The organism is Alteribacter aurantiacus DSM 18675, assembly GCF_000429705.1.
GTDB classification, from domain to species: domain Bacteria; phylum Bacillota; class Bacilli; order Bacillales; family Salisediminibacteriaceae; genus Alteribacter; species Alteribacter aurantiacus.
Genome location: NZ_KE386943.1, coordinates 316,086 through 373,756, shown reverse-complemented (window position 1 = coordinate 373,756; position 57,671 = coordinate 316,086). Strand labels below are relative to the sequence as shown.

The 57,671-nt window shown below is 44.0% G+C and carries 56 protein-coding genes and 2 riboswitches (2 of these 58 cut by a window edge); of the genes, 38 read left to right on the top strand and 18 right to left on the bottom strand.

Translation table 11 applies throughout. The features are described 5' to 3' along the window. A protein-coding gene (locus tag G476_RS0120295; RefSeq protein WP_026691704.1) for a dihydrofolate reductase family protein crosses the window boundary here: on the top strand, window positions 1-58 show its end. The gene continues 467 nt to the left of window position 1, outside the view; the window shows 58 of its 525 coding nt (coding positions 468-525); its start codon lies beyond the left edge, outside the window; its stop codon occupies window positions 56-58. A gap of 28 nt (window positions 59-86) precedes the next feature. Here G476_RS0120295 and G476_RS0120290 read toward each other — a convergent pair whose 3' ends face one another. Together G476_RS0120290 and G476_RS0120285 are read right to left on the bottom strand one after the other, a co-directional pair. Then, entirely contained in the window at window positions 87-722 is a 636-nt protein-coding gene (locus tag G476_RS0120290; protein ID WP_342664073.1) for a prolyl hydroxylase family protein, read from the bottom strand. Window positions 723-835: 113 nt separating this feature from the next. After that, window positions 836-1,549 carry a MerR family transcriptional regulator gene (locus G476_RS0120285; RefSeq protein WP_026691702.1) on the bottom strand — a complete coding sequence of 238 codons (714 nt, stop codon included), beginning with the start codon at window positions 1,547-1,549 and terminating at the stop codon, window positions 836-838. Between the two features lie 105 nt (window positions 1,550-1,654). On the opposite strand from G476_RS0120285, the gene G476_RS0120280 reads away from it, so the two are divergent. Continuing rightward, window positions 1,655-2,302: a hypothetical protein gene (locus tag G476_RS0120280; RefSeq protein ID WP_026691701.1), complete on the top strand. Its 648-nt coding sequence runs from the start codon at window positions 1,655-1,657 to the stop codon at window positions 2,300-2,302. 72 nt (window positions 2,303-2,374) lie between these two features. On the opposite strand, the gene G476_RS0120275 is transcribed toward G476_RS0120280, so the two are convergent. After that, complete coding sequence (locus tag G476_RS0120275; protein WP_156906649.1) at window positions 2,375-2,545, bottom strand: hypothetical protein; 171 nt, start codon at window positions 2,543-2,545, stop codon at window positions 2,375-2,377. A 727-nt stretch (window positions 2,546-3,272) separates the two neighbouring features. Continuing rightward, window positions 3,273-4,616: a mechanosensitive ion channel gene (locus tag G476_RS22690; RefSeq protein ID WP_084405878.1), complete on the bottom strand. Its 1,344-nt coding sequence runs from the start codon at window positions 4,614-4,616 to the stop codon at window positions 3,273-3,275. Window positions 4,617-4,836: 220 nt separating this feature from the next. On the opposite strand from G476_RS22690, the gene G476_RS0120265 reads away from it, so the two are divergent. From G476_RS0120265 to G476_RS23745, 4 genes are all read left to right on the top strand, one after another. Beyond that, window positions 4,837-7,188 (top strand): FdhF/YdeP family oxidoreductase, encoded by a 2,352-nt coding sequence (locus tag G476_RS0120265; RefSeq protein WP_026691699.1) that lies wholly within the window; start codon window positions 4,837-4,839, stop codon window positions 7,186-7,188. A gap of 12 nt (window positions 7,189-7,200) precedes the next feature. Further along, on the top strand, window positions 7,201-7,998 hold the full coding sequence (gene fdhD / locus G476_RS0120260) for a formate dehydrogenase accessory sulfurtransferase FdhD (protein WP_026691698.1): 798 nt from the start codon (window positions 7,201-7,203) through the stop codon (window positions 7,996-7,998). A gap of 18 nt (window positions 7,999-8,016) precedes the next feature. Continuing rightward, a complete protein-coding gene (gene moaA, locus G476_RS0120255) occupies window positions 8,017-9,045 on the top strand; it encodes a GTP 3',8-cyclase MoaA (protein ID WP_026691697.1) in 1,029 nt (342 codons plus the stop codon). A gap of 106 nt (window positions 9,046-9,151) precedes the next feature. After that, window positions 9,152-9,261: riboswitch (SAM riboswitch) on the top strand. Between the two features lie 82 nt (window positions 9,262-9,343). After that, window positions 9,344-9,502 carry a Fur-regulated basic protein FbpA gene (locus tag G476_RS23745; protein WP_156906648.1) on the top strand — a complete coding sequence of 53 codons (159 nt, stop codon included), beginning with the start codon at window positions 9,344-9,346 and terminating at the stop codon, window positions 9,500-9,502. 134 nt (window positions 9,503-9,636) lie between these two features. On the opposite strand, the gene G476_RS0120245 is transcribed toward G476_RS23745, so the two are convergent. Further along, a complete protein-coding gene (locus G476_RS0120245; protein ID WP_026691696.1) occupies window positions 9,637-10,347 on the bottom strand; it encodes a hypothetical protein in 711 nt (236 codons plus the stop codon). A gap of 379 nt (window positions 10,348-10,726) precedes the next feature. On the opposite strand from G476_RS0120245, the gene G476_RS0120240 reads away from it, so the two are divergent. Next, entirely contained in the window at window positions 10,727-11,422 is a 696-nt protein-coding gene (locus G476_RS0120240; protein ID WP_026691695.1) for a tryptophan 2,3-dioxygenase family protein, read from the top strand. 13 nt (window positions 11,423-11,435) lie between these two features. Beyond that, the gene (locus G476_RS22685) at window positions 11,436-12,041 is read left to right on the top strand and encodes a L,D-transpeptidase family protein (protein WP_051314962.1); all 606 of its coding nucleotides are present in this window, start codon (window positions 11,436-11,438) and stop codon (window positions 12,039-12,041) included. Window positions 12,042-12,179: 138 nt separating this feature from the next. Here the strand turns inward: G476_RS22685 and G476_RS0120230 are convergent, their stop codons facing one another. Then, complete coding sequence (locus G476_RS0120230; RefSeq protein WP_026691694.1) at window positions 12,180-13,703, bottom strand: FAD-dependent oxidoreductase; 1,524 nt, start codon at window positions 13,701-13,703, stop codon at window positions 12,180-12,182. A gap of 129 nt (window positions 13,704-13,832) precedes the next feature. On the opposite strand from G476_RS0120230, the gene G476_RS0120225 reads away from it, so the two are divergent. Continuing rightward, window positions 13,833-14,423 carry a hypothetical protein gene (locus tag G476_RS0120225; protein WP_026691693.1) on the top strand — a complete coding sequence of 197 codons (591 nt, stop codon included), beginning with the start codon at window positions 13,833-13,835 and terminating at the stop codon, window positions 14,421-14,423. A gap of 53 nt (window positions 14,424-14,476) precedes the next feature. Here G476_RS0120225 and G476_RS0120220 read toward each other — a convergent pair whose 3' ends face one another. Beyond that, on the bottom strand, window positions 14,477-14,779 hold the full coding sequence (locus G476_RS0120220; protein ID WP_026691692.1) for a hypothetical protein: 303 nt from the start codon (window positions 14,777-14,779) through the stop codon (window positions 14,477-14,479). Window positions 14,780-15,095: 316 nt separating this feature from the next. Here G476_RS0120220 and G476_RS0120210 point away from each other — a divergent pair, with 316 nt between their 5' ends. From G476_RS0120210 to G476_RS0120140, 13 genes are all read left to right on the top strand, one after another. Further along, window positions 15,096-16,517, top strand: coding sequence for a circularly permuted type 2 ATP-grasp protein (locus tag G476_RS0120210; protein WP_425387246.1), 1,422 nt, complete (start codon window positions 15,096-15,098; stop codon window positions 16,515-16,517). Next, a complete protein-coding gene (locus G476_RS23985) occupies window positions 16,511-17,506 on the top strand; it encodes an alpha-E domain-containing protein (protein WP_026691690.1) in 996 nt (331 codons plus the stop codon). Before G476_RS0120210 ends, G476_RS23985 begins: the two co-directional genes overlap by 7 nt. Before the next feature lie 15 nt (window positions 17,507-17,521). Then, window positions 17,522-18,376 carry a transglutaminase family protein gene (locus tag G476_RS23980; protein ID WP_026691689.1) on the top strand — a complete coding sequence of 285 codons (855 nt, stop codon included), beginning with the start codon at window positions 17,522-17,524 and terminating at the stop codon, window positions 18,374-18,376. A 154-nt stretch (window positions 18,377-18,530) separates the two neighbouring features. Continuing rightward, window positions 18,531-19,010 (top strand): large conductance mechanosensitive channel protein MscL, encoded by a 480-nt coding sequence (gene mscL, locus G476_RS0120195; protein WP_035187505.1) that lies wholly within the window; start codon window positions 18,531-18,533, stop codon window positions 19,008-19,010. 78 nt (window positions 19,011-19,088) lie between these two features. Beyond that, window positions 19,089-19,835, top strand: coding sequence for a 5-oxoprolinase subunit PxpB (gene pxpB / locus G476_RS0120190; protein WP_026691687.1), 747 nt, complete (start codon window positions 19,089-19,091; stop codon window positions 19,833-19,835). Then, the gene (locus tag G476_RS0120185; RefSeq protein WP_026691686.1) at window positions 19,819-20,583 is read left to right on the top strand and encodes a LamB/YcsF family protein; all 765 of its coding nucleotides are present in this window, start codon (window positions 19,819-19,821) and stop codon (window positions 20,581-20,583) included. Before pxpB ends, G476_RS0120185 begins: the two co-directional genes overlap by 17 nt. After that, complete coding sequence (locus tag G476_RS0120180) at window positions 20,583-21,566, top strand: 5-oxoprolinase subunit C family protein (protein WP_035187503.1); 984 nt, start codon at window positions 20,583-20,585, stop codon at window positions 21,564-21,566. The genes G476_RS0120185 and G476_RS0120180 overlap by 1 nt, the downstream gene beginning before the upstream one ends. 265 nt (window positions 21,567-21,831) lie before the next feature. Then, window positions 21,832-22,824, top strand: a complete 993-nt coding sequence (locus G476_RS23075) for a nuclease-related domain-containing protein (RefSeq protein WP_026691684.1) — start codon at window positions 21,832-21,834, stop codon at window positions 22,822-22,824. A 199-nt stretch (window positions 22,825-23,023) separates the two neighbouring features. After that, window positions 23,024-23,404, top strand: a complete 381-nt coding sequence (locus G476_RS0120170; protein WP_026691683.1) for a RidA family protein — start codon at window positions 23,024-23,026, stop codon at window positions 23,402-23,404. A gap of 9 nt (window positions 23,405-23,413) precedes the next feature. After that, window positions 23,414-24,322 (top strand): phosphotransferase, encoded by a 909-nt coding sequence (locus G476_RS0120165; RefSeq protein WP_026691682.1) that lies wholly within the window; start codon window positions 23,414-23,416, stop codon window positions 24,320-24,322. Window positions 24,323-24,525: 203 nt separating this feature from the next. Next, window positions 24,526-24,726, top strand: coding sequence for a cold shock domain-containing protein (locus G476_RS0120155; protein ID WP_205620313.1), 201 nt, complete (start codon window positions 24,526-24,528; stop codon window positions 24,724-24,726). 356 nt (window positions 24,727-25,082) lie between these two features. Next, window positions 25,083-26,594 (top strand): degradosome RNA helicase CshA, encoded by a 1,512-nt coding sequence (cshA, locus tag G476_RS0120150; RefSeq protein WP_026691680.1) that lies wholly within the window; start codon window positions 25,083-25,085, stop codon window positions 26,592-26,594. A 268-nt stretch (window positions 26,595-26,862) separates the two neighbouring features. Continuing rightward, entirely contained in the window at window positions 26,863-27,666 is an 804-nt protein-coding gene (locus tag G476_RS0120140; protein WP_026691678.1) for a DUF6544 family protein, read from the top strand. Window positions 27,667-27,711: 45 nt separating this feature from the next. Here G476_RS0120140 and G476_RS0120135 read toward each other — a convergent pair whose 3' ends face one another. The 5 genes from G476_RS0120135 to G476_RS0120115 all read right to left on the bottom strand — a co-directional run bounded on the left by G476_RS0120135 (window position 27,712) and on the right by G476_RS0120115 (window position 34,525). After that, window positions 27,712-28,428, bottom strand: coding sequence for a 5-formyltetrahydrofolate cyclo-ligase (locus G476_RS0120135; RefSeq protein ID WP_026691677.1), 717 nt, complete (start codon window positions 28,426-28,428; stop codon window positions 27,712-27,714). Window positions 28,429-28,731: 303 nt separating this feature from the next. Beyond that, the gene (locus G476_RS0120130; RefSeq protein WP_026691676.1) at window positions 28,732-29,925 is read right to left on the bottom strand and encodes a GTP-binding protein; all 1,194 of its coding nucleotides are present in this window, start codon (window positions 29,923-29,925) and stop codon (window positions 28,732-28,734) included. Between the two features lie 72 nt (window positions 29,926-29,997). Next, complete coding sequence (locus G476_RS0120125) at window positions 29,998-31,161, bottom strand: FAD/NAD(P)-binding protein (RefSeq protein ID WP_026691675.1); 1,164 nt, start codon at window positions 31,159-31,161, stop codon at window positions 29,998-30,000. Window positions 31,162-31,570: 409 nt separating this feature from the next. Continuing rightward, complete coding sequence (locus tag G476_RS0120120) at window positions 31,571-32,944, bottom strand: YjiH family protein (protein WP_026691674.1); 1,374 nt, start codon at window positions 32,942-32,944, stop codon at window positions 31,571-31,573. Window positions 32,945-33,160: 216 nt separating this feature from the next. Then, window positions 33,161-34,525, bottom strand: coding sequence for an alanine/glycine:cation symporter family protein (locus G476_RS0120115; RefSeq protein WP_026691673.1), 1,365 nt, complete (start codon window positions 34,523-34,525; stop codon window positions 33,161-33,163). A gap of 333 nt (window positions 34,526-34,858) precedes the next feature. After that, a riboswitch (SAM riboswitch) is annotated at window positions 34,859-34,970 on the top strand. 75 nt (window positions 34,971-35,045) lie between these two features. Here G476_RS0120115 and G476_RS0120110 point away from each other — a divergent pair. From G476_RS0120110 to G476_RS0120095, 4 genes are all read left to right on the top strand, one after another. Beyond that, complete coding sequence (locus G476_RS0120110; RefSeq protein ID WP_026691672.1) at window positions 35,046-36,077, top strand: methionine ABC transporter ATP-binding protein; 1,032 nt, start codon at window positions 35,046-35,048, stop codon at window positions 36,075-36,077. Beyond that, the gene (locus G476_RS0120105) at window positions 36,064-36,729 is read left to right on the top strand and encodes a methionine ABC transporter permease (protein WP_026691671.1); all 666 of its coding nucleotides are present in this window, start codon (window positions 36,064-36,066) and stop codon (window positions 36,727-36,729) included. Before G476_RS0120110 ends, G476_RS0120105 begins: the two co-directional genes overlap by 14 nt. Window positions 36,730-36,750: 21 nt before the next feature. Further along, window positions 36,751-37,581 carry a MetQ/NlpA family ABC transporter substrate-binding protein gene (locus G476_RS0120100; protein WP_026691670.1) on the top strand — a complete coding sequence of 277 codons (831 nt, stop codon included), beginning with the start codon at window positions 36,751-36,753 and terminating at the stop codon, window positions 37,579-37,581. A gap of 394 nt (window positions 37,582-37,975) precedes the next feature. Further along, complete coding sequence (locus G476_RS0120095; protein ID WP_026691669.1) at window positions 37,976-38,428, top strand: hypothetical protein; 453 nt, start codon at window positions 37,976-37,978, stop codon at window positions 38,426-38,428. Window positions 38,429-38,539: 111 nt separating this feature from the next. Here the strand turns inward: G476_RS0120095 and pdxK are convergent, their stop codons facing one another. Both pdxK and G476_RS0120085 read right to left on the bottom strand, forming a co-directional pair. Then, window positions 38,540-39,337: a pyridoxine/pyridoxal/pyridoxamine kinase gene (gene pdxK / locus G476_RS0120090; RefSeq protein ID WP_026691668.1), complete on the bottom strand. Its 798-nt coding sequence runs from the start codon at window positions 39,335-39,337 to the stop codon at window positions 38,540-38,542. A gap of 177 nt (window positions 39,338-39,514) precedes the next feature. After that, the gene (locus G476_RS0120085; protein WP_026691667.1) at window positions 39,515-40,753 is read right to left on the bottom strand and encodes an aminopeptidase; all 1,239 of its coding nucleotides are present in this window, start codon (window positions 40,751-40,753) and stop codon (window positions 39,515-39,517) included. A gap of 266 nt (window positions 40,754-41,019) precedes the next feature. Here G476_RS0120085 and G476_RS0120080 point away from each other — a divergent pair, with 266 nt between their 5' ends. From G476_RS0120080 to G476_RS22675, 3 genes are all read left to right on the top strand, one after another. Next, a complete protein-coding gene (locus tag G476_RS0120080) occupies window positions 41,020-42,867 on the top strand; it encodes an LTA synthase family protein (protein ID WP_026691666.1) in 1,848 nt (615 codons plus the stop codon). A 266-nt stretch (window positions 42,868-43,133) separates the two neighbouring features. Beyond that, entirely contained in the window at window positions 43,134-43,631 is a 498-nt protein-coding gene (locus G476_RS0120075; RefSeq protein WP_026691665.1) for a hypothetical protein, read from the top strand. 213 nt (window positions 43,632-43,844) lie between these two features. Next, window positions 43,845-44,558 carry a bacteriorhodopsin gene (locus G476_RS22675; protein ID WP_169720904.1) on the top strand — a complete coding sequence of 238 codons (714 nt, stop codon included), beginning with the start codon at window positions 43,845-43,847 and terminating at the stop codon, window positions 44,556-44,558. 136 nt (window positions 44,559-44,694) lie between these two features. On the opposite strand, the gene bshB2 is transcribed toward G476_RS22675, so the two are convergent. The 3 genes from bshB2 to G476_RS0120055 form a co-directional block, all read right to left on the bottom strand. Beyond that, window positions 44,695-45,369 (bottom strand): bacillithiol biosynthesis deacetylase BshB2, encoded by a 675-nt coding sequence (bshB2, locus tag G476_RS0120065; RefSeq protein ID WP_026691664.1) that lies wholly within the window; start codon window positions 45,367-45,369, stop codon window positions 44,695-44,697. 20 nt (window positions 45,370-45,389) lie between these two features. After that, entirely contained in the window at window positions 45,390-45,740 is a 351-nt protein-coding gene (locus tag G476_RS0120060) for a YojF family protein (RefSeq protein WP_026691663.1), read from the bottom strand. Between the two features lie 242 nt (window positions 45,741-45,982). Beyond that, window positions 45,983-46,924, bottom strand: a complete 942-nt coding sequence (locus G476_RS0120055) for an ATP-grasp domain-containing protein (protein ID WP_026691662.1) — start codon at window positions 46,922-46,924, stop codon at window positions 45,983-45,985. Between the two features lie 237 nt (window positions 46,925-47,161). Here G476_RS0120055 and G476_RS0120050 point away from each other — a divergent pair, with 237 nt between their 5' ends. After that, entirely contained in the window at window positions 47,162-48,121 is a 960-nt protein-coding gene (locus G476_RS0120050) for an aminoimidazole riboside kinase (protein WP_026691661.1), read from the top strand. Between the two features lie 4 nt (window positions 48,122-48,125). Beyond that, window positions 48,126-49,574, top strand: a complete 1,449-nt coding sequence (locus G476_RS0120045; RefSeq protein WP_026691660.1) for a glycoside hydrolase family 32 protein — start codon at window positions 48,126-48,128, stop codon at window positions 49,572-49,574. Window positions 49,575-50,121: 547 nt separating this feature from the next. Here G476_RS0120045 and G476_RS0120035 read toward each other — a convergent pair. Continuing rightward, window positions 50,122-50,484 carry a response regulator gene (locus G476_RS0120035; protein WP_026691658.1) on the bottom strand — a complete coding sequence of 121 codons (363 nt, stop codon included), beginning with the start codon at window positions 50,482-50,484 and terminating at the stop codon, window positions 50,122-50,124. A 167-nt stretch (window positions 50,485-50,651) separates the two neighbouring features. On the opposite strand from G476_RS0120035, the gene G476_RS0120030 reads away from it, so the two are divergent. The 7 genes from G476_RS0120030 to G476_RS0119995 form a co-directional block, all read left to right on the top strand. Further along, window positions 50,652-51,338, top strand: a complete 687-nt coding sequence (locus G476_RS0120030; RefSeq protein WP_026691657.1) for a DNA alkylation repair protein — start codon at window positions 50,652-50,654, stop codon at window positions 51,336-51,338. Window positions 51,339-51,342: 4 nt separating this feature from the next. Further along, complete coding sequence (locus G476_RS0120025) at window positions 51,343-51,840, top strand: GNAT family N-acetyltransferase (protein ID WP_084405862.1); 498 nt, start codon at window positions 51,343-51,345, stop codon at window positions 51,838-51,840. A gap of 15 nt (window positions 51,841-51,855) precedes the next feature. Continuing rightward, the gene (locus tag G476_RS0120020) at window positions 51,856-52,548 is read left to right on the top strand and encodes a uracil-DNA glycosylase (RefSeq protein ID WP_026691655.1); all 693 of its coding nucleotides are present in this window, start codon (window positions 51,856-51,858) and stop codon (window positions 52,546-52,548) included. Window positions 52,549-52,595: 47 nt separating this feature from the next. Next, window positions 52,596-53,420, top strand: coding sequence for an aldo/keto reductase (locus tag G476_RS0120015; RefSeq protein WP_026691654.1), 825 nt, complete (start codon window positions 52,596-52,598; stop codon window positions 53,418-53,420). A 45-nt stretch (window positions 53,421-53,465) separates the two neighbouring features. Then, the gene (locus tag G476_RS0120010) at window positions 53,466-54,341 is read left to right on the top strand and encodes an NAD(P)-dependent oxidoreductase (protein WP_035187499.1); all 876 of its coding nucleotides are present in this window, start codon (window positions 53,466-53,468) and stop codon (window positions 54,339-54,341) included. Between the two features lie 639 nt (window positions 54,342-54,980). Then, window positions 54,981-57,131, top strand: a complete 2,151-nt coding sequence (locus tag G476_RS0120000; protein WP_026691651.1) for a sensor histidine kinase — start codon at window positions 54,981-54,983, stop codon at window positions 57,129-57,131. A 260-nt stretch (window positions 57,132-57,391) separates the two neighbouring features. Continuing rightward, window positions 57,392-57,671, top strand: partial view of an oxidoreductase gene (locus tag G476_RS0119995; protein ID WP_026691650.1) — the start only. The gene runs 398 nt beyond the window's last position; the window shows 280 of its 678 coding nt (coding positions 1-280); its start codon is at window positions 57,392-57,394; its stop codon lies off the right edge, out of view.

The following is a 57,671-nucleotide window of genomic DNA, read 5'->3' as shown; positions in this document are numbered from 1 at the left end:
AAGTGACAGGTACGGCCCCTTCGTACAAATGGAATACAAATTGTGCCGGACATTGTGACCGGCACTTTTTTTGTATCTGATATGTCTTATTGAGTGCGAATCTTCTGACGACGAACCCAAAGGGTCGCTGCCCATTTTTCACCTAATAAAACTGGTGATCCTGCGTGGAGGGTGAGTGCGTTCAGCTTAGGATCATTGTAGAAGTACTCAAAATACAAGGCGCTTCCTCGTTTTGGAGAAACGGTGAGACCGAGCTTCGGGAATTGCGTTTCTCCGCCTTCTTCCACGTCATTTAAGTACACGACCATGGTTGCAATTCGGTTGTTTACATCCGTTTTCGTAAACGAGTCCATGTGGGCTTTGTATTCCTCGCCTGGACGATAATGAAGAATGTGAAGGTTCTCCGCGTGGGAAAGTGGCATGCCCATCATAGTACATAGTCGGTTTTCAACTTCTGAAACGACGTGTGAGCGGTGAGTATCAAGAAAAGCACCGCTGCTTGTTCTCATGGCATGCTCTTGTTTATCGGTGCCAACTTTGGAGCGTTTTAGTTCCCCGCGGCTTAGTTCAATAATAGCGTTACACTCCTCTTCATCGAGGACATTCTCAAATACAGCAACAACCGGCTCATCTGAAAGGCGTGTGATGTTCATTTTACGGCCGTTCACTTCAAGTGAACTTTCGGAATGGGCAAACATGGACTGCTCTTTAATTTGACTCAACCAGGTTCCTCCTTCAAGGATCTGAATCCGTTTTCTTTAGTGTAGCAGAAGGGTCGATGAAAAGACGTAGGCAATTGGGTCGATTGCGTGTCTATTTGAGTGGGAAAACGCGTTTAGTTTTCATCTTGTACGGCATTGATGGCTTTTTCCATATACGACATTAAGCCCGGTTCTACAGGATAAAGGTTCAGGCTTTTTGATTTTTCAGGTGATTTTCGGATCTCCCAATATTCCTCCTGCATCTTTAGGTCTCCACCGAACATGGAACTGGACTTACGTATCGTTCTTTTGCATAGGTTCTGTAATTCGGAGTCATGTAGGTCTGTACCTCTTTCATAATGAGCTTTAAAAGACTGATAGATGAGAAGCCATTCCTGACTGTTTTCGTCGGTAGCTTCTAATTTAGGAAGCTGGCTGAGCATGGATACATACTTTTTTCTGTTTTTAGCAGCCGCTGACCGTCCTTCGATGAGTTGGAAAAGGATCTCCCAATCGAGTTTATCTTCTATAGCGATCATATGTTTCAAACTCATCAGATGTTGTTTTTTCTTGTCGATTCTTTCTTTTTCGTCATCTAAGAGCTTTATTTGTGCAGAAATGGTATCGATCGGGTTTGATTTATGTAGTAAGGTTTGGATTTGGTTTAATGAAAATCCAAGGTCCTTCCAAACTGAAATCTGTTGAAGAGTAAACAGCTTTTCCTCGTCGTAAAGACGGTGTCCGTATTCGTTCTTTTTACTTGGGGGCAAGAGGCCAATTTCTTCATAGTGATGCAATGTTCGTACGGAAAGCCCTGTTTTCTTTGCTACTTCGCTAACTTTAAACAACACAAACACCTCGCCAAAATAGTTGTTGCTCCTCACGTAAGGTGAGGGGCTATGCTAGGAATAGATTCAATAAAAGGTTTAAAAAACCTTCTAGGAGGTGTTTGTGTGGAGAGGTTGATTCACTATCAGTGGGAGCTGTTTATCGCTACAGAAGTCATTGCAATTGTTGCTATCGTGGCTTTTACGATCTGTCGTTACTTACTAAAATCCAACAGTGGGACAAAAATTAGCTTATGGCTTTTTATTCTTTCGAACGTTTTTGATGTGATTGTTGGCTTTTTTATTTATCGTCACACGGGAGAACTGTCTACGTTTCAAGTGGTTGTGTTTATTTTTGTGGTGTACGCTATTACTTTTGGTCGTAGTGACTTCTTAAAGCTGGATTATTGGTTGAGAACACAGATCGATCGCTATTTTCACACTTCACATGTATCGGAAGACGAGAGGCAAAGGATGAATGAAAAAAAGAACAGTGGTAGGGAGTCTTTAAGAGAATGGGGACTGCACGTGCTTTTGTTCACCATTGTGAATGTGTCGTTTTTTCTTGTATTTCCTAGTACTCAAGTTGCTTTGACAGAGGCTCTGCAAGTAGATGGACTTGTGAGATGGTTTGAGTCACCAGAAGCGTTCGGTTTGTTTGGCGAGCCTGCACTCAATCAAGTGGTGATCATTTGGGTACTCATTTTATTCATTGATACAGTCGTTACGATGAGCTATCTCCTTTTCCCGGACGAGAAAACGCAAGCGATGTAGAAGGAAGAGGGGGAGGTAGTGTGCGATCCCACAATTTTACACAACATTGTGCGGGGACAGACCCCATAGCCATCAACTTAAGGATTGAGTGTAGTAAATAAGTCGAAGAAAGGTGTAGCCGGAATGTTCTTCGCTTTCCGCGGCGGTGCCGGCGAGGCCAGTAGAATCTCCTGCTTCTTCCTCTGCAAGTAATGCTTCGTAGTAATCTGCGTCGAAGCAACTCGCAGAAAATTCACGATGCAAACGCTCGTCACTGCCGCAGGAGTCTTTGAACATTCCGACTACACCTATTCACATGGTCAAAGTCAGATTGTCTGTGACAGTTACATAGATTTTGGGGATTCACCAACTAGGTAAACCAACCTATTTTATCGACATACAGGAGCCATTCGAAGTTTATGTAGGAAGTGAAAAAGAAGGGGGGCGAGACATCTTTTCAAATGTTAAAAAGTATAAATAAGGTATTTGTTATATAGAGATCATCCTTCATTAAAAGTAAAAAATGGAGTGAAAGGTGGCGACTCCAGCGACGAGCGTTTACATCACGAGTATGCTACGAGTTGCTTCGACGCAGATGCTTCGGAGCATATGCTTTTAGAGGAAGAAGCAGGGAGCTCTTCAGCCGAGACCCCGCAGGGACGAACGGTTACATCACGAATAAGCTACGAGTTGCTTCGACGCAGACGCTACAAAGCAATACTAGTAGAGGAAGAAGCACAGTTCCGGTGGAGGCTAAGGCGATGCCCGCGGAAAGCGTCCACCTGTAACGGAATTTATCCTTGTAAATAAAACATCTGAAAGGAAGCTTCTTTGTCGTGTGAAAAAATGAAAGTGAATGATCAATAAGAGAGAAAACCGAAAGAAGCCGCCAAGTTTGCTTAACTTGACGTCTATTGGGTCTGACCCCATTACATGGGAAACAAAAAACCTGTGCCGAGACGATACTCGGCACAGGTTTTTCTTTGTTATCTTATAGATTATTTGGTCCTCCAGAAGGTCCTCCAGTTGGCCCTCCAGTTGGTCCAGTTGGTCCATTGTTAGGTCCGTTTGAGTCTCGTTGAATTTTGCGCTCAAAACGGTCCAAGTTGCGTTTTGCAAAGTCGCGACCGCCGATACCAAAGGAAATAGCAAAGGCGACACTTAAACCACCAAGGATAAGAAGGAATCCGATATTCACGATCGTTGTCGCAAATCCGAGCTGATCAAGAGCCATAAATACAGCGAACGTAATGACGATGTATTTGACTAACGCTGCAGAGAATGGACTGTTTGTGTAGCGTTTGATAATACCTTGAAGCAACGTGCCTCCTACGAAAGCTAGACCTAAGATAAGAAGGGCGCTTACTAGAAGAGGCAAGTAGATGATAATGGCGTTACCGATCTGGTTAAGGACATTTAGTTGAAGAACGTTTAGGGCTTCAACTGTAAAGAAGACGATAATCAATACTTTGACTACTTGTCCAATGATGTTGGCAAGGTCAAATCGATTTCCTTCTCTAGGCTCCATTCCGATAAAATCGTAAACGGAATTGATACCGGTACGGTGGAGGAGACTAATTAACAAGTCGGAAATGAACTTAGCCAAATAGTAACCTACAATGACTAGAATAATTGCTACAAATACGTTTGGAATCATGGTTAAGACCGTGTTAAGTACAGCAGTAATAGGTTCTGAAACGGTTTGGATATTCAACGTTTCAAGTGCTACTGTAACGATCGGTATCATAATGATTACAAAAACGAAGGTAGAGAGAATGTTTGCCAAGGTCTGTTTACTCTGTGCAGCCGGCTTTTCACCTGGTGCAGGGGGAGATGCAGTGTCTGCAGGTGTTGCAGTTGTAGAATGTCCAAGTCGATTGAACCAATGGTCAATATTCAAGCTTAAGAAAAGGTTATGGACAAGGTTTCGTACGAGTTTTGCAATAAAATAACCAATAATAAGTATGACAGCAGCAGCGAATACATTAGGTAAAAAGGTAAGGAACTGCTCGACCATATTTGAAATGGGCTGAGCCACAGTTTGCATATTAAGCGCGGCTAGGATACTTGGAAGGAAAAGAATAAAAACGAGAAAGAAAAAGACATTTCCAATGGATTTGAGGATTTCTCTTCCTTGCTCTTCCGATGTAACAAGGCGGGATCGCACAAGACCTCGGGAAGCGCCGAGCTTACCGAATCCTTTAACGATAATACCTCTAACAACTTTGGCCACTATGTAAGCTAGCAGAAGGAGAAGAAGGGCAATAATAACGTTTGGTATGGCTTGGATCAAGGATCCCATGGCAGATTCAAAACTATTCGATACATTGTTCAATACAATCACTCCCATAGCAGAATATAGAACAATAACCTCTTAGGGGGCTGGTTAAACAACAAAAGGAGAATTTACCACTCTTTTAAACAAACTACTTCTTTGTACCCCCCTCCTCCCGATCCCACGATTTTACACGAAATTGTGCGGGGACAGACCCCGGTGGTATACTGGGTGTATGCGCTTTCAAATAGTGCGAGATTAAGAGAGAAGGGTGATAGGAATGGGGAAAACGAAGCATCAGGGGCCAATGAAGCTGCCAAAGACGCCCGATCCGAAGCATTGGGTGAGTATGGTGCCGTTCGGTCTTGGCAAGGTCAAGCCGAAGCACATTCGGGACACGGCGAAAGTAGTCTGGGACAACAAAGACAACCTGCCTTATGCGACGCGGATTTTGACTCAGGGCGTATGTGATGGCTGTGCCCTTGGGGTTGCTGGCTTGTATGATCAGACCCTTTCTGGACCTCACATTTGTACAACCCGACTCAATGTTTTAAGGCTGAACACCATGCCTGCCATAAAAGACGAAATTCTCTTTTCTGATATAAATGAACTTCGAAAAATGAATAGCTCCGAGTTGAGGCAGTTAGGACGGGTTCCTTATCCGCTGTCCAGAAAGCCGGGACAGAAGACGTTTACGCGGATTAGCTGGGATGAAGCACTGAACCGGATCGCCTCAAAGATCAAAACGATTGACCCGAAACAATTAGCGTTCTTTTTGACCGCCAGAGGTATCACGAATGAATCCTATTATGTAGCAGGTAAAGTAGCCCGCTTCCTCGGAACGAACAACATTGATAACGCCTCGCGGATCTGCCACTCTCCGAGTAAAACGGCCCTTAAGCGATCTCTCGGCATCGGGGCTTCAAGCTGCAATTACCAAGATTGGATTGGAACGGACGTCCTTGTTTTTTGGGGATCGGTCGCATCAAACAACCAGCCCGTATCCACCAAGTACATGTACGCCGCTAAGCGGAAGGGTACGAAGATTATCATGATCAACCCTTATCGCGAGCCGTCCATGGACCGATACTGGATCCCGTCTGTACCTGACAGTGCTCTTTTCGGAACGAAATTGGCGGACGATGTGTATCAAGTAAACATCGGCGGAGACATTGCCTTTATGAACGGTGTGATGAAGCATTGGTTCGAGATGGAGCGCAGAGAACCTGGCTCCGCAATTGACCGAACGTTTGTTAACGAACATACCAATGGGTTTCGTGAGCTTAAATCCCATGTGGAAAAACAAGAATGGACTACGCTTGAGGAATCTTCCGGTCTTTCAAAAGATCGAATGCTTGAATTTGCCCAGTTGCTCGCCAAGTCGAAAAGTGGCGTGTTTGTATGGTCCATGGGACTGACCCAGCACCGGTTTGGTACGGACAATATCTCTCAAGTGGCGAACCTCGCTATGCTTCAAGGATTTCTTGGACGAAAATATTGTGGTGTCATGCCGATTCGCGGTCACTCAGGCGTTCAAGGATCTGGGGAAATGGGAGCCGATCCGTTCGTACTCCCTGGAAGCGACTTTGATGAGGCTAACCGAAAGCGAGTGCAAAAGCTGTGGCGTTTTGATATTCCGAGCTGGCAAGGAGACATTGTGGGTGTGTCGTTGGAAAACGCCGTTCTCCCTGAAGATCATGAGCGGAAACTCAAAGTCTTTTACACATCCGGTGGGAACTTCCTTGAAACGATGCCAGACCCAGCCTTTGTTGAAACGTGCTTAACAAACGTGGACCTTCGGGTGCATCAAGACATCATCTTGAACACGTCCACCCTTGTTGATGCCAAAGAAGAAGTGATTGTCCTGCCGGCTGCGACTCGATATGAACAGCCTGGCGGAGGAACGTCCACCTCAACAGAGCGAATGGTTTATTTTTCACCTGAAATTAAAGGGCACCGAATTGAAGAAGCGCGCTCCGAGTGGGAGATTTATGTTGATTTGGCTAAGCGTGTCAAACCGTATAAAGAGGAACTCATCAATTTTGAAAATGCCCAGGAGATCCGTGAAGAAATCGCCAAAGCCCACCCTGTGTACGACGGCATTCAGCATCTTCACAAAAAAGGTGACGTCTTTCAGTGGGGCGGAGCGTGGCTTTTGGAAGGTGGGGTCTGTCCAACAAAAGACGGGCGAGGAACCTTGCTGCCGATTGTCCTACCGGAACTTCGGAAGCCAGAAGGCCACTTTTATGTGACGACACGAAGAGGAAAGCAGTTCAATTCCATGATATACAGTGAAAAAGATCCGAATAACAATGCCGATCGCTACGACATTTTGTTAAACAAGAAAGATTGTGAGGAGCTTGGCATAAAAGAAGGAGAAGCCATTGTTGCCTACAATAAATACGGCGTGTACCACGGGAGAGCGAAAATTGACGCTACAAAACAAGGGAATATTCAAGTATACTGGCCGGAAGGGAATGTCCTGATTCCAAAAGGGGTATATGAGCAGTACGCAGGAATTCCAGAATATAACACGGCAGTAGTAGTCGAAAAAGCAGAGACGTTTCACGCCAAAAAAGACACGAAATATGTGGAGAGACGCATCGAAGAGCTCGAAACGGAACTTAGTTAAAGGAGGGCGCTTATGGATGACATTATGCATTCTCGCCCGATCGTAAAATATGAAAATGGCAGTCTCACTTCGGTCGAAGATACGATAGCGTCAGAAACAGCGCTTACTGTACAAGTAAACAACGAAGAGTTCGCTACTATGGTTTGTACACCGACTCATCTCGAGGAGCTTGTGATCGGCTTTCTCGCGTCTGAAGGGTTGATACTTACACCTGATGACATCGCTTCTTTATCAATTGATAACGGAAAAGGTTTTGCCTATGTGGCGCTTAAAAACAAGAAAATCTCTTCCGCCCATTTTTCCACGAAGCGAGTGATCGGTTCATGCTGCGGGAAGAGTCGTCAGTTTTATTTTCAAAATGATGTGAAAACATCGAAAACCATTACTACGAAAACGGTGATTACACCCCAGCAGTGCATTCAATTAATGTCACGGATGCAAGAGAGTTCTTCCGACTTTAAAAAAACAGGAGGCCTACACAATACGGCCCTTTGTACCACAGAACAAATTGTCCTTTCCAGGTCGGACATCGGAAGGCACAACGCTCTTGATAAGCTTTATGGATACTGCCTCACGCACAACGTCACGTTAAGAGATAAAGTAATCGCCTTTAGCGGAAGGATCTCTTCTGAAGTTCTATTAAAAGTGTCAAAGATTGGCTCAGGTATCATCCTGTCCAAGTCCGCGCCTACGTCCCTTGCCATTGATCTTGCTCATGACTTGGGAATTACAGCCGTCGGATTTATACGGGGGAACCGCTTCAATGTTTACTCGCACCCTGAGAGGATTGAAGGGTGTAAGAAGCAATAAAGGGAAAGGAGTGTTTTGATGCACACATCTACAAACGTATATGACTCCTTATTTCGTCCATTAAAAGATCTGAGAATTTCCGTCACGGATCGATGCAATTTTCGCTGTTCCTACTGCATGCCGAAAGAAATTTTCGGGCCGGACTATCCCTTTTTGAAAAAAGACGAACTGTTGAGCTTTGATGAAATCATTCGACTTGTTAAGCAGTTTGCAAAACTCGGTGTTGAAAAGATTAGGATCACGGGTGGGGAGCCTCTTCTACGAAAAGACCTTCACCAACTCATTGAGAGAATTCGAGAAATTGAGGGTATTAAAGACATTGCCCTGACGACGAATGGCGTCTTTTTGGTTAAACAGGCAAAACAGCTAAAGCAGGCAGGACTCGACCGTATCAATGTGAGTCTTGATGCGATTGAAGATGACGTGTTCAAGGAAATGAACGGGAGAGGTACGCCGGTATCTCCCGTTTTAAAAGGGATTGAGCTTGCTAAGAGTGTGGGCCTTCCAGTTAAAGTGAACATGGTCGTTAAAAAAGGTGCAAATGAATCGCAAATTGTGCCAATGGCTCGCTTCTTTAAAGGTTCAGACGTGATCGTACGGTTTATTGAATTCATGGATGTAGGCAATACGAACGGGTGGAACTTTGACAGCGTGGTATCAAAAAAAGAGATCGTTGATCACATTGGACAAGTTTACCCCCTTCATTCTGTAGAAGCGAACTACTACGGAGAAGTAGCGGACCGCTTTCGCTATGAAGATGGAGACGGTGAAATCGGCGTGATTTCGTCTGTATCAGACTCCTTTTGCTCGAGCTGTACAAGAGCGAGACTGAGTGCAGACGGAAAATTGTTCACTTGTTTATTTGCTCATAAAGGGACGGATTTACGAAGCCTCATTCGTGAAACGCACGATGATGAAGCGATTTTCTCTTTTTTAACCGATACGTGGAAACAGCGGCATGACCGTTATTCGGATGAACGTACTTCCGAATCGGTCCGCAAAAAACAGGAAGGTGAAAAAATTGAAATGTCCTATATTGGAGGTTGACGATTGTAAAGGCGATCGGTATACTCGGAAAAGATATTGGATTAAATTTCATAAGCGTTGTTTACTCAGGTAGGAATAAGCCAATCCTAGTTAACAACGCGTAATCTTCTTATTAAGAGAGGTGGAGGGACTGGCCCTTGGAAACCTCGGCAACGGATTGATTTCAATACCGTGCTAAATCCTGCAGGCTGCTTTTGGCAGACTGAAAAATGGGAAGGGGAACATAGACAAAGCCCTCTTCTTACATTACGTAGAAGAGGGCTTTCTGAATTGTTTCCTAAAGCAAGGAGGAACCATTGTGAGTAAAGATGTGGAACAGCGCCTTGAGAAAAGGCGGCAGGAGTTGATAGAAAAGCTCCTAAGCAAAGGAATATTCAAAGTGAGTGGTCATCAACTCTATCATTTGACTCTTCGTGAACTGGAAATGGAATATAACCAAGTGAGCAAAGAGGCATAAAAAAAGAGGTTAGCCAAAAGGAGAACGACTCTTGGCTAAGCCTCTTTTGTGTTTTTTAAGGAAACGGTATTTTCACCTGAACAACCTCTGATAAGTTGCCCCTCTTTAACGTCCATCTCTAGCGCTAATGTTATTTAATCGTCCAATTCAATACTTTGAGCAATCTGTAAAAACTCGGCCACTAGTGTGTCCGTTTCTTTATCCATTTCATAGTTGAACGTAAGGACGATGCGACTGTCTTTTTCCATTTTGACTAACGTATGAAAGACTACATCTGTGTCAAGAAACTGATTGGGCACAGGGAGGTTGCTGCCTGTGACATGACCTGTGGTCACAATGTAGTAATCAAATACATCGTTTAATGGAGGGTACTCGTTCAAGTTAATGTCCGTAACGGTCAACGGCAGTTCAGACTTGTCCAGTTCATATTCCATATGCTTGAATTTTGCTTCATCCAACTCGTATTCTTCCAAATAATCTTCCACTGTGGCTTCATGGACTCTGAGGTTGGCAGAATGGTGGCCGGATCCTAGAATGATCATGGCGTTATCAGAATTGAAGTTGTGAGGAAGGAAGGCGGGGACGAGCAAAGACAGTTCAAATTCACTTTCCCTTTCATTCAACTCAAATTCATAGTTATCGATCGCTTGTTGGTCAGGAAGTGTGTAAGTCTCTTCTTCATCTGTGAAGCCTCCCTGTTCAAGATCTTCGTCCGTTTCATCGGAATTGTCTATTTGGTTAACGTTTTCAGCCTCGTCCTCACCGGATGTTTCTTGAGTCGAACAAGCGGCAAAGACGGTCGCACTTAAGAGGCTGGCTGTTAGTAATTGTGTACTTCGTTTCATTTTCTTCTCTCCTAGCTGCTAAATAAAAAGTGCTTCCCATATACGATCAATGCCTCGGGATTAAGGTCTGTATTCAAAGGTAGGACCAAACCGAAGAGCATGTTCACGATTGACAATTATTTGCATAATTCTGTGTAATATCGTGTATGTAAAATGATACATCGTAAATTTTACGTGAAAAGACATCGTTGCCAAGAGGGAATGAAGAAAAAATGACCTATAGGCTAGCATAAAAGTGCACAAACGCATCTTTCTAACCGTAAAACTTCTATTATTTTCAAAACAACTAGCGAGGACGAGACTTCTCTAGTAAAATGAGTAGTGGTTGTGTATGCGCTTACAATAAGGCTGTTTTGCTAAAATATGGAGGGATTACAGAATGGGAAAAACAGATTATGAAAAGTATATCCGAACAGACGAGCTTTTGAGCTTACAAGTGTTAGAGAGTGAAGCAAGCTGTGAGGAAGAGTTAACCTTTCAAGTCATTCATCAAATTTCCGAGCTGCATTTTAAATTGATTATCCAATATATTCATCAAGCTGACAGTCATATGAGAAAAGCGGAACTAACAAAAGCCACTGAAAAGCTACAAAGAGTTACGATGCATCTGGAACATTTGCCACCTGTATTTGATATGGTAAAAGTGATTAGTCCAAGAGATTACCATACGATTCGTCTAGCGCTGGGAAGAGGAAGCGGGCAGGATTCACCGGGATTCAATGAAATCCTTCGCCTCGGTCCGACATTATGGGAGCCGTTTAAAGCGTTGCTCGACGCTGAATCTTTAACGGTGGTAGACCTTCATGAAAACGCTACTGGTCGTTACGAGTTGTTTTTACTTATGCAGGAATTGACTCGTTTTGACGAATGCTTCCAAACATTCAGGCACCAGCACATTCAGCTAGTTCGTCGCATGATTGGCCTCAATACGAGAAGTCTAAAAGGCGTTCCGGCTCAAATGCTTGAACGAGGAGCGAAATTCGAATTTTACCCAGATCTTTGGCAAGCCATCAGTGATCTCACTGACCTTACCGGTTCAAGTTATAACCCAAAGCCGCTCAAAGATAAAAAGTAAGAGGAGGAGCCCATTGAGCATAACAAACCAAATCATAGAAACCATGGGGATTTCCAAAGAAACAAATCATTTGATCATGGCCATCCACGAGGGGGAGGGCCATGCAACTGTGCATTATTGGTCAAACGCAAAAGGTAGTTGGGAAAGAAAAATGCAGGTAGATGGGTTTTTGGGGAGTGGGGGAACGACTGATCCAGATAAAAAACAAGAAGGTGACAAAAAATCTCCTCTTGGCATTTATAAAGTTAGTACACCATTTGGAACAGAAGATCCAGGAACGAACCATCCCTTTACAAACATTACGCCGCGATCTTATTGGATTTCAAATCCTTTAGACGTTCATTATAATACGTGGCAAGAGCGTGACCACTCACATAAAGACGATGAACACCTCATTAGCCTGAAGGATGAGTACAAATATGCCATGGTTATCGAATATAATACTGATCAATGTGTAAAAGGAAAGGGAAGTGCCATCTTCCTTCATATCTCAAATGGCACGCCTACGTTAGGGTGCGTGTCGGTCCCGGAAGCTCAGATGCGCATGCTGATGCAAGAGTTGGACGAACCCGCATATGTGATCATAGCAAATAGTGAGAGCGATTTGATAAATTATTAAAACGAACACCCCGCCGGAAAAGGATTCCGTAGGGGTGTTCGTCTGTATGGAAAAGGGTTCAATTAAACATTCAAAATATGTGGATCATTTGATACAGTAGTCCCGCTCCATCCTCGCTGCACCAAACCTTCAAACAAATTAATCCAAATCAAGCTTCTTTAACGGTTTGTCCGCAGGACCTTCAATGACCACGCCTTCTACGTCAAAGCGAGATCCGTGGCACGGGCAATCCCACGTCCGGTCTCCATCGTTCCATTCACATTCACAACCGAGGTGCGTGCAGGTAGTATCAACCACATGCAAGCGTCCGTCCAGATCTTTGTAAGCACCTGCACGCTTCCCTCGAACCGTGACAACACCACCTTCATCGCTTGTTAAGTCTTCGGGCTTTCTACGTACCATGTCTACTTTTCCTTTAACAAAGTACTTGGCTACATTCGCGTTTTCTTTTACAAACTCTTTAATGCCAGGGTCTGCTTTCATTCTGTGTGGAGTGAAAAGCTCGGTGTACCGGTTGTCTTTTTCCAAGATGCCGTCGCGGATGATCTTTGCGGCTACTGTGCCGTTTGTCATCCCCCATTTGTGAAAGCCAGTAGCTACAAAGATATTTTTATGCTTTTTTGTTAAGTGTCCAATGTACGGAACCTTGTCCATCGTAATCAAATCGTGGGTTGCCCAACGGTGTAGAATTTCCCCGTCCGGAAACAGCTCTTTACTATACGCAGCCAACGCTTCGTAATGCTTGGAGGTGTCGACACCTTGACCTGTCTTATGTTTTTCTCCACCAATAATCATGAGCGGGCCGTCTGCTCCAGGGGTAGAACGGATCGAACGCTTTGGGTCTTCCACATTAATGTACATCCCGGTTGCAATCGGCTTACTCGTTTTGACTGCAAGGGAATAGGAGCGCTCTGCATGCATCCGTGTGTAATATAGCCCCATTCCGTCATAAAAAGGGAAGTGGGATGCAGCGACCACGTAGTCGCACTCGACTTCATGACCGTCCCTAGTCACCACACGAGGGCGCTCCCCTGTTTTAACGTCATTGGCTGTTGTATTCTCGTAAACCGTTCCGCCTGCTTTTACAAATTCTTTAACCAACACATTCAAATACTTGACCGGGTGAAATTGAGCTTGGTCGCGCATCACGATGGCCGCTCTTGCATGAATCGGGAGTGTTTTTTCGTCGATGAGCCCTCCGTTAATATCGAGCTCTGAATAGGCGTCATCTTCTTTTTTTATGTTGAAAATCTCGTCAGGGTCGGTTGTAAAGACAAACGCGTCTTCATGGCTGAAGTCACAATCAATCCCTAGGTCATTGACGAGGGATTCGATTAATTCAAGTCCTTCTTGATTTGCGTCGTAGTACAATCTCGCTTTTTCTTTTCCGAAATGTTGAATCAATTCATGATAAAACAATCCGTGTTGAGACGTAATTTTTGCAGTTGTATGACCGGTCGTTCCGTTTATGAGCACACCGGCATCGAGTAAGACGACGTTTTTCCCTTCTTTTTGTAAAAGGTAAGCAGTTGTAATCCCGGCAATTCCTCCGCCGACCACTACCACTTCACAAGACGTGTCTTCTGAAAGGGTGGGGAAATCGAATGGTTCCATGTCGATTCGCCAATATGGCTCCGGAAATTTTGGCACTTGGTCATTCATAGGGAATCCTCCTTTTTTAACCATCTTCTTCTACCATAACTTTTCCCAACTCATTTAAAACATGCATTTACCATATGGGACCAATAAATTGGAAAAAGGTGTTACGATGGATGTAGAGGAGGGGACGTGTTGGATAAAAAAGAATTAAAAACGTTAAGAATGAAACAGCTTCTTTTTGTGAATGGAACACTTCTACTTTGGTTTACCTTCTTTTTTGGATTAATTTTTATGTTTGATGTAAGCACGCGAATCTTTTTTATCGTCATCGCCGTTATTTTAGCTGTAGACGGTCTATTTACGATAACAGGGAAGAAAAAAGTAGCAGGCATGGGTGGATGGGTACCCTCTATGAAAAAAATCATCGCATACGAGCGAGAAAAGATGGGGGATGAGTGGCGGAAGAGTTCAAAAAACAATGGTATTTGGTCCATTGTCTTAAGTGGACTTATGCTCTTCCAGGCTTGGATGGCGCGATCGGGAGATACGTTCTCATTTGCATTAGATCGTACCAACATCATCTTCTTCAGCAGCCTTGTCCTAGTGTTGCTCCTTGTGATAAATGGAACAACTCTTTATCACAACTGGAAAGTCGATCGCTCGGATAGCCAAGAGGACTTCAAAGGATATACGAAAAAAATGAACCTGATTGGTATTGGTATAGGTGTACTTGTCGGGTATGTGTTGATTATTGTAATCATCAACTTGGTCGCACCACTTTAAAGAGGGGGACTGTCTTTTGAGACAGCCTTCTTTTTGAATAATGAGTATGTCTCTTAGTTAATGGCTGTTTTCGTATAGATTGTTGCTTTTTTATTATTTTCTTCCTCACTTAGAATTTTTGTTGAAGCATACGGGCCCTTCGCTTTCCGTGGCGGTGCTAGCAAGCCGGTAGAAATAACCTGCTTCTTCCTCTGCAAGTAACGCTTCGTAGTGATATGCGTCGAAGCAACTCGCAGAAAACTCACGATGCAAACGCTCGTCACTGCCACAGGAGTCTCGAGCCCTTCTGCTTCAACTTTTTCTTGTATAAAAACAACAGTACTTCCGAAAATAGCGTAGTTAATAAACCCTTTCATTTTCCTGAATTGGAGCCTTACACACTTACGTAAGGGTATACTCCCTTTTGAAAACATATCTGGTGCAGTAGCCTAAAACCAGACTAAGCGTTAGAGGAAATTCGACGTTTCGTGAAGAATTATATACAAATAACAGACCTGAACATCATTCTTGCTTTTGAAATAGCATTCCTTTTGAAAAAAAGAAGTGTAAAAAATTTCAAAAGAGGGAAAAGGATGGACACTATGTTTTGCGTGAAGCAAGATAAATAGTTTTCCTGAGGGAGGAGATGGATAGGTGTTAAAGCAATATGATTCTAAAGCCTTTTTTGATGAGATGATGGAGATGGACGGAAAGCCGAAGTCGCACTATGAGCAGTTTCATGATATTTTAAATCGATTCTCGGTCGAGGACTTGCACGAGAAAAATGAAACCGCTCAATTAAGCTTTCTACGCCAGGGGATCACGTTCACGGTTTACAGTGACAAGACAGGGACAGAGCGAACAATGCCGTTTGATTTTATACCTGTCATTATTCCGCCTGATCAGTGGGAGCAAATCGAGAAAGGGATGAAGCAGCGGGTAAAAGCGCTCAACCTGTTTCTTGAAGACGTTTATAATGACCAACAAATCATAAAAGACGGGTTAATTCCGAGAGAGTTAATTGAGGAAAACCCTTATTATTATAAAGAACAAGCGTCCGGCCTTAAAATCCCGAACGATAGTCACGTTTTTTTAGCGGGTATCGACTTGATTCGTGATGAACATGGCGAATATCGTGTTCTCGAAGATAATTTACGAAATCCATCAGGGATGTCTTATGTGTTCCAAAACCGCTTTGTCATGAGGCGAGTATTCCCCGAATTTTTTAACAGCCATCAAATTTGCACTTTAGAACGTCAGCTATCCAATCTTCACGAAGCTCTACTGAGTCATGCTCCTGAAAACTGCGAGGATAAAGACCATCCGATTGCGGTCCTCCTTACACCGGGAAGCTATAATTCCGCCTATTATGATCACGTGTTTCTCGCCCAACAAATGGGGATTGAACTTGTTGAAGGACGTGACTTGATCGTAAAAGACGACTGTGTATTTATGAAAACCATTCGAGGGCTTCATCGCGTGGATATTATTTATCGTCGAGTCGATGACGATTTCCTTGACCCGGAAGCGTTCAATCCCGATTCCGTTCTCGGAGTACCGGGGCTATTGGAAGCTTATCGTAAAGGAAATGTGGCCATTACAAATGGAATCGGAAACGGAGTTGCAGACGATAAAGCGATGTATGCATACGTTCCGGATATGATTCGTTACTATTTGGATGAAGAGCCACTCATTAAGAATGTAGAAACGTACTTTTTGCGTGACAGAGAAGCGAGAGAGCACGTCCTCGAAAACTTGGACAAGCTCGTCGTGAAAAATGTCGGCTCCTCAGGGGGATACGACATGCTGATCGGCCCTCACGCAACAAAGGCTGAAATTGACTTATTTCGCGAAAAAATCATACAGGATCCTGCTCAATATATTGCTCAGCCTACAATCAAACTTTCAAGGGCTCCGGCGTTTCAAAAGGAGCGTTTTTATCCATGTCATGTGGACCTCCGTGTATACGTCATGGGAGGCAAGAAGTTGAAGGTACTTCCGGGTGGATTGTCCCGTGTCGCTCTTAAAGAAGGGTCTCTTGTGGTAAATTCATCACAAGGTGGCGGAGGCAAAGATACGTGGGTTCTGAAAAAAGGGAGTGATGATTCATGCTAAGCCGAGTTGCGGATTCGTTATACTGGATGGCAAGAAACATCGAACGAGCCGAAAATAATAGCCGAGTATTAAGTGCGAGATTAATAAATATGCTTGAAGCATCTGACACAGACGCAGTTGCTGAACGAGATTGGGAAGAGGTCATCGAAATTTGTTCGTCTCTTTCTGATTACAAAAAGGAATATTCCACCTTTAATCCGGATACAATTGTCCAGTACTTAGCTTTCCAAGATGGAAATCCGAACTCTTTGGCAAACTGTATTGGATTCGGAAGGGACAATGCGAAATCCGCTCGTGAAATCATCCCTCATGAATTGTGGGAATGCTTAAACGAGTGTTATTGGAACAGCATTGATGTAGACCGTCAATATTGGAATTTACAAGAAGTGGACCGATTACTTCGTGAAATTAAACTGATGTCCTTTACGACACAAGGGGTCATTGAATCATCCATGACAAGAGACGCGACTTACACTTTTATCCAAATTGGTAAATGGCTAGAACGAGCAGAGAAAACAGCTCGGATCTTGAATGTCATGTGTGAAAAAGCCCGTAAGGAGTCAGAAAATCCGGAGGAGCATCATTATTATTACTGGCTTGCTGCCCTGCAGTTTGTCAATGGACATGATGCCTACTTAAAGAAATATCCTCCGGCAATTTCGGCTAAAGATGTTCTTTCCTTCTTGATTACGGACGGCACCTTTCCCCGCTCCATTCAATATTGCGTGAACCACGTATGGGATTCCGTAAAGGATATGGAAGGCGGGAAAGTATCCCATTATTCCGAGGAGTTATTCGATGCGATTGAGCGTGTGAAAATCGAATTCGATGAAATGCGAATTAAAGATCTTCAAATGCACGAGTTGGGTGAGTTTTTGGACCAGTTCCAAAACCATTGCAATAACATCGGACATATCTTCTCCAAGACGTATTATTTGATTGAGCCTACTGACTCATCGGTGGGGGTAATGACACAGTACCAGAATTGAGAGGGGAAGGCAGGCATGATATACCAGATCGAGCATACGAATCGCTTTCACTACGATACACCTGTAGACCAAAGTATGAACCATATTCGCTTAAAGCCAAGAACTGATGAGTGTCAGCGGCTGCTATCGTATCGTTCCGACATTAACCCGAGCTCATTAACAAAAGAGCATCTCGATTTGTGGGGCAACACGGTTGAAACGTTTTTTATACCGGAAGTGCATGAAACATTGGAAGTGAAAACGACATCGATCGTCAGCATCCAACGTAGCCCATTTATTAAAATGGTTGATTACTCTACTGAAATGAGAAACATCTACCATTCCGATTTATTTCGAAAGCATTACCTGGCTTATTTAAACGATACGCCGTATACATTCTTATACAAAGATCAGGTCGACGAGATTGTGAATGCCGTCGGGGATATTCATAACCCTGTTCAATTCTCGATCGAAGTGATGCGCTATATTCATGAGAACTTTACGTACGATACAAGTACAACAAACGTAAATACGAAAGCTCATGAGTCGTTTCCGCTGAAAGCTGGTGTTTGTCAGGACTTTACTCACATTATGCTAGGCATTCTCCGTGCACGACTGATTCCGGCACGCTACGTTAGTGGCTACTTATATGTTGGGGAAAATTCAGCACTCATCGGTGACGCTGCGACTCATGCCTGGGTAGAGGTTATGGTACCTGGTATTGGTTGGTGTGGACTTGATCCGACTAACAACGTGGAAGCGTTAGAGCACCATATCCGAGTAGGCACTGGTCGAGACTATTCAGACCTTAGCCCACTCCAAGGGGTGTATCGTGGCGGGCAACATACACTTACGGTCAACGTAAGCTGCACACTTTTGGACTCACAATAAAGAAGGGATTGAAAAAAGCTCGAACGTAAGCTTTTCAATGCCATCCTCTTCACAAAAAGGCCTCATGAAGCTCATCGCTCCCGAGGCCTTTTTCGTTTTTGATTTATCATAAATTCATTTGTGGGACATACCTTCTTCATAGGAGGTGCCACAAATGTTTCTAAAAGGCTTAAAGGAGTTTGCCACTCGGGGGTCGGTGGTTGATATGGGGATTGGGATCATCATTGGGGCTGCTTTTGGGAAAGTAGTCAGCTCGTTTGTTTCTGACATCGTCATGCCCCCTGTTGGGCTTCTTCTTGGCAGAGTGGATTTCTCCAACCTGTATGTGAATTTGTCAGGAGGGCATTACCGCTCGTTATCCGATGCTCAAGAAGCGGGTGCTGCCACGATCAATTATGGTGTCTTTGTTGAATCGGTGCTTCATTTTGTCATTATTGCCTTTGCGGCTTATTTACTAATCCTGCAAATGAATCGCCTGAAGCGTCTCCCAAAAGAAGCAGGAAGGCTCAAGACGTGCCCTTATTGCTTTTCGGATATTTCATTACGTGCGATAAGGTGTCCAAATTGTACGAGTAATCTAAGTAAGGATAAGAAGAGTCGCTCTCTCGGCAATTATCGCGTGAATATTCGTTAATCGGAGTCTGAAGGAAGACATCCCTTTTTGTTATAGTAAAGATAGGTTACAAGTTGGCAAGGAGGAAAGCATGTGAACATGATTGAAACAATAAAACCGGTAGGCGACCGTGCCGTTCGGATCGGGTTTAAAGAAGAGATATCCGATACGGTTCTTCGGCACATTCGTTCGTTTTGTGCTGTTCTTGAAGAGGAAAACCACTCGGCCATCGTGGAATGGGTACCAGCCTATACATCGGTGACCGTTTTTTATAAGCAAGAGCTTGTTGACTATGACGACATCGCTTTATGGCTTGAACAGTTGTCCGATCGAATAAATCACATTGAGACACCGCCGGCTCGTTTACTTTCAGTTCCCGTTTTATATGGTGGTGAAAAAGGGCCAGACCTAAAAGAGGTGGCGGCTTTTCATAACCGCTCAGAAGAAGAGGTGATCAAGCTACATACGGAGGGTGACTACCTGGTATACATGCTTGGGTTCGCCCCTGGATTCCCTTACTTAGGGGGGCTCTCCAACGACATTCATACCCCTCGTTTGGACAAGCCAAGGCAAAAGGTAAGTGCCGGTTCGGTAGGCATTGCCGGAGAGCAGACCGGAATCTATCCTCTCGATTCACCGGGAGGGTGGCAGATCATCGGCCACACCCCGGCCCGTTTGTTCGCCCCAGAATTGGATGACCCCTTTTTATTTCGTGCAGGAGATCGACTGCGTTTTTATCCTGTAAAAAAAGAAGAGTATGATGAACTGATCGTACGTGCTGAAAAGGGCGAGAGCGTCGTGACGATCGAGACAGTGGAGGTGGATGCAAATGAGCATGCGAATTGATCTGAACAGTGACCTGGGCGAGAGCTTTGGAAACTATGTCATTGGAAACGATGAAGAAATATTGGATCTTGTAAGCTCGGCTAATATTGCGTGCGGTTACCACGCAGGAGATCATAATGTGATGCAGCGAACCGTAACGTTGGCGGCACAAAAAGGTGTCGGGTTAGGCGCACACCCGGGCCTCCCAGATCTAGTCGGATTTGGAAGACGTTATATTGAAGTGGATCCAAAGGATGTCTATAACATGGTTGTCTATCAAATTGGAGCGCTTCGAGGATTTGCGGATCTTCAAAAAATTCCCTTGCAGCACGTGAAGCCCCACGGCGCTCTATTTAATATGGCGGCAAAAGACCGTGCTGTAGCAGATGCAGTTGCTCGTGCTGTTCATGATCTAGACTCATCTCTCATTTTGTTTGGCCTTGCAGGAAGTGAACTTGTCAAAGCGGGAAAAGAAAAGGGTCTTTCTGTAGCTGAAGAGGTGTTTGCTGATCGTACATATCAAGGAGACGGTTCTTTAACTCCAAGGACAATGGATGGTGCTGTTTTACACGACGAAAACGACGTGATTGATAGAGCTGTTCGGATGGTAAAGGAAAACCAGGTTGAAGCTGTGGATGGTACGATCGTCCCTGTAAAAGCGGATACGATCTGTGTTCACGGAGACGGACCTAAGGCCTTGGCTTTTGTTAAGCAGCTTCGCCAAGCTTTTATGGAAGCAGGGATCGAGATTAGGCGGGTGAGTGATTGATGAACAATGGGGAAAAGAAGAGCGGAGGGCTTGCAGTATTAAAGCCGGGCTTACTGACGACGGTGCAGGACCTCGGCCGAGAAGGGTATCAGCAATTTGGTCTTGGAACGAGTGGCGCCATGGACAGCTATGCGTTGCAGGTAGCCAACGTCTTGGTCGGAAATTGGCGTGATGAAGCAGCTCTTGAGCTCACGGCTGCAGGACCAACGTTACGAGCGGAAGAGGATATGGTGGTTGCATTCACAGGTGCAAACATGTTGCCTTCGATCAATGGTGAACCGGTTAGCATGTGGAAAAGTTATGCTGTTTTTAAAGGTGATGACATTCGTTTTGGTTCGGCAGTGAACGGCGTACGTGCCTACATGAGCGTGCGTGGAGGGGTGGATGTTCCCGTTGTAATGGGCAGCAAAAGTACAGCCGTACGCGCTAATATTGGCGGTTTTAATGGAAGAGGCCTAAAGAAAAATGATCGGCTACCGATTGGAAAAAGTGAAGGTGCCTTGACCGTGCATACAGGTCGAAAGGTGTTGTCGGAACATATCCCCGACTACGGCAAGTCTGTATGTGTCAGGGTCGTGATGGGCCCGCAGCAAGAGGCGTTTGAGGAAGAAGCGTTGGAGCTTTTTTTGAATACGGATTACCGTGTCACCCCGGAGTCTGATCGCATGGGATATCGTCTTAAAGGAGCCAAACCTTTATGTCACCGTCCAAGTGTAGGAGCGGATATTTACTCAGATGCGATCGCGCCAGGAGCAATTCAAGTTCCTGGTGACGGTCAACCGATTATCCTCCTCGCCGACAGGCAAACGACCGGAGGCTATACGAAAATTGCCACTGTCATCAGTGTAGACTTGTGGAAAGTGGCTCAGCTACCGCCAGGGGGCACGATCTCCTTTGAAGCGGTCGATGTGAAGTCTGCGCAAAAGCTTTGGCGGGAGCAAGAGGATATTTTGGTTCAGCTATCGTCTTATGGGCCTCGGTAGTTTGGTTATTGTCAGGGGAGCCTCTCTTTTGTGGGGGGCTTTTTTGGTTGGAAAGGTGGATTCATTATAAATGCTGAGAAATTCATTATATATGGTTGAGGATTCATCATAAACGGTGAAAATTCATTTTATGTAGTTAAGGATTCATTATAATCGCTGAGAAATTCATTATAAATCATTTAACCAGAAAAATCGAAGAACAAAATTGGATTATAATGGTAAGTTTAAGGAGGAGCGCAATCCTAATTTAGAAAGGAGTCTTCCTTTGATAATTAAACCTCTGAAACCCTCGATCTACCTCAGGCAATTAGAAGCCCTCAAGTGGCGCCTTCCGGTTAATCACCCCAAAAAAGAAGACATCATGAAAGAACATGGCAAATTTTATTCCGGCTATTATGGAGAAAGGTCTCTTTTGTACCACCTGAGATCCTTTCTATATCGACCCGATTTACTCTTTTACCATAATGTAAAGCTAAAGCAAGACGGATTCTATTTTGAAATGGACCTAATGATTTTGTCTCAAAGACAAATGACCTTTGTGGAAACAAAACATTTCAAAGGCATCCTCAGTTTTGATCCCATTCGTCATCAATTTTGGAGGAAGGACCCTGAAACAAAGAAGATTGAAGTCTATAAAGACCCACTTACACAAGTGAGATCCCATAGTCATGACTTTTCTTCTTGGTTAAAGGAAAATCAGCTTCACTATCCCCTCACGATTACTCCTTATGTCACACTAACTCATAAAGATGCTTTGATTGACCCAGAGTTGCCTGGACAATCGGACATCTTTAAAAGTATCTTCCGTTCCGACCAACTCCCATTCAAGTTACGTGAATCTCTAAACTCAACCAAAAGCAACAAACCAATCTCTAAACGACAATTAAAAGCGATTAGTGAGAAGATTATGAGTTCCCACTCCGAAGAGAAGAGTGACATCTTACAAAAGTTTGGGATATCACCAAATGAATTGCGTAAAGGCCTTCGCTGTCCCGCTTGTTCTCACATACCGATGATACGTGAGAAGAATCATTGGTTGTGTGGTGCTTGCAATCACAAATGTAATCCACTTATCGAATCACTTAGAGATTATGCCTTATTAATCGATGAGCAGATCTGTCATCGCGATATGGTGGCCTTTTGTTTGCTAGCAAATAGGAATCAGTGTAGCTACTACCTCGGTACGCTTGATCTTCCAAAGTCGGGAAAGAAAAAAGGTACTGTTTACCACTTGGAGGGACTCATTAAGGGGGGATAGGGGTAAGATTCATTATATTTAAAGAAAATTCATTATATGGAAGTGGAGATTCATTATAAAACGGAAATATTCATTTTATCTACTAAAAGATTCATCATATCCTTTATTTCCCCTCCCACACCCCAAAAATTGCCCCTACCTATGCTAAACTAGACTCAAATCACTACAAAAACTTGTACCACCAAGGAGGACCCCTTTTATGAACATTCAACCTGTACAAACAAAGCAAGCACCTGATGCCATCGGACCATACTCACAAGCGGTGATCGTGAACGGTTTTGTGTATACATCCGGTCAGATTGGACTTGATCCTGAAACAATGGAAATGGTCGAGGGAATCGAAGCACAAACCCATCGTGTAATGAAAAATGTGAGCGCTGTACTAGAGGCGGCAGGCACTTCCCTGAAGCAAGCGGTCAAGCTGACGATTTTTCTTCAAGACATGAACGACTTTGCGACTGTAAACGAGATCTATGCCTCTTACTTGTCAGAACCATACCCTGCAAGAAGTGCGGTGGAAGTAGCGAAATTACCTAAAGGTGCCTTAGTGGAAGTCGAAGTCGTTGCGATTAAGGGGTAATTAGGACAAGTGGGAAACCTTTGGGACAAAGAACTGGTCATAGGAAGAGAGGAAGCGGCCGAGTTAATCGCTGGTCAATTTCCAAACCTTTCTCCTGTAAAGATTGAGGCTCTTGATGAAGGGTTTGATAACACGGTTTATTTAGTAAACGAAGCTTATGTCTTTCGATTTCCAAGACGTAAAGTAGCGACTGTTTTAATCGAAAGGGAAGCACGGTTTCTTCCTGAATTGCCCGATTTGGGTGACATTGCCACTCCCCGTCCGCAGTTTATTGGGAAACCAACGGCGGGCTACCCTTGGCCATTTCTGGGTTATGGTTTTTTTGACGGGAAAAAAGCATACAACCTAAGTGATTCTTTGCGTACCCAATCTGCAAAAAGGCTGGCTACTTTTTTAAAAGAACTGCATCATACACCCGTTCGACCTGAATGGAGTGTGCCCGCCGATTATCTTCATCGAACGGATATAGAAGAGCGCTTGCCGAAATTTTGTGACCGTCTGGAAGAGATCAAACGTCTTGGTGACACAAGCTTATACCAAAGACTAAAAGAATATCAGGACACGCTGACATTCCCAAAAGAAAAGTCCTATACACCAAGGTTAGTCCATGGAGATCTACACTTGAAAAACGTTGTAATCAGTGAAGCGAGCGGACTGATTAAAGCCGTGATTGATTGGGGAGATGTTCATATGGGCGATCCAGCTGTTGATTTGTCGTTTGTGTACAGTTTTCTTCCTGAAGCGGGCAGAGTGGTGTTCTTTGACGCCTATGGCGAGGTGTCGACGAATACAAAGATGAAGGCTCAATTTGTTTCTCTTTACATCAGCGTACTATTGTTTTTATACGCCAAAGATCAGAAAAACGAACCTCTGATCCATGCTGCCAAAGACTCTGTAACTAGAGCACTAGAGGTCTGACTTTTCCATATAAAAAGAATAGTTCTAAGGCTTCATACGGTAGCCTTGGATTTGCTTTTCATGGACCTGCATGATATAGTGAAGAAGATTGAAAATCTGAACATCGAAAACATTTTTTCCGGCCTCGTAAGGATTTTGGAGAAATATGGTTTTACGGTAATTCAGTTTTCACGAATTTTCTTTTCTTTTAAAGGAGGCCGTCAATTATGACAGGTAAAGTAAAATGGTTTAACTCAGAAAAAGGTTTCGGTTTTATCGAGCGTGAAGGCGGAGACGACGTTTTCGTACACTTCTCTGCGATCCAATCTGAAGGTTTCAAGAGTCTTGAAGAAGGTCAAGACGTTGAATTTGAAATCGTTGAAGGCGACCGCGGACCACAAGCAGCAAACGTTGTACGTCTGTAATTTAACTCGATTCCAATAGGAATGAACGGGCATATTCCAACGTATCAGGAATATGCCCTTTTTAGTGCTTACGGGGGCCACCCCCGGGGCAATATATATAATAACGGCTCCGCCATTGATACAGCCTGGTTTAGCCCGGGTTTTCTTTATGCCTTTGTTATAAAAGGCCTCATTTAAAGTGAAAATAGAGGATAGATTACGCTCATCCTGAACATAAATGGATAATAATAGAAGTCTCCATGATAGTTGTTACTAGAAAGACGGGGGACAGATTATCCCTTGTTCATTTTGAACACGCGTGAACGTGGAGAGCTGTTGATTATATAAATTTATAAAAATAAAGGAGTTCGGTTTTTTTGACAGTTTTTGCAGAATTAGATATTCATCCGATGATTTTAAAGTCTTTAGATCAAATGGGGTTTGAAGAAGCTACCCCGATCCAAAAGCAGGTACTTCCGATTGCTAAGACAGGAAGAGACGTTCTTGGTCAAGCGCAAACAGGTACTGGTAAAACGGCAGCATTTGGTATTCCGTTAATTGAAAAGATGGAGCAAGATGCACGCCATCCACAAGGGATTGTTCTTGCCCCTACACGTGAACTTGCGATTCAAGTAGCCGAAGAGCTTAATAAAATTGGTCGTTACAGCAACGTTCGCTGTCTTCCAATTTACGGTGGACAGGAGATTGGTCGCCAAATTCGCGGGTTGAAGAAAAACCCACAAATTATTGTTGCAACACCAGGTCGTCTACAAGACCACATGAGAAGAAAAACCATTTCTCTTAGCAATATCAACACGGTTGTGTTGGATGAAGCGGACGAAATGCTAAGCATGGGCTTCGTAGAAGAAATCGAAGAAATTCTTGAGAGCGTGCCGGACAAACGTCAGACATTGCTTTTCTCTGCTACAATGCCTCCGCGCTTGCAGACGATTTTGAACAAGCACATGAACAACCCTGAGCAAATCAAGGTTAAAGCGAAGGAAATGACGGTATCTAATATCGACCAGCGTTACGTAGAAGTACAGGAACGCCAAAAGTTCGATACACTTTGCCGTTTGATCGACATTCATTCTCCGGAACTTGCCATCATTTTCGGTCGTACGAAACGTCGTGTAGACGAGCTGTCTGACGCACTTTTCCAACGTGGTTATGAAGTAGAAGGGATCCACGGTGACCTTCCACAGAACAAGCGTGACAAAGTGATTCAGAAGTTTAAACAAAAGCGCATTGAAATCCTTGTGGCAACAGACGTTGCTGCTCGTGGACTTGATGTTAGTGGCGTATCTCACGTGTTCAACTTTGACTTGCCACAAGATCCTGAGAGCTACGTTCACCGAATTGGACGTACAGGTCGTGCTGGTAAGCATGGTATGGCATTCTCATTTGTAACACCACGTGAGAAAGAGCATATCAATGTCATTGAGAAAACAACCAACAAGAAGATGACTGTTGAAAAAGCACCAACTCTTCAAGATGCGAGTGCCGGTCGTCAACAGCAAGCGGGAGAGCAACTTCTTGAAGTCGTTACAGGTGGCGACTACGCTGACCTTACGGAAAAAGCAGAAGAGCTTCTCGAGAGCTATGATGCTGTAACATTGGTTGCTGCAGCCCTTAAAACGGTGAGCAAAGAGCCTACAAATGAAGTGAAAATCACCTTGACTAGTGAACCGCCTGTGCGCATTAAGCGTGGGTCCGGTCCTAAAGGAAAAGGTGGCGGCGGTGGATACCGCGGTGGCAATAAAGGCGGAAACCGCAGCAATGATCGTCGTCGTTCCGGCGGTGGCGGAAAAGATCAACGTCGCAGCGGCGGAACTCGCCCAGAAGGCAAAAAAGAGTTTTCTTTTTCCGGTAAGCGTCGTAAAAAGTAATGGGAAAATAAGTCATGGACTCGAAGTCCATGGCTTTTTTCTATTCAGGGAATGTCGATATAGAGGTTTTTCGATCGAGTTGGAGCGTTAATTCATCGAATTTGAAATTTGTCGATCGACTTGGTATATTTGTTCATCGAGTTCAACATTTATCAATCGACAATGCCCTTTTATTCATCGACTTCAAGACATATACAAAAAGCATTCATGACTCCAGCAGAAAACGGGTATATAAAGAAGAGAATCAGCTAGGAAATGAGGGAAACACATGATTGAACAAATTCTTTCGGATCTTGTTTTTAGTGTAGTTGTCATTGCTATCCTGTTTCTTGGACTACTTCTCATTAGTAACTGGGTGTTTTTAAACCGGTTTAGAGAAGACGTCCTTTATATGAGAGAAGAACAGGAAGAGGGAGTGGATACTGAACAATTGGCGTTGCCGCGACCGCTTAGGAACTATCTGCTTAAAGTCAATGGAGAATCACAAGAGAGGTACAAGCAGTGTTTTATTACCTACGAAGGGTTCAAGCGTATAAAGGAGGGGCGTTCTCTCAATCCCGTAAAAGGTGAGCAGTTCTATTTAACGGATCGTCCTTCGTATATGTGGATGGGCTTTTCCAAGGCAAATCCCATTGTTCGTGTAAGTCATATGGAGAAGCTATCAAAGAATGAAGGACGCTTCTTTTCCCGTCTGTGGTCCATTTTCACGGTTAAGAAAGAGGATGGAAGCGATGTTGTGGAGAGGCTTCGCTACACTTACTTCTCTGAAATGGTATGGTTTCCCCAGTCCTTTATCCATTATGGTAGCGTTCAGTGGACTGAGGTGAGTGAGCGGGAAGTGGATGGTGATTTTGGTAATGGTATGAGCGTCAGTCTTCTATTTAACGACGAGGGACTTATCGAACGAGCTAGCGCCAACAGAAAAAGTGGAGAATGGACGGTCCATTATTCAGATTATCGGAAAAACCAAGATGATGTAGTCGTGCCTTATCGTTTAGACACGTATTGGAAACAAAAAGATGAACATGAGCAGGAAACAAGGGTTTTCTTAAAAACCGTTCACTACGAATAAACACAAAAAAGGATGTCTCTAAAAGGAGCATCCTTTTTGCATTTTTTATCCTTTTGTTATCTTCCAAATCTCTTCTAACACCTTCATTTCTTTTTTATCTTCATCCGTAACTTCATCCCAAACGATGCCTCTTGGTTTGTCGTAGGGGGAGTGAGTGGCAAACACCTCGCTCTCGGTGGCAATGTAGTCTACCACAAGATCGTACTCGTCTCTCGGTAGGTCTTCATCCACAAGCTGTACATTGTTCACCGTTCCGATGACGGGAATTTCAGGGTTGCCTAATTCGCGGAGAATAGCGTATTCCCGGTCAGCATATCCTTCGCCCTTTCCGAGTCTTCGGCCGTCTCTGTGGAGGGCAACCGAGCCTACAATGAGCACATCGATCGGCGGGAGTGCATCGAGAGGGACGACTTTACCATAACTGTTCATATGTTTTAGACTCGCCGCTTTTCGTTCTTCTCCACTCGGAACATAAGCGGGGTTAATCATCACGAAGCCGTCCTTAAGCCTTGGAGTAGGAATGAGCAGTGTTTTTTTGTCCTTTAATACTTGAGCACGAATAGGCAGCTGAGGGGAATCGGGATTCACCTTTACCACCTTGGCGTCCTTATAAACATCCAGGCTGAAAACATGTCTTGCTGCGGCCTCGGCTCCCTTGAAATTAGGAATTCTACCTCTAAGAGGGAAGGGGAATCGCCCGACCTTTTCCTGTTCCATGGTCTCCCATACCTCTTCGCGGATTGCTTGTTTTGTCTTTCTCATCCTCTCATCTCCATCCCGAAATGTGTCTACATGTAGTATAACCTAACGGATGATGAAGGAAAAAGGAACAATGTTTCACGTGAAACGACAGCGTAAGATAGGTTATGCGTTCTCAGGTTCATGGACAGTAAATGCGAAGGCACTGAAAAAGTTCGATCTTTAACTTTTTCAGTGCCTTCGAAGCAATGAGCGTAACGGTTGCCTGTTTTGAAAGCCTGATACGAGTGGATTTTTCGTATCAGGCGCGCAACCGAGTGGAGCCATTGCCATTCAAATTAAGGCAGTGAAAAAGTCGGGCTGTACTTATTCAGTGGCTTCAGTAAATACAGGGAGGGGATCAGTGAACATAGCCCAGTCTTGTTTCATTTCCTCGTCCGTAAGTAAACATGCATCCAAAGAGTGAGAGACGTTTTCTTTATCCATATCGATACCGATAAAGACGAGCTCGTTTGCACGATCACCGAATGGCTCCTCCCAGCCTTTTTTCAGCTCAGGATCTTCAGCGAATAACTGTTCTTGCTCGGTTTTTGAGTAGGAGGCAATCCAGTCTCCGGCAGTTGATATTGTAATCGAACCACCTGCTTGCGATAGTAGACCTGCCATGTCATTTCGGGTGGCAACCCAGAAGAAACCTTTTGCGCGTATGACGTCTTCCGGCCAATTCTCCAACCAGTCCATGAGTCGTTCAGGGTGGAAAGGTCGGCGCTTACGGTACACAAAAGACGATATGCCGTACTCATCCGTTTCAGGCACATGCTCTTCGTTTAGCTCTTTGATCCAACCAGCGCTATGGCTCGCTTTTTCAAAATCAAAGCTTTTTGTATCAAGAACTTCAGTTAATGGAACATTCCCAAATGCGGTTAGTACGATTTTGGCATCAGGATTTAACTTTCTTAGTACGGCTGTTAGTTGAACTCGATCTTCCTCATTGATTTGATCTGTTTTGTTTAAAACAATGACATTTGCAAACTCTACTTGATCAATTAAGAGATCAACCACATCGCGGTGATCGGCTTCATCCACACCTTGGCCTCTCTCGACTAATGTTTCACCACTTGCATAGTCATTCCAAAAAGCATGAGCATCAACGACTGTGACCATCGTATCTAAACGAGAAATTCGAGTTAAATCGATACCCATATTTTCATCCATATACGTAAATGTTTGAGCCACTGGAATCGGCTCGCTAATCCCTGTAGATTCAATGACCAAATAGTCAATATCTCCCGATTGAATGAGTTTTTCAACTTCTAAAATTAAGTCTTCTCGCAACGTACAGCAGATACAACCATTTTGCATTTCTACAAGTTTCTCTTCTGTTCGTGAAAAGCCACCTTGGTTGATGAGGTCCCCGTCAATGTTGATTTCACTCATGTCATTGACAATAACCGCTACTTTTTTGTTTTCTCGATTGGCAAGAATGTGATTTAGTAAGGTCGTTTTTCCTGCACCTAAAAAGCCACTTAATACAGTTACAGGAACTTGTTTGTTCGTCATGTTCATTCTCCTTTTTAGTGAACCGATTGTTAAGATGTTATATTGAAAAACAATATCATTACGATCTATAATCTATAGCGCTTGCTGAACAATCCGACTTGCCCCTCGTCTTGCACCAGAAATATTTCTTGCAGTCGGGCCAAGTTCAAGCTCAGCTAGCCCTCCTGTTAAATAGAGGTGATCACACCACTCTAGGCTGTCAGGGACTAGGGGATAGCCACATGCGGCGCACAGTAGGTTATGGTCTTTTATTAGAGAGTTTAAGAATGTCATGCCAGGTGCTTCTTGTTTAAAGCCGGTACATAGGATGACAGAGGCCGTTTCGTTTATCACAGTGTCATGATCGTATAACGTAATCATACCGTGTGGGGATGCTGTACCATGTGTGATTTCCCTTTCCTTAATGGAGAGAGAGCCAGAGCGCTCCAAGTGTAATAAGGTCATTTGAAGCTCTTGGGTTATGGAGCCGCGGTGCCTTGCATGGCGGATGATTTGTCGCCGTTTAGCCGGGTCTTTTTGTTTAAGGAAGCCAGCCATGTTTTTTGGACCCATCCAACCGGAGTCGCTATCAAACTCATGAATGCGGAAAGGGTGTCGTTTAACTAAGGTCACTTGACCGGGAATTTTCCGACTTAGTTTCACGGCAAGGTGTGCCGCAGTGATTCCCCCCCCTATAATGGTGACTGGGCCTTTCACAAAATCGGTGTTCAGGCTGCGATCAAAGACATGAGAAACGCGACTAGAAGATTCATTCAGGTCTGTTGCCCAATCAGGCCAATAAGGTTGTTCTCCTAGGCCAATCGCAACAACGATATATTTGGACTCAATGATCTGTCCATCTGACAAGGTTACCGTCCAATATTGTCTGCCTTTTTTTATCCGAGTTACACGTCCTTTAACCCAGCTTTCATGAAGGCCACGTGACTCGAGTGTTAAGGTTGAATGGTCATTGAACATTTGCAATTTGGGACGTTTTCGTCTGCCTAAGAAAGGTTTCACGTAATCTTCTTTCTTTGCGTAGGAGTCGAGAGAGAAGGGGGATTCTTCAAGGTGATGAACAAATGGCGATCGCAAGTATTCCATTTCGATTTTCCCCGTACAATGCTTCCAATTTTCCAAAGGTTCGTTATGAGGATCAACGACAGCAATGTGTGCCGGTTTAACACCTCGCTCTGAAAGGAAACTAGCCACTGTGGCACCTTGAATCCCTCCGCCGATAATGGTCCATTCAAACATGTTCAGCACCTCCTAATCAAAATAAAGCGTAATTATTACGATTTAAAGTGTATAGGATTATTTTAGATTTTGCAAGAGGGTTCACGCGTTACGGTACTTTTAACATAAAAAAACCTCCTTAATGAAAAGGAGGTTCCAATAATAATTAATATAGTTCTTAGTCAGTAAACCATTTAACTTTATGTGAAATGTTGTGTTCTTTAGTTATGCGTAGCTGAACGCTAGCAGCGACACTCCTGCGGCAGTGGCGAGCGTTACATCGTGAGTTCTCTACGAGTTGCTTCGACGCAGAACACTCCGAAGCGTTACTTGCAGAGGAAGAAGCAGGTGTTTCTACTGGCTCGCCGGCACCGCCGCGGAAAGGGAGCGGATGGCGTGAAGCGGAGCACGCAAGGATATACTCATTTAATTAAAAAATCATATGAGCGACTAACGTAATCACTGGTAGGGTAATGATTGTTCTCAAGATATAGATCACAAGCAAGTCTCTAAATTTGACTGGAATCTTTGAGCCTAAAAGTACGCCACCGACTTCCGATAGGTAGATGAGCTGTGTTACGGATACACAGGCAATGATGAATCGCGTGAGCTCACTCTCGATACCTGAAGCGAAAATCGCAGGAAGGAACATGTCAGCAAACCCAACGACCAATGCTTCAGAAGCAATACCGGCTTCAGGAATTTGCATGAGGTTTAAGATCGGAATGAACGGTGCACCGAGCCAAGAAAACACCGGTGTAAATTCTGCGATTACAAGAGCAATCGTACCGAATGCCATAACAACAGGAGCGACACCAAACCACATGTCGAGGACGTTCTTTCCTCCGTCTTTAAAGAATTCGCCTAGGCCTTTGCTTTTTGAAGCGCGCTCTTTCGCTTGCTTCATCCCCCAAGAGAATGGGCTATAGCCTTTTGGTATAGACTCGTCCAACTGTCCTTCTTGTCCGTTCGCATACGTATTCGCCTTTTTGGATAGAGGGGGAATACGAGGCATGATCAAGGCCGCAATGAACCCTGCTAAAGCCACTGTAGCATAGAATTGGAAGAACATATGTTCAAGATTGACCTCTTGAATGACAACTAAACTGAATGTAATGGAAACAACGGAAAAGGTTGTACCAATAACGGCTGCTTCACGCTTTGAATAAAAACCTTCTTCATACTGCTTACTTGTTAAAATAACCCCGATTGTTCCATCTCCAAGCCATGACGTTAGAGAGTCAATGGAAGAGCGGCCAGGAAGTTTGAAAAGGGGACGCATCAGTTTCGTTAATAATGAGCCAACAAGCTCAAGGAGTCCGAAGTTTAATAAAAGGGGTAAAAATAGTCCGGCGAAAAGGAATACCGTAAATAAAAGAGGGAGTAAACCATCTTCCATTAACAATAAGCCGCCAGTATATTCATTGTATACAGCTTCAGGTCCAATTTGGAAGAACGTGATGATGGCAAGAATAAATGCAACCAAACGAACGATCAACCAAAACGGGTTAACGAGTAGAAGACGTTCCATGAACGGCTTGTCCGCAAAAGCATTTGGATTGCTTTTGTGTACTGCGATCGCAATGACTGTACCTACAAAACTAGCAGAAATAATAAAGGTTAAAATGGCCGGAAGAACGGAGGATAGTGCGCCTTCTAATAAGTTTGCCAGTATAGCAACGGGAATGGTCATCCCATCATCTATCGGGATCGGGGTCATAAATAAACCGACACCGATCAAGGAAGGAATTAAGAACTTCCAAAAAGAGCTGTAGTGCGACGATTGCTTGCTTCCCTTGTTCATATGAGTCACTCCTGTTGTATATCTATAGTCACGATACTTTGGTTTGATAATTATTCACTGATGAAAATATTAATACACATTGAGTAAAAATACAAGATTATTTTTAAATAAACACTATATTAATAAACTAACACATACGTAAAGCGCTTACAAATAAATCGCAATAAAACGCTCCGCCACCATTTATGGTAGCAGAGCGCTCGACAAGCGTTACGTTTAGCTTGCAGCTTTTGCTCGTGCTTTTTCTTCTCGTGCCACTTTTAGGAATCGGTTTGTTTCAGCAACAACGACTCCGGATAGACCGAGAAGACCGATTAAGTTAGGTATTGCCATGAGGCCGTTTAGGACGTCGGCTATACCCCATACTAGGCTTAGTTCTGTTATGGCTCCAACAAAGATCATGAGAACAAACACTAAGCGATAGCCTTTAACTGCATTCCCTTTAAAAAGATAACCGAAACATTTTTCCCCGTAGTAAGACCACCCAAGGATCGTAGAGAAAGCGAAGAAGGCAAGACCAACTGCGACGATCATGGAGCCGGCACCACCAAGGAAGAATTCGAATGTGGCGGCAGTAAGGTCTGCACCATTCAAGTCTCCACTTACATACATGTTCCCCATTACGATAGCGATACCTGTGATGGAACAAACCACAATCGTATCAATAAACACTTGCGTCATAGACACGAGAGCTTGGCGACCAGGGTAGTCGGTTCGTGCAGCAGCGGCTGCGATCGGAGCGGAACCAAGACCCGCTTCGTTTGAGAATACCCCACGGGCAACCCCCCAACGAATCACTGCACCAATGGCACCACCAGCAACAGCTTCACCTGTAAATGCATCTGTGAAAATAAGGGCAACAGCTGCAGGAACAAGGTCGAAGTTTTGAATCATCAGGACAAGTCCGGCGATAACATAAAATAATGCCATAAACGGTACGAAATATGCCGTAACTTTCCCGATGCTTTTAATACCGCCAAGAATAACAAGACCAGCGAGCACCGTTAAAACGACTCCTGTGACCCAGAAAGGTACATTAAACGATGATTCCATGGCACTTGCAACCGAGTTGGACTGTACCAAGTTACCAATACCGAAAGCCGCGAATGCGCCAAAGACAGCGAAAAGAACGGCAAGCCATTTTAACTTAAGACCCTTTTCGATATAGTACATGGGACCACCGGACATCGTGCCGTCAGGGCCTTCTTCACGATACTTTACAGCAAGAATGGCTTCTGCATACTTTGTGGCCATTCCAAACAACGCTGTAATCCACATCCAAAAAACAGCCCCCGGTCCCCCGAGAACAACCGCTGTTGCAACCCCGGCAATGTTACCGGTACCGATTGTAGCAGCAAGTGCAGTCGTAAGCGCTTGGAAGTGAGAGATGTCACCTTTGGACTTCGTGTCCTGGCTTTTAGGGCTAAATGATAGTTTTAGGGCATAAGGCAACGTTCGAAATTGCAAAAAAGCAAGGCGAAACGTCAAGAATACTCCTGTACCAACAAGCAGGACAAGCAAAGGTACACCCCAGACCAAATCACTTAGAAACCCAACAAAATCGTTTAATTGTTCCATCATACTCCCCCTTTATATTTTATTAGACAAGTATAATAGAAAATTCTGAATAAAAATAGAATTTACTAAAATTTTCGATAAAAAAGAAAAACCTTTAAGCCCAAAGACTTACAAGAGGGAACCGAATCCGAGGAACGTCACTATTTTTGGATAAAAAGCTATACCAAGCAAAAGTGCCCGGAAAAAACAAAGTGGTAGGAACAGGATATTAACGGTGAAAATAGAATTACTTTTGGTTAGTGAAGCGCTTGCAATAGGAAACGTTGTTGACGCGTGCTTGATTCTAACGTTATGATTACTCTCAATTATTAATATTTCAACAATTCAATAAAACACTTCTTATCAAGAGAGGCAGAGGGATATGGCCCTATGACGCCTCGGCAGCGGATTCCGGTGACGACTGGAGAACTGTGCCAATTCCATCGAGCAATTGCTCGACAGATAAGAAGAGCGGTAGTTAATCTTTTACCCTCTTCTTATTTGATAAGGAGAGGTTTTTTTGCATCTAAAGGAGTGAGCACCCGTGATCACGTTTGATAACGTCACGAAATCGTATGAAGGAAAAGAAGGCACCGTTACGGCTGTTAAAAACGTGTCGTTTACTGTAAATAAAGGCGATATCTTTGGTGTGATTGGGTTTAGTGGAGCAGGAAAGAGTACACTCGTCCGTTGTGTGAACTTGCTCGAAGAACCTACGTCAGGAGAAGTACGAGTAAACAACAGGGATATGAAGAGTCTTTCCGCCAAAGAGTTAAGAGAGGCTAGAAAAAAGATCGGGATGGTGTTTCAGCACTTCAATTTGTGTGAATCAAAGACCGTTTACGCGAACGTCGCGATCCCTCTTCAATTAAGTAAAACACCGAAGAAGGAAGTGGAAAAGCGGGTTAAAGACCTTCTTTCCTTTGTTGGATTGAGCGATAAAGCAGACAACTACCCGGATCAGCTTTCTGGGGGACAAAAGCAGCGTGTAGGAATTGCTAGGGCGCTCGCAACCTCACCGGAAGTGCTTCTGTGCGATGAGGCTACTTCAGCTCTCGATCCGCAAACAACAAAAGCGATTCTTGCATTGCTCAGAAAAGTAAACCGGGAATTCGGAATCACTGTCTTGATCATCACTCACGAAATGCCGGTCATCCGTGACATTTGTAATCGGGTCGCAGTCATGGAGAATGGTGAAGTGATTGAGTCAGGGAGTGTGTTTGACGTGTTTTCCCGCCCTGAGGCTAAAACAACGAAAAACTTTGTAAGTTCGGTCATGCAAGATCAACTTCCTCAGTCCGTCATAAAACACTTGAGTGAAGATGGTAAAACCCACTATATCTATCGTATTTTGTTCGAAGGAGAGATGGCCAGCCAGCCGGTCCTTTCAAAAGTAGGTAAGCAGTTTGATCTTGAAGTGAACGTCCTTCATGGACAAATAACAGAATTACAGGAAAAGCCGTTCGGAAACTTGATCGTGGAGTTTCATGGAGAGCCTGAACGAATTGAAGAAGCGGTTGCGCTCATAAAAGAGAATCTGACAGTAAGGGAGGTCGACCTTCATGAGGAGTACTGATTGGAGTACGTTTTGGGTACGAGTCTTGGAGGCGACGCTTGAAACCCTTACCATGACTGCATTCCCGTTATTTTTTGCCAGTTTAATCGGAATTCCGCTCGGTGTGGCCGTAGTGGTTACCCGAAAAGGACATTTATTTGAAAATAGAGCGGCTTTTTTCGTATTGAATACCATCGTAAACATTGTCCGTTCCGTGCCATTTATCATTTTGCTCGTAGCTTTAATCCCTCTTACAAGGTTGATTGTAGGAACGACGATCGGAACGACTGCCGCGATGGTGCCTCTCGTTATTTTTGCGGCACCCTTCATTGCAAGACTAGTTGAAAGCAGTTTGCTAGAAGTAGACCCAGGTGTCACGGAGGCCGCCAAGTCCATGGGGGCTACACCATGGCAAATCATTTTCCGATTCTTAATTCCAGAAGCGTTAAGCTCACTCGTTCTTAATTTGACGATTGCCACCATCGGGCTTGTTGGAGCATCTGCTATGGCGGGGGCGATCGGGTCAGGAGGATTGGGAGACTTGGCGATTGCATACGGCTACCAACGTTTCCATACAGACGTCATGATCGTCACTGTGATCTTGCTCGTCATTATTGTTCAAGCGATTCAAGTTAGCGGAAATCATCTATCACAAGCGATTCGTCGCCGATAATCAACGAGGAGGAATACCATTATGAAAAAATCAATTGCAACAGTCGTCTCAGCAGTATCTCTAACAGCTCTAGCCGCGTGCGGTGGAGGGGCAGATGATGAAAACACAGTAACAGTAGGAGTAAACGGATCAGGCATCCCCCTATGGGAATACATGGCCGATAAAGCCGCAGAAGAGGGGATTACGATTGAGATTCAAGAGTTCTCTGATTATGTGAGACCGAACATGGCTCTTGCAGAAGGTGAAGTGGACTTTAATGCGTTCCAAACAATCTCTTACTTTGACAACTTTATTGAAGAACATAACTTGGACCTAGAGCCGATTGCAGGAACGTACATTGCACCAATGGGGCTTTATTCCGATAAATATGAGTCTCACGAAGACATTCCAGAAGGGGCGACGATTGCCGTTCCTCAAGAGGAAACGAACCAAGGACGTGCTCTGTTGCTTCTTCAAGAGGCTGGGTTCATTGAGCTTCCTGAAGACTTCGACGGAATCGGTGACGCGAGCGACATTGTCGAGAACCATCACGATCTAAACATTGAAGAAGTGCAGGCGGCGCACACCCCACGTGTCATCCCTGATGTAGATGCGTCCGTTATTAATAATGGGGTAGCTGTAGAAGCAAGCTTGATCCCTGTTAACGATGCGATCTTCATTGAGGACGATGACGGGGCGGCAGCGTATGTAAATATTCTTGCTACCCAGGCTGAAGACGCGGACGATGAAGTCCTTCAGCGAATTGCTGAGCTGTATCATGAAGAAGATACGCAAGAGTTTATCATTGAGCTCTATGAAAACTCCTTGCTACCGACATTTATTGATGACATGGATGAGTTGAGAGACTACTAATACACGGCTTGAGCCGAGCACCTCGCATGATTGCGGGGTGTTTTTCGTTGTGAGTGAGTGGGGAGGTGTCGGGTTATCGAGCTTTAATCGGATTTTATCGAGATCTATTTTGGTTTTATCGATCACTAATCGCGTTTTATCAACCTTTATTCCGAATTTATCGAGCGCTAATCCAACTTTATCGACCAAACGACAATAATCGACCCTCCTCGCAACTACTATGAAAGGAAAAACCGCTCGACTACGGCTTTTTCGTTATAAGTGCCATTTCCCTATACTTAAATCGTTGCAAGATGGAAGTTTAGGTTTATAGAAAAAGGTTAGTGGAATATATTGCTAGTGGGAACTTCTGTAAAGGATGGTTCGTAGCTAAAGATGAAGGATGGTGGTTACGGTGTTTTGGAAAAAATCGATGTTGTACTTTGCCCTTGCGTTAACGTTTATTGCTATGTTTTTTGTTGGTGAGCGTTTGACTGAGCAGATGTATGAACAAATGGCAAGGAGCTTTGAAATCATGCCTTATGCATTGCTCATCCCCTTGACCGGATTACCCCTCGGCTTGATCCTTGGTGCCCAAGGACTAATCAAGGAATTTAAAATGCAGGGAAGATGGTTGATAAGTTGGGAAAAGCTCATTTTCTTCGGATTGCCATTTTTATATATGATGCTATACCCTGTTCTCGCCTTCTCTGGAAACATTTTTGCGTTTAGTGCCCTTTCAATGACGCTTTTAAATTCCCATAGTGCGGTCATTGGAGGCATGGTATTCGGGTATGTGATAGTGACGAGTTTTTACAAACGTGAAGAACACTCGAAGGAATCGTTGGATGAAGCTGTAAATCAATAAGTAAAGGATGTCCTCAGCAAGGAGGACATCCTTTTTTTGAATGGTTCGGCGGACGGTAGCTTCACTTTGGGAAGCTCGGACTGTTATGCGGTGAAAAGATCGCCCTATGCCTTACTGCTCACGATTCGCGTAACGCTTTACCGGACCGATGTATTCGTTCAAGGCGAAAGATCCTTCAATTGCTTTGGAAATAAAGACTTTGGCATCGCGCACCGCTGTTTTTACACCCTTGCCGTTAGCAAGTCCGGCACAGATGGCAGAAGAGTAGGTGCAGCCCGCGCCGTGCGTGTAGTCGGTGTCGATTTGCTTGGACTCGAGAATTTCGAAATCTTCTCCATCATAAAGAACATCTACCGCAGTATCCCCGATGGAACTGCCGCCTTTAACAAGAACGTACTCCGCACCTAGCTCTTTAATCTTTGCAGCGGCTTGTTTCATGTCATCGAGGCTTTCAATTGGGTTTACTCCGCTTAACTGGGACGCTTCAAACAAGTTCGGTGTTACAACCGTAGCTTTTGGTACGAGCGCTTCCTTGTAGCTGATCGTATGTTCAGGATAAAGGGGCTCGTCCGCTCCTTTACATACCATAACAGGGTCTACGACAACGTTTTTAATTCCTTTTTCTTCAATTGTACGGGCTGCCAATTCGATCTTGTCGGTTGAACCGAGCATGCCCGTTTTCATCGCGTCGACCCCAACACCGTCAAGAATCGTTTCCAGCTGCGTTTCAAGGACCTCAATCGGTTGTGGGAAAACATTGTGGCTCCATCCGTTTTTCGGATCCATTGTGACAATCGTCGTTAATGCTGTCATACCATATACGCCGAGTTCCTGAAATGTGGACAGGTCGGCTTGAATACCGGCTCCGCCACTTGTGTCGGAACCTGCAATTGTAAGTGCTTTTTTCATTTGATTACCTCCTATGTAGTTTGAAAGACCATACTTTTTCTGTATCTTTAATGTCTAACTGAATGACTTGTGTTTATTATAGTACAAACTGGATTAAGATAAAACAAACAGAGCAATGAAAGCATATGAAAACTCGCCCGGCAGAGTAGTGCCGGACGAGTCATCAGGAAGGGAGGCCTAGTCGTTTGTTGCCCATTCTCCGTTACGGAAAACCGGTTCGCGACTGCCGTCTTCTTTAATACCGTCAATGTTCATGTCAGATGAGCCGATCATGAAGTCTACGTGAGTGATGCTGTTGTTGATTCCGCGCTCTTCTTGTTCTTCTTTACTCATATCAGGGCCACCTTCGACACAGAACGCATAAGCGCTTCCTAATGCGATATGGTTGGACGCATTTTCGTCGTAAAGGGTGTTATAGAAGAGGATGCCTGATTGAGAAATCGGCGAGCTGTGCGGGACGAGGGCCACTTCACCGAGGTATCTCGCTCCTTCGTCTGTATCGAGAAGGTGCTTGAGTGTTTCGTGTCCTTCTTCGGCTTTAAAGTCGACCACTTTTCCGTTTTCAAATGTCAGGGAGAAGCCATCGATTAGGTTTCCGCTATAATTTAATGGCTTTGTGTTGCGGACAGTTCCGTTAACACCGCCTTTTTTAGGTGCAGTGAACACTTCTTCTGTTGGCATATTCGCAATAAAGTGCGTGCCGGCTGTATTAGCACTACCGCCGCCGGCCCAAATGTGGCCTTCAGGGAGCTCGATAGTAAGATCTGTACCCTCAGCTGTATAATGGAGAGCTTTGTATTTCTGTTCGTTAAGGAATGTCGCTTTTGTGTTCAGTGTTACATCGTGATCCTTCCATGCTTGGACAGGGTCTTTTGTATTCACACGAACCGCTTCAAAGATTGCTTCCCATAGTTTTTCTTGGGCTTCTTCTTCGGAAACGTCAGGGAATACTTTTTTCGCCCAACCAGGAGATGGAGCAGCAGTCACACACCAAGCGACTTTATCTGATTGCACGTATTTGCGAAAAGCGTTTGTGGCTTGACCTGCTGTTTTGTTGTTCGTTGCAATGCGCTCTGCAGGAATCCCTTTAAAGAGATCAGGATCTGTAGATTTGATCGTTAAAAAAGCAGCGCCTTTTTCAGCGAGGGTTTCAAGGCCGCGAGCTTTCCACTCCGGAAACTCTTTAAACGCCTCCATTGGTGCTAAGTCGTAGCGGATGCGAGCCGATTCATCATCGTGCCATTCAATATGTACATTTTTTGCACCTGCTTCGTAGCACTCTTTTACAATTAATCGTACGAAATCAGGAGATGTAACAGGGGCATTCACGACCACATCTTGACCTTCTTGTACGTTGATTCCCATGCGGACAGCTAACTCTGCATATTTAGCGAGCTTTTGTTCGAATTGACTCATGGTATATAAACTCCTTTTTGAATAAAGTAATGTATCATTTGTCCTCATTTTAACAGTTTACAGTCTTTTTTGAAACTTAAGGTAATTGCGTTGTGATCAATAGTTCGATTTGAAGGTAAGATGTTATATAAAAAGGGTATGAGAAGGATAGGTGAAATGTAGGAAATCGTGTAATTGATTTGATTTATTTGTAAACGATTTGGAAGGTTATTAAGATATAGTCAGATAGTAAAGAGAGAAGATTACAGTAAAGAGGTGTCCATAAAGTGAAAACGTTCTTTCACGATCATCGTTTATATATCCTAAGTTTACTCACTTTGTGGTTAAAGACGTTTATCGTATCCGCTTTTGTTTTTCAAGTGGCGATCAATAACGTCATACAAGCCATTGTGTTTGTTTTGAACCCGCTATCGTTTATGTTGGTGGCCTTTTCTATTGGCTTACTGTTTAAGCCTAATGTACAGAAATGGTATTTTATTATTCTTTCATTAATTCTATCGATTGCGTTATATAGTAATTCCGTTTACTTCAGGGAATTCACGGACATCATTACGTTACCGATGCTTGTGATGAGCGGAAATGCAGGGGATTTAAGCACGAGTGTGTTTCAACTTATAGAATGGTATGATGTATTCTTTTTTGCCGATGTGATTGTGTTTGTGCTTTTATTGTGGAAAAAGAAAGGGTTCCTTACGGCCACACAGCTTTCGTTTAAAAAGAACCGAAAGATCTTTGCTATAGCAGGTGCAGTCATTCTCGTTGTAGTAGGTCTGTCTCAACTGGAGAGACCGGAAAACCCGGAGACAATGACCCATTCGTTTGATCGAGAAGGTCTCATTAAACGGTACGGGCTGTATAATTTTTATGTATATGATGCCTTTTTGCATACACGAACGGCAGTCATGGCGATCGTCTCTGAAGAAGATGACTGGGATGATATCTTTGATCACTTGGAGGAGTATAAAACCGCTCCGAATCTCTATTATTACGGCAAAGCCAAAGGAAAGAATGTCGTCGTAATTTCCTTAGAGTCCCTAGAAAGCTTTGTTATTGGAGAGACCATTGACGGTGAGGAAATCACGCCTTTCTTAAATGAACTAATCGAAGACAGCTATTACTTTCCTAACTTCTACGATCAAACGGGCCAAGGAAAGACGTCCGATGCGGAGTTTATGATTAATACAGGGCTATACCCCGTCGGAAGGGGAGCGGTCTTTCACACCCATACAGACAATGAATATATGGGACTTCCGGATACATTGCAAGACAGAGGGTATTACACGGCATCCTTCCATGGTAACGATGAAACGTTCTACAATCGTGATATTATGTATGAGAACCTTGGCTACGACTACTATTATTCGAAGAGTTACTTTGATGTAACAGAAGAGAATAGCGTGGGATGGGGCCTCAAAGACATTGATTTCTTCGAGCAGTCCATGGAATATGTGAAGGAGCTGCCTCAGCCTTTTTATGCCACGTTTCTTACCCTAACGAATCATTTTCCTTACGAGCTTGATGAAGAGGATCATTTCATTGACCCTTACACCTCATCGAGCGACATTTTAAATCGCTATATTCCGACCGTGCGATACATGGATGAGTCGATAAGGCTCTTTATGGAGGATATGAAAGAAGCCGGATTATATGAAGATACTATCTTCGTTATGTACGGAGATCATTATGGCATCGCGGAAAGCCATAACGAAGCTATGGGCGAGTTCTTGGACAAAGAAATTACGCCTTTTGAAAACACGCAGCTGGCAAGGGTACCACTGATTATTCATATTCCGGGTGAAGAAGGAGAAGAGAACGAGACTGTGTCGGGGAAAGTGGACGTCATGCCGACGATTCTGAACTTATTGGGAATACCAGAGTATCCTCACATTTTGTTTGGAAATGATTTGTTGTCGGAACAACGGGACGACTTTGTGGCATTGAGAAATGGAACCATCGTGTCCGATACGCTTATGTATACAGCGGAGACGTGTTACGACATGGAGACACAGACACCAACGCTCCTAGAAGCGTGTGATCCCATTCGAGAGCGCGGAGAATATGAAGTCTTCTACTCCGACAGTATTATATTCGGCGACCTTCTCAGGTTTCGCTAAAAAAACCAACTCGCAACATAAAGCGGGTTGGTTTTTTTTGTATGATCAGAAAAATTGTGCGGGTTCTGTCCCCGCACAATTTGGCCCTTGATGTTTTACTTTTGTAGTAAAAGGGTATTAAACTAATTCGGGCATTTAATTGGTCACATATATTAGGGAAACGTTATATAAACACACTAGTTTTGTCGAATGCATAAATATATTTTGAATATTTAGAACATTACTGGTATAGTTTTAAACTAACCTCAACAGAAGGAGGCAAAAAAATGGTTGGTCCATTTACTGATAAGTATGTGAGATATACACTTGGTTGGCTATTGTTTGGAATCTTCGGCTTTACGTACCTCTTACAATACTCATGGCTTTTAGCAACTGGCAGTCTACTACTGGCAGTGATGTTAACGTTTGGCGTGGATTACGGTTGCAGACAGGTTGTAAAAATGAAAACAAATGGGATGTTAAAAGAGGATCCTCATTGTATGGTAGATGCATTTCGTCACGGGAAAGATAAGCGAGGATACCTTGTATTAACAGAGAACTATTTGTTGTTTGTGCCAGTGCTGGGAAAAGTACGAACAGTCGTGAAGGCTACCGATATTGTTAGAAGAGATGTGGACGGACTTACAGCAGAGTTTACTGTAAGAACGAAACATCAATATCGAAGCTTTACGTTTTCCATTCTTACAGCTCAGAAGTTCAAGACCGTGTTGGAAGAGACTACGAGTCCATCATTACCATACAAGGGAAAAATGTTAAAACGGTAGAAGTTATTTTTTAAAGAGTTCCTTAGCTGAGTGTCAGCAAAGGAGCCTTTTTTGTTTTCAGTAATACTCCTTAAAAGAAACGTATTGTCTTGAACGGAGCTAAAATCGAAAGTGAATCCTGGCAAAATAAAACCCTTCCTCTAGAAAAAGAAAGATATGAATTCGGTGATTTTTACTAATACTAGTAGAGAATACCGAAACGGAGGGTTTTCAATGTATGAAATCGAACAACAGCTTCTGTGGATCTATGTCGCTTTCATGGGTGGTGGGGCCGTTTATTTTGCTTATCTTGCTTTTCATAGAAAAGGTGTGCCAAGAGCTGAATACCTAGTCGCATTCATTATTCCTACTTGGTCAGGCGTGGCTTACGCTTCCATTGCTTTAGGACAAGGTTTGGTGGAGTGGGGGGATAGGGTCATTTACTTTGCCCGGTACCTGGACTGGGTTGTTACTACGCCGCTCTTGTTATTGGCGTTGGCTATGACCGCCATGTACACAATTTCGAAAGACCGTGTCATCATTGGTGGGCTGATTGTTGCGGATGTATTCATGGTGTTAACCGGTCTTATTGCTGAATTTTCACCTTCTCCGATAAAGTATGTCTGGTATATCCTTGGTGTAGTGGCGTTTTTGATTATTTTATGGATTATCTGGTGGCCTCTTAGAGCAAAAGCCAAAAGCCAAAATCACTATGTATATCGAGTGTTTTTAATTGTTGCTGGCTACCTTTCTATCCTTTGGGTTGGATACCCTACGGTGTGGCTTCTCGGTCCATCTGGGTTAGGTGTGATTAGTCAAATCACGGATCAAGCCTTGTTTGTAAGTCTACCTATCTTTTCGAAAGTAGGCTTTAGTATATTAGACCTTTCATGCCTTCGCTGGCTGCACGTTAAACACGGGCAAGAGGTTACGCCTCAAGCCACATAACAACACGAAATGCAGTTACTCACATGTGGATAACTTCTTCGGAATCAAGGTCAGGTCACTTATCCACCATTTCACCTTTCATTCATCCACATATGCACAAGAAGAGGGTAGGTCGTCGATGGACGACCTACCCTTTTTATTCGTTTTTGTTATCAATCGGATATGTCCAAAATCGTTCTGTGTTCATACGTTCTTTCATCGTCTCATCATTTTCCATGAAACGTTGTTTCATCGTTTGCAGTACGCCTGCTGTTTGAGATTCATGAGCTTCAATGACTTTCATTTTTTGATCGGCATGAGCACTCACATCATGGATGATGTCCGGCTCTCCAAGAATGTCTTCACAGCCTTCTGAAAAGGCAAGAGCATGGACAGTTGGCCTCGTTTCAGGTGTCATTCGTTGAACGGCTTGAATGACGGCAGCCGCAGTGGCGTCGTGATCGGGATGAACCGCATAGCCTGGATAAAACGTAATAATGAGACTCGGGTCAACGTCATCGATGACCTCTTTCATCCGGTTAATCAGAAGTTCACTGTCTGTAAATTCAATTGTTTTATCCCGCATACCAAAGCGTCTAAGGTCTTCAATGCCTAACAAGCGGCAAGCTTCTTCCAGCTCTTTTTTCCGGATGTCAGGTAATGTCTCTCGGTTGGCGATCAGCGGACGGCCCATGTTTCGCCCCATTTCTCCGAGTGTTAGGCAAACGTAGGTGACAGGCGTTCCATTTTGCGTATGGGAAAGTATCGTTCCTGCTACGCCGAATGCTTCATCATCCGGGTGCGGAAAAATAACGAGTACGTGTCGTTCCATCGGTGTCGCACATCCTTTCTTTATTTCCGAAATGGTTTTTCACTTAATTGAAAAGCAATGGCTAATTTCCCGTCCGGGTCGTGGCCAGCAAAGAGGACTTGGTTTTGATCGTCAACTTCCCAATCTGTAAGCCCTTCTGCATAAGCCCAGCCTCCTTCAAGCTCAAGGCCGATCCGATAGGGACCAGGGCCGGTAATTTTTCCTTGTACATACTTAATGCGGGCGTTTCTTAGGAACGTGCCCACTGAAAAGAACCCTTGGTTCTTATGAGTAGCATAAGCACCGTTCGTCGTTTCAAGGTGGACGTAAAGTTCTTTACCAGCTAGCTCATCAATTGTTTGTTGTACAAGCTTTTGATCTATGGGTTTCATGACGATATCCCTCCTGGACAATCGGTGATTTCAATGATTTAGTCTTTCTGTCCTGCACGGTCTCTAGGACTTCGTCCGTTGTCACTCATGACGTCCTCTACGCTTTGCTGCAGGTAACGTGTTTACTTTCCTTATATGTTACTAAAAAAGGGAGCGTTTGTCGTGGACGCACGCTCACCAAGGGTTGAATTGAGGCTATTGAAAAAGTTTAAGTACGAATCTATTCAGTGCATTAGGCTGAATTAAAGTGGAGTAACCGGCTGCAAAGCGTGAAGCTCCTTTTTCAAATACGAGGCAATTTCCTTCATTCCATAAATGCCGGCCTTTGATTCTGCTTGTGGGTTGTAATTCGTATTTGTATTGACATCATACGTATAGGCTGTACCGTCTTTGTCTTCAATAAACTCAATTCCGGCAAATGTGATGCCGTTTGCCTGTAAGAATGCTTCGTACTTTTTTATCAACGGACTGTTAAAGTCTTCAATAATCTCGAACTTCGGTCGGGGGGAAGAGGTCGTCGGGCATGCAAGGTCACCGATCTCACAAGCTTCGGCAGGACATAATTCGAAGCCGTCGCTTGTATCAACCCGAACAGCATAAAGGAATTTACCACCGATAAACTCACAACGTGTGATTGTTTTTGTCGGTGAATCGACGTACTGCTGAAGAAGAGTGATGCCGTCAACGGATTCATCAAATCCACTTGTGACGTGGTGTTCCAAGGACTTAGCGTCGTCAAAACGCTTGACACCGAGACCTTTACCTGCGCGGTTGTGCTTTGTGATAAACGGAGTGGGGAACGACTTAGCTGCTTGAATGAGATGATGTTCTCCAACTGCTGCAATTGTGTCAGGTGTCTTGATTCCGAACTGCTTGAGCTTTTCGTATTGCAACACCTTACTCAATTCAAGGGCAAGAGCTTCACTCGTATTTAGCACCGTTCGTCCGTGGCTTTCGAGCCAAGTTAAAACAGTAGCGGTAAGTTCAGGCGCATAGCGGTGCCCGCGTGTATGAGAAGATGCACTCATTCGGTTATAAAAGATGCCTTCTGGCGGTTTCTGTTGAAGATCCACCATTCCCTCATTCATGTGCCAATCTTCGTAAGGAACAGAAATCTCATCGAGCGCGGCTTTCAATGGTTGCGTCCATTCTTCATTTTCGTGGATAATATATACTTTTGCCATGTTTGTATTCCCCTTCCATTGATAATTCCGATAAAAAAGATAGGTATTGTTTATTTTATCAAGGGAGAGACAATTTTGCTACTGCCAACGCTTACATTCCTTAAAAAAAGGGAACGTTAGGACAAGATAGAAAAGCGGCCGAATTGTAAGCGGAATCATAGGGAATTGCCGTTGCTACAGGGATAAGGTTATGGCAACATGTTAATTAGGTACATAACGATAGAGGAGGATCCATACATGAGAAAAGGGATTGTAAGTTTAGGAGAAGCATTGATCGATTTTATTCCGCTCGACGATAACAATGAGACGTTTCAAAAAAGTCCAGGTGGAGCACCTGCAAATGTAGCTGTTGGAGTAGCGAGGTTAGGGGCTGTTTCAACATTTCTCGGAAAGGTCGGTGACGATGTTTTAGGGCGATTTATGAAAGAGACGCTCTCGCACTACAACGTCAACACAGATCACATGACGTTTTCTACCGATGTAAGAACAGGCGTCGTGTTCGTTACCCTTGGTGAAGGCGGAGAACGAAGCTTTGAATTTTACATTGACCCAAGTGCCGATCGTTTTTTGTTAGAGTCGGATATTGAAGACACTCTTTTTGACAATCACAATCTGCTTCACTTTGGTTCAATCAGTCTGATCAGCGAGCCGTCTCGGTCGGCGACGAAAAAAGCGGTGGCACTAGCAAAGGAAAAAGGGGCCATTGTGTCCTACGACCCTAACTTAAGGCTGAGTCTATGGAAAAGTGAAGAAGAAGCACGAGAAGGGATCATTTCCATGTTGGACCAAGCGGATGTAGTGAAGATTTCAGAAGAAGAGCTTGAATTTATCACAGGTGAGTCCAACATTGATCAGGGAGTACAAGCTTTAGGAACGTTCGACATTCCTCTGTTACTCGTCACTCTTGGTGGGGAAGGTAGTTACGTGTTTACTGGTGGAGAAAAGCAGCATGTACCCGCTATGAAAGTGAATGCCGTTGATACAACTGGTGCTGGAGATGCGTTTGTATCCGGCATGCTTTATCAACTCCATCACAGTGAAAAGCCTGTTCAAGACCTCACTGCAAATGAAGTGGCTGAAATGGCCCAATTCGCTAGCGTTTCGGGAGGCCTTGCTGCGTCTACTAAAGGAGCGATGACCGCTCTTCCTACTTTAGAGCAAGTAAAAGACATTTTATCGGGAAAAAGGGAGGGGTGAGCACATGACTGAAAAAGAGAGCATTCTCATCTCTCAAGCACACGAAGAAGTAGCGAAACATAAAGAAACAGTGGAGGCCGACCCTCACCGTCTTCAATTTCACCTCATGTCACCAGTGGGGCTGATCAATGACCCGAACGGATGGATTCAATGGAATGGCACCTATCATATGTTTTACCAGTGGAACCCGTTCAAGCCTGGTCATGGGGCGAAATTTTGGGGTCATTACACGTCTACAGACCTTGTTCATTGGACACACGAGCCGATTGCTCTTGCTCCGAGCGAGTGGTATGAAAAGAACGGATGTTATTCAGGGAGTGCCGTGGATCTTGACGGGAAACTCACTCTTTTTTACACAGGAAACGTAAAAGACGAAGAAGGAAACAGGGAGTCTTATCAGTGCATTGCTCAGTCACAGGACGGGATTACCTTTGAAAAGCAAGGGCCGGTCATTGACACCCTTCCAAGTGGATACACAGCACACTTTCGCGATCCGAAGGTGTGGAAGCATGACGGAGTTTGGTACTTGATTATTGGAGCTCAAACAGAAGACCTTCAAGGGCATGCTCTTCTTTATCGATCAAATGACGGAAGAGCGTGGACAAACTTGGGGCCCATCGCGGGATCAGGCCTTGCTCCTCTCCAACAGTTCGGCTTTATGTGGGAATGCCCCGATGTCTTTACGCTAGGGGAAAAAGAAGTGATGATCGTTTCTCCTCAAGGGCTCGAGCCTGAGGGAATGCACAATCACAATACGTATCAGGCCGGATATTTTGTGGGTGAGTTGGACTATGATTTACCGAAATTTCATCACGGTGCTTTTGACGAGCTCGACCGAGGGTTTGAATTCTACGCCCCTCAAACAACGGAGGACGAGAGTGGACGACGAATCATGGTCGGTTGGATGGGTGTTCCGGATCAACAGGAAGATCAACACCCATCGGTTAAAAATCAATGGATTCACTGCTTGACGATCCCTCGAGAACTTCAGTTAAAAGGAGATCGCCTGATTCAAAAGCCCGTAGAAGAGCTTCAACAGATGCGTCACAATGAAGTTATGCATGAAGAAGCAACGATTGAGGGTCATACAGAGTTGAATGGTGTAAGTGGAGATGTCGTGGAACTGGAGTTGTCTGATTTCGGATCTGCACCTGCATTCTTTGAAATCGATTTTCGCCAAGAAGCGAGACTCGTCTTTGACCGTGAAAGTCGTGTCCTTACCCTAGAGCGCAAAAACTTCGCTGATCGTTTGACTGAAAAGCGCCAGTGTCATCTAGAGGAGCTCCAGTCCCTTAGAATCTTTATGGATACCTCATCTCTTGAGATCTTTGTTAACGGTGGAGAGGACGTGTTTACCTCCCGCTATTTCCCAGAACCAACAGAAAACAGAATCAGCTTCACGTCATCTGAACAAACAACGTTGAACGTAAAGAAGTGGGAGTTAAGAGGATAAAAAATAAACATGTCTCTTAGTATATTGTGAAATGCCGTGTTCTATTATTATGCGTAGCTGAACGCTAGAAGCGACACTCCTGCGGCGATGGGAGCCAGGAGAGACCCCGCAAGGGCTTTGCCCGAGGAGGCTCGCCGGCACCGCCGCGGAAAGGGAGCGGATGGCGTGAAGCGGAGCCTAATGCACTGGAGCAATAGTAATACTCTTTTAATAAAAGTAAAGCAGCCTGAGTCGGATCTAACCGTCTCAGGCTGCTTTATATTTCACTATTTTTGTAAGGGATGTTGCTCTTATACAAGAGAAGTTGAAGCAGAAGGGCTCGAGACTCCTGCGGCAGTGACGAGCATTGGCATCATGAATTCGCTTCGAGTTGCTTCGACGCAGACGCCTCGAAGCCTACGCTCGCAGAGGAAGAAGCCCGGTTTTGTCCGAGGAGGCTTGCTAGCACCGCCGCGGAAAGCGAAGGGCCCGTATGCTTCAACCACGATTCTAGTGATCAAGATATAATACAAAAGCATATATTTATACGAAAAACAGCCTTATATTCTTACCGAGCCATCGCCTTACTAATGGCTTCTCGAATGCGAACTTCATCAAACGGCTTTACAATAAAGTCAATGGCCCCATGCTTAATGGCATCCATGACCATGCCCTGCTGTCCCATAGCCGAGCACATGAGCACCTTTGCATTCGGATTAATAGCTTTAATCTCCTTTAATGCATCAATCCCATTCATCTCAGGCATAGTAATATCCATCGTCACCACATCAGGCTTTGTAGATTCGTATAGTGCAACAGCCTCTTTTCCGTTAGCAGCTTCTCCCACAACCTCATAGCCTGCATCAGTGACGATCTTTTTTAATGTCATCCTCATAAATGCAGCATCATCTGTTATTAGTAGCTTCCCCATGCGAAACACTCCTTTTTACCTGGGTATATTATCCCTGTTCATTTAAATATAGTGAACGAATGAGTATCTGTCAATTGCTGGTTTTTGTTCCATTTGAAGCAAGAGACAAGGAATTTTTCAACAAATCACGTATACTTGCTATAGGAAAGAAAAAGGTTGGTGAGTAAATGACTAATGAAGTAGAACAACTCATTCGTTTGTTTGAATCACACCGAAACGAGGAGCAGGCTGGCCCCATGTCAGCGTATATGAAGCATCATTTTCCGTTTTTGGGAATCAAGAGTCCTCTTAGAAAAGAGCTTACAAGAACATTTTTAAACGAGACATTGTTACATAAAGAAAGTGAACTCCCTATTTCTGCATTAATAGACATGTGGGGGCTTCCTGAAAGAGAATACCACTATACGGTCATCGAGATTGTCGCTCGTATGAAAACGAGGTACAAAGAGGAAGACTTAGCGTTCTTTGAAATGCTCATCACGACGCAATCGTGGTGGGATTCAGTCGATGGAATTGCACCAAATGTGATCGGACATTATTTCGACCGTTTCCCCCACGAAAGGGAAGTGGCCGACCGGTGGGCCGTTCATGAAAACATGTGGCTAAGAAGAACGGCCATTTTGCATCAGCTTAAAAAGAAAAAAGACACGGACGAGGATCGATTATTTCATTATTGCAGAATCAACCGTGAAGACAATGAATTCTTTATTCGAAAAGCGATCGGTTGGGCGTTGAGAGAGTATTCGAAGACAGCTCCAGAGGCCGTTGAACATTTTATTGAAAAAGAGTCGTTATCACCCCTTAGTAAACGGGAAGGACGTAAACATCTTGATCGTGTAAAAAAAGGAGTGTAAGCACGTGATCACATTTCATATGGAGCGGATCACAGAGGAACACCGCAAAGAGATTGAAGATTTTTTCAAAGCTTACTGGGGAGACGATCGGATGGTGTATTCCCACGGTGAGTACATATGTAGCGAACTGGAAGGATTTATTGCTCATGACCGGGAATCGATTGTAGGAGCCGTTACTTACTATGATCATAACCGTACGGGTACGCGTGAGATTATCTCTCTTGATAGTTTAATAGAAAGAAAAGGCGTCGGTGGTCAGCTCATGGAATTGGTGGAAAATGATGCCCTGTCCAATGATTTTCAAGAGCTGTGTCTTGTAACAACGAATGATAACGTACATGCGTTGAGCTTTTACCAAAAAAGAGGGTATCGGCTAGTTGAGATTAAGCATAATGCTGTAGATCAATGTCGTAAGAAAAAGCCCGCAATTCCCCTTACAGGAACGAATGGTATAGAGATTAGGGATGAGTGGTTGATGAAAAAAACGATAGTAAAGAAGTAAGAAGCAGGTGAAACGATGAAAGAGCTTGAAACCGATTGGCAGGAGAAGCTACAAGACGAATTTGAGAAGCCTTATTATCAAGAGCTTCGTCAATTTCTAGTAAAGGAATACAATGAACATACCGTATATCCCCCGATGGAACAGATCTATCATGCGTTAAATACCACATCCTATGAAGGTACAAAAGTCGTCATTCTTGGACAAGATCCGTACCACGGCCCCAATCAAGCACATGGTCTCAGCTTCTCGGTCAAACCGGGACAACGGATCCCGCCTTCTCTTCGAAACATATATAAAGAATTAAACGACGACGCAGGATGTGTAGTGCCAGAGCACGGTTACTTACAAAAGTGGGCAGAAGAAGGGGTTCTCTTGTTAAACACGGTCCTTACAGTGAGAAAAGGGCAGGCTGGCTCACATCAAGGACAAGGTTGGGAGACATTAACCGATGAAGTGATCCGTAAGTTAAACGATCGCGAGAAGCCCGTTGTGTTTATCTTGTGGGGAAAACACGCACAACATAAACAAGCGCTGATTACCAACGAACACCATCTTGTTATCACGTCTCCTCACCCGAGTCCGTTTTCAGCTAGAAGAGGTTTTTTTGGAAGCCGTCCGTTTACGCATGTGAATCATTTTTTAAAAGAAATTGGTGAAGAAGAAATAGACTGGTCATTACCCGTATCAAAAAGCACTGAAAAAGTTTGATCTTTACCTTTTCAAGTGCCTTCGTATCCAAAAAAGGAGGAAACGAAATGAGGTCAATTTTTGAAACAACGACTTTGAACAACGGTGTGAAGATGCCTTGGCTCGGCCTTGGAGTATATAAAGCAGAGAATGGCAAAGAAATTGTAGACACGATTAAAGAAGCCGTATTAAACGGGTATCGAAGCATTGATACAGCCGCTGTCTATGAAAATGAGGAGGGCGTTGGACAAGCTTTAAGGGAGATTGATGTTCCTCGTGAACAGATGTTTATCACCACGAAAGTATGGAACGATCGCCAAGGATTTGATGAAACGTTAAAGGCTTTTGAAGAAAGCAGAGAAAAACTCGGGGTGGACGTTGTCGATTTATATCTTGTACATTGGCCTGTTACAGGCATGTTTAAAGAAACGTGGAGAGCGATGGAAAAGCTGTATAAAGAGGGGCGGGTTCGAGCCATCGGGGTGAGTAACTTCAACATTCATCACCTAGAAAAGCTACTGGAAGATGCGGAAGTGATCCCTGCTGTAAACCAAATGGAGTATCATCCTTTACTCACCTTGCCAGAGCTCCATGTCTACTGTAAGGAAAAGGGGATCCAGCTTGAAGCATGGAGCCCACTTACGAGAGGACGGATCTTTGATCGACCAGAGCTTGTTTCCATTGCAGAAAAGCATGGGAAGTCACCGGCTCAGGTCATCCTTCGATGGGATTTACAAAATGAAGTGGTGACCATCCCTAAATCCGTTACGCCATCAAGAATTAAACAAAACGCACAGATCTTTGATTTTGAACTGGACGAACAAGATATGAACACGTTAAACGGGATGAACGAGAACCACCGCTTCAGTCAAGACCCTGACACGTTTGTATAGGCTAAAACGCATCCGCATATAGCGGTCACGGAAAGGATCAATCATATGAACAAACAACAAACGATCGGATTTATCGGAACCGGTGTGATGGGACGAAGTATGGCCGGCCACCTCTTGGAAGCAGGGTATACAGTCAACGTGTACACCCGGACAAAAGTAAAAGCCGCTACCCTTATCGATCAAGGTGCTGTGTGGTGTGATCACCCGAGTGTTGTGGCCAAGCAAAGCGATGTGGTGATCACCATTGTTGGTTATCCGAAAGATGTAGAGGAAGTATACTTAGGCGCTGAAGGTTTGCTTCAAAACGGGAGAGAAGGGGCCACATTTATCGACATGACGACCTCTTCACCTGTCCTTGCAAAAACGTTATATGAGGCTGGAAAAGAAAGAGGCATTTCCGTCATTGATGCACCAGTATCCGGAGGCGATATCGGAGCGAAGGAAGCGAGGCTTGCCATTATGGCGGGTGGTGACAAAGCCGCCTTTCTTAATGCACTTCCAATCCTTGAGCAACTTGGGACAAATGTTGTGTATCAAGGAGGAGCGGGAAGTGGCCAGCACACCAAGATGAGTAATCAGATTGCCATTGCAGGAACCATGCTTGGCGCAAGTGAATCACTTGCCTATGCAAAAGCCGCGGGTCTTGACCCAAGAACCGTTCTTAAAAGCATTGAAACAGGTGCAGCAGGAAGTTGGACATTAACAAACCTTGTGCCGAGAATGATTAAGGAAGATTACAGTCCGGGCTTTTTTATTAAACATTTTATAAAAGACATGAAAATCGCTCTGGATGTGGCAGAAGAACTAAACGTAAAAACACCCGGTCTTGCACTGGCTCACAAGCTCTACGAAGAATTAGCAGAAAACGGTGAAGCTGATTCAGGAACCCAGGCACTCATTAAGTATTATCTAGCTAAATAAAAGTAAATGAATATACCTTATCACAGTGTGTAAGGCTCCGCTTCACGCTTTCCGCTCCCTTTCCGCGGCGGTGCCGGCGAGCCTCCTCGGGCTATGCCCTGAAGGCATTGAAAAAGTTTGATCTTTAACTTTTTCAATGCCTTCGAAGCAATGAGCGTAACGGTTGCCTGTTTTGAAAGCCTGATACGAGTGGGTTTCTCGTATCAGGCGCGCAACCGAGTGGAGCCATTGCCATTCAATTAAAGGCAATGAAAAAGTCGGGCTGTACTTTTTCATTGGCTTCCAATGCCCTTGTGGGGTCTCTCCTGGCTCCTACTGCCGCAGGAGTGTCGCAGCTAGCATTCAGCTACGCAAAACAAATGGACATGGCATTTCACATAGGTTTAGAAAGGTTACTGACTAAGAGTCACACTCAATATAAAATTAAGATAAAGGGGAGGGTCGATTTATGTCGAAGCCTCTCTTTGTTTTTTATGATTTATGCCATTATTCTAGCTGTTGCGTTAAATAGAGTAACATATTGGATACAAGATTGTTAAATTTGTTACCTGTACGAAAAAAATGTCGTATTTTCTCCACATAATCAAGTGCAATGTACTATAATGAGACTAGTGAAATTGTTGCAAGGGAGAAAATACTATGTTTCAAACATTAAGAGCCAAGCTGCTTATCTTTTTTCTGCTTGTAACTTTTATTCCTTTAAGTGTCGTTGGAATCATGGGTTACTATGCTCAAAAAAGTGAGCTTACTGCCAATCTGGAAAACTCCTTGTCCACACACACGAAAAGCATGGCGGCTGAAATAGAAACATTTATCAGAGAGCGCCTCTATGATGTGGAATATCTTGCTAGAAATCCAATTATTATTGATGAAGATACAGATACACAAGAAAAGCGACAACAGTTTAACCAGTTTTTAGCTATTCATGACATCTATTTCAGTGTTGTATTATCAGACACCGAGGGGATGGTCATTGCAGATACAGATGACAACATTGTAGGATCGGATATTACCGATCGTGAGTGGTATGCTCAATCAATGGAAGGGGAGTCATTTGTATCAGATATGTATTATTCACCCGTCATCGATGAAAACGTAATTGTACTTTCCTCCCCGGTCTTTAATACACAAGATGACGTCATTGGTGTCATTACACCTATTTTTGACTTAGAAGAACTCACAAGTACATTACAGAACTTTAATCGCGCCCAACAAGCGGGTGACTCAGACAGCTATGCGTTTCTCATAAACGGTGATGGCGTCATTATCTCTCATCCTAATCAATCAAAAATCCTCGAAGTAAACTATTTTGAGCGCTTTGATACGTCTATTAATGAGGTGAGAGAGCTTGCGGCTACTCAATCTCTTACCACATATTCCAGTTCAGATGAAGTCCACGGATTCAGTTCCATCTCACAAGTGCCGGGCTTTGAGAATGAATGGTATATCGGGGTGGCGGCAAATGGGACCGATCTTTATGCACCATTGACTAGACTTTTATATCAATACTTAATTGTATTCGGGCTGGTCCTCCTCATCATGACCTTTGCTGTATTCCGTCTTTCCACCTATATTGTAAGGCCGGTTGAGCAACTTGTGGAAGCGACTACGAATGTCGCTTTCGGAAAAAGGGACACGCCAAAGTTTGTTACTGCTTATGAAGAAGTGAACCGATTGAATGATCGATTTGAAGCGATGACAGAGCGGCTTGAAGAACGAGAAAAAGGTCACAAGAAGAGTACACTTATTCTTGAAACGACGGACAACGGCGTGTTTGCATTAAATCGTGTTACAAAAGAGGTAAGCCTTTTTAACAAACGCTGTGAAGAAGTGTTCGGACTAAGTAGAGATGAGGTCATTGATAATAAGGCATGCGATGTGGCCAACAAAAAGGAAGGATTTAAATCCTTCTTGGAAGCGGCGAACCTTCTCGGTTTATTAGGGAAGGACGAAGTGCGAAAAACGTATGAAATCGAATGTACAATGGACAATAACACACGCTATTTTTACTTGAGTGTGTCATCACTGCCCAATATCGTAGATGAAACGCTCCATGAAGACCTCTTAGTCGTCTTTCACGACTTAACAGAAAAAAGGCTCATGGAGAGGGAACTGATGCGATCTGAAAAATTGAAAGTCGTCGGTGAAATGTCTGCGGGTCTCGCACACGAAATTAGAAACCCCCTTACGACAATCAGAGGGTTCATTCAGCTGTTTGATTCCAAAAAAGAAGCGTCGAATGAAAGATATTACAACTTGATTATCAATGAGATCGATCGAGTAAATAACATCCTTACCGATTTGATGAACATTGCCAACCCGAAGCTGTCAGATGAACCAAAAGAGACGAACTTGGAGCTTCTGTTGGACGACCTATTATTGCTTCACCAATCCCAGCTAAAGAAAAAAGGGATTGAAGTTAATACGTATTTTCACGGGAAGCTTCCATCGGTGTTTTTGGACGCAAATAAAATACAACAAGTGCTCTTGAATCTCGTGCAAAACGCATGCGAAGCGATGGATAACGGAGGCCGATTAACGGTAAGTACAAGTTATCATAAGCCGAAACAGGAGATTGTCCTTTCATTTACAGATACGGGCGTTGGAATGGATGCTGAAACGATTGAGAAGCTTGGAACACCTTTTTATACGACGAAAAAAACGGGAACGGGTCTAGGACTCACGACCAGCTATCGCATCATTGAAGAAATTAATGGTCAAATTGCCGTGACTTCTACTAAAGGAGTGGGCACAACGTTCTCTGTCCATATTCCGGTTAATGAGGACTAAATAAAAGGAAAACTTAGGCTGGGACATAAAAAAGTGTTCAAAGAAAGTCGAACAAATGGCTAACAGAGCGGTTGCCGCATACCATTGTTCGGACTTCATTGATCAAACACTTCTGTCCCAGCCTTTTTATGAAATTCTATGAGAGGCTTATTGCGGTCGCGAATTATGTAGAGCTCTACGCTTTGTTGTTTCAATATTCTTTCTTTTTGATTTCCAAACGTGATAAAGTAAAGCTACAAAGTAAAGAGAGGTGCTCATGTGTGAAGACCGCATTAGTAGCCGGTTCAACCGGACTCGTTGGGGAACAGGTCGTTCGCCAATTGGTGAAAAGTAATCACTATAAGAAAATCATTGTAATCGCAAGACGAAAAACCGCTTTTTATGACGAGCCATTGGTGGAAGAAAGAATGGTGACATTTGACGAGCTTGAAAAAGATGCTGAAAGTTTCCAAGTGGATGATGTGTTTAATTGCCTTGGAACCACGATAAAAAAAGCCAAGTCAAAGGCACAGTTTGAGAAAGTGGATTACGACTATCCTT

Bases quoted from the DNA above. Each gene is read 5' to 3' on its own strand.
- G476_RS0120015 (WP_026691654.1), top strand. From the start codon at position 52,596: ATGAGGTCAATTTTTGAAACAACGACTTTGAACAACGGTGTGAAGATG.
- G476_RS23985 (WP_026691690.1), top strand. From the start codon at position 16,511: ATGCTAAGCCGAGTTGCGGATTCGTTATACTGGATGGCAAGAAACATC.
- G476_RS0120010 (WP_035187499.1), top strand. From the start codon at position 53,466: ATGAACAAACAACAAACGATCGGATTTATCGGAACCGGTGTGATGGGA.
- G476_RS0120120 (WP_026691674.1), bottom strand. From the start codon at position 32,944: ATGAACAAGGGAAGCAAGCAATCGTCGCACTACAGCTCTTTTTGGAAG.
- mscL (WP_035187505.1), top strand. From the start codon at position 18,531: ATGTTTCTAAAAGGCTTAAAGGAGTTTGCCACTCGGGGGTCGGTGGTT.
- G476_RS0120130 (WP_026691676.1), bottom strand. From the start codon at position 29,925: ATGACGAACAAACAAGTTCCTGTAACTGTATTAAGTGGCTTTTTAGGT.
- G476_RS0120210 (WP_425387246.1), top strand. From the start codon at position 15,096: ATGATGGAGATGGACGGAAAGCCGAAGTCGCACTATGAGCAGTTTCAT.
- G476_RS0120055 (WP_026691662.1), bottom strand. From the start codon at position 46,924: ATGGCAAAAGTATATATTATCCACGAAAATGAAGAATGGACGCAACCA.
- G476_RS22675 (WP_169720904.1), top strand. From the start codon at position 43,845: ATGTATGAAATCGAACAACAGCTTCTGTGGATCTATGTCGCTTTCATG.
- G476_RS0120240 (WP_026691695.1), top strand. From the start codon at position 10,727: ATGGGAAAAACAGATTATGAAAAGTATATCCGAACAGACGAGCTTTTG.
- G476_RS0120230 (WP_026691694.1), bottom strand. From the start codon at position 13,703: ATGAATGACCAAGTGCCAAAATTTCCGGAGCCATATTGGCGAATCGAC.
- G476_RS0120140 (WP_026691678.1), top strand. From the start codon at position 26,863: ATGATTGAACAAATTCTTTCGGATCTTGTTTTTAGTGTAGTTGTCATT.
- G476_RS0120170 (WP_026691683.1), top strand. From the start codon at position 23,024: ATGAACATTCAACCTGTACAAACAAAGCAAGCACCTGATGCCATCGGA.
- G476_RS0120045 (WP_026691660.1), top strand. From the start codon at position 48,126: ATGACTGAAAAAGAGAGCATTCTCATCTCTCAAGCACACGAAGAAGTA.
- G476_RS23980 (WP_026691689.1), top strand. From the start codon at position 17,522: ATGATATACCAGATCGAGCATACGAATCGCTTTCACTACGATACACCT.
- G476_RS0120085 (WP_026691667.1), bottom strand. From the start codon at position 40,753: ATGAGTCAATTCGAACAAAAGCTCGCTAAATATGCAGAGTTAGCTGTC.
- bshB2 (WP_026691664.1), bottom strand. From the start codon at position 45,369: ATGGAACGACACGTACTCGTTATTTTTCCGCACCCGGATGATGAAGCA.
- G476_RS0120060 (WP_026691663.1), bottom strand. From the start codon at position 45,740: ATGAAACCCATAGATCAAAAGCTTGTACAACAAACAATTGATGAGCTA.
- G476_RS0120115 (WP_026691673.1), bottom strand. From the start codon at position 34,525: ATGATGGAACAATTAAACGATTTTGTTGGGTTTCTAAGTGATTTGGTC.
- G476_RS0120030 (WP_026691657.1), top strand. From the start codon at position 50,652: ATGACTAATGAAGTAGAACAACTCATTCGTTTGTTTGAATCACACCGA.
- G476_RS0120135 (WP_026691677.1), bottom strand. From the start codon at position 28,428: ATGAGAAAGACAAAACAAGCAATCCGCGAAGAGGTATGGGAGACCATG.
- pdxK (WP_026691668.1), bottom strand. From the start codon at position 39,337: ATGAAAAAAGCACTTACAATTGCAGGTTCCGACACAAGTGGCGGAGCC.
- G476_RS0120105 (WP_026691671.1), top strand. From the start codon at position 36,064: ATGAGGAGTACTGATTGGAGTACGTTTTGGGTACGAGTCTTGGAGGCG.
- G476_RS0120125 (WP_026691675.1), bottom strand. From the start codon at position 31,161: ATGTTTGAATGGACCATTATCGGCGGAGGGATTCAAGGTGCCACAGTG.
- pxpB (WP_026691687.1), top strand. From the start codon at position 19,089: ATGATTGAAACAATAAAACCGGTAGGCGACCGTGCCGTTCGGATCGGG.
- fdhD (WP_026691698.1), top strand. From the start codon at position 7,201: ATGGATGACATTATGCATTCTCGCCCGATCGTAAAATATGAAAATGGC.
- G476_RS0120100 (WP_026691670.1), top strand. From the start codon at position 36,751: ATGAAAAAATCAATTGCAACAGTCGTCTCAGCAGTATCTCTAACAGCT.
- G476_RS0120180 (WP_035187503.1), top strand. From the start codon at position 20,583: ATGAACAATGGGGAAAAGAAGAGCGGAGGGCTTGCAGTATTAAAGCCG.
- G476_RS0120020 (WP_026691655.1), top strand. From the start codon at position 51,856: ATGAAAGAGCTTGAAACCGATTGGCAGGAGAAGCTACAAGACGAATTT.
- G476_RS0120050 (WP_026691661.1), top strand. From the start codon at position 47,162: ATGAGAAAAGGGATTGTAAGTTTAGGAGAAGCATTGATCGATTTTATT.
- G476_RS0120075 (WP_026691665.1), top strand. From the start codon at position 43,134: ATGGTTGGTCCATTTACTGATAAGTATGTGAGATATACACTTGGTTGG.
- G476_RS0120000 (WP_026691651.1), top strand. From the start codon at position 54,981: ATGTTTCAAACATTAAGAGCCAAGCTGCTTATCTTTTTTCTGCTTGTA.
- G476_RS0120220 (WP_026691692.1), bottom strand. From the start codon at position 14,779: ATGAAAGGGTTTATTAACTACGCTATTTTCGGAAGTACTGTTGTTTTT.
- G476_RS0120035 (WP_026691658.1), bottom strand. From the start codon at position 50,484: ATGGGGAAGCTACTAATAACAGATGATGCTGCATTTATGAGGATGACA.
- moaA (WP_026691697.1), top strand. From the start codon at position 8,017: ATGCACACATCTACAAACGTATATGACTCCTTATTTCGTCCATTAAAA.
- G476_RS0120245 (WP_026691696.1), bottom strand. From the start codon at position 10,347: ATGAAACGAAGTACACAATTACTAACAGCCAGCCTCTTAAGTGCGACC.
- G476_RS0120265 (WP_026691699.1), top strand. From the start codon at position 4,837: ATGGGGAAAACGAAGCATCAGGGGCCAATGAAGCTGCCAAAGACGCCC.
- G476_RS0120185 (WP_026691686.1), top strand. From the start codon at position 19,819: ATGAGCATGCGAATTGATCTGAACAGTGACCTGGGCGAGAGCTTTGGA.